Raw genomic sequence first — 57,671 nt, forward strand, 5'->3', positions numbered from 1 at the left:
TGATGAAGGTGATGATGGTGTGGTTATTGTTCCGGCACCACTAACTAAAGTCCATGTTCCGGTACCTGATGAAGGTGTATTCCCGGCAAGGGTTGCGGTTGTTCCACAAACACTCTGATTTGTACCGGCATTTGATGCTGTAGGTGCATCAATAACAGTTACTGTAACCGTTGAAGAAGAAGAAGCGCAGGGAGAATTGGCGATCGTCCACTGAAATACATTTGCTCCCGCACCTAATCCTGTAACTCCCGATGAAGGAGATGATGGTGTGGTTATTGTTCCGGCACCACTAACTAAAGTCCATGTTCCGGTACCTGATGAAGGTGTATTCCCGGCAAGGGTTGCCGTTGTTCCGCAAACACTTTGATTTGTACCGGCATTTGATGCTGTAGGTGCATCAACAACAGTTACTGTAACCGTTGAAGAAGAAGAAGCGCAGGGAGGATTTGCGATCGTCCACTGAAATACATTTGCTCCCGTACCTAAGCCCGTAACTCCCGATGAAGGTGATGATGGTGTGGTTATTGTTCCGGCACCACTAACTAAAGTCCATGTTCCGGTACCTGTTGTGGGGGTATTTCCGGCAAGAGTTGCCGTGGTTCCGCAAATACTTTGATTTGCTCCGGCATTAGAAGTGGTTGCACCACCGGTATTTGTTATTGTAACGGTTGATGATGAAGGAGCGCAAGGCGGATTTGAAATAGTCCATTGGAAAACATTTGCACCTAACGCTAGCCCGATCACGGTTGATGTTGGAGATGAAGGTGTGGTTATTGCTCCTGCCCCGCTTACCAATGTCCATGTTCCTGTTCCGGATGTAGGATTATTTCCTGCGAATGTAGCAGAAGTGCTGCACAAATTCTGATCTGCTCCTGCATTAGAAGTTGTTGGTGCGTCAACAACTGTTATAGTAACGGTCGAAGAAGAAGCAGTACAAGGAGAATTAGCGATCGTCCACTGAAATACATTTGCTCCCGCACCCAGCCCTGTAACTCCTGATGAAGGAGATGATGGTGTAGTTATTGTTCCGGTTCCGCTCACAAGCGTCCATGTTCCGGTACCTGTTGCAGGTGTATTTCCGGCAAGAGTGGCTGTTGCACCGCAAATAGTTTGATTTGAACCCGCACTGGATGTTGTAGGCGGGGCGATCACTGTAATAGTTACCTGTGATGAAGAAGCAGTACAAAAAGGATTAGAAATTGTCCACTGAAAAACATTAGGCCCCATACCCAACACTGTAACTCCGGAATTTGGCGATGACGGATTGGTGATCGTTCCTGTACCGCTTACCAATGTCCATTCCCCTATTCCTGCGGTGGCCGTATTTCCTGCAAGCGTGGCGGTTGTTCCGCAAACGCTTTGGTTGCTTCCTGCATTTGAAACGGTTGGAGTTACACATGCGGCATCGACCAGTGTCCAGTATTTAAAGAAAGTGGAAGCGGTAGCATTTACGGAAGAAACAACGTTTGTTCCTGTATTAATTGTTCCCGAAGGCACTGCGGTCCAATTACTGCCCGGGTTGTCCCAGTATTCCGCCTCCAAAGTGGCTTCAGTAATTGTATTTCCCACGGCCGACCATTCAGCATCAACATAACCAAAGCTTAACGTAACATCGGGTTTAACCGTATGGTTGGCATCAAGTACCCAAAAGCGGTCAATTACCTTGGGGGAATTATTCACAACAGGCGGGTTACTCATATTTGTAACCCCCGAAGGCATATACAAAACATTATCAAAAGTTGGCCCGTCATAAGTAGAAAAATCGATCCTGTTCGCAGCCCCTGCTGTTCCCGGGTTAGTTACTGTTGCTGTTACAGGGATCTCTGCGGCTTCACCATCTTCATAAAAGGGGACAGTATATGTTCCTGTAGCATTACTTATATTCCAGCGCACACGGTTTGTTTCCGACTCAGAAATAATTCTTCCTCCGGCATTCAGTTCCGTTATCGCGTTCGCATTGCTGTTGTCAATTACGAGGTAGGCACTGTTATTTATCACAATATATCCATCATTATTTATGACAAGCCTGGCCTGTGAAAAAGATAACAAGGAGATTGCAACAAGCAGAACAGAACATCCGGTACGCAGAAAAGAACCTGAAGGCGATCCTGTTTTTTTTATGGGCGATTTATCAGACATCATTCGGAAATTATATCATTTATTATATTTAATCAGATCAAAAAACGTCAGGGTATATTATTTCGATAATTGCACCGAAAAACTTTCCATCGCTCTTTTCAGATCGGCAATTTGCTTTTGTTGCGACTCTATCAGTGCCTGTTGCTCCTGAACCGCTTTCACCAATGGCACTACAAACTCCGAATAAGCAAGACTATAATTATCGGTTTCATTTTCGGCTTTATGGATTCCGTTGAAATCATATCCGGCCTCACGGGCAGCCTTTTCAACCTCCTGGGCTATGAAGCCGCTTTGACGAATTGAAGTAGACCTTGTGAAATCGCGTCCCTCAAAATGTTTACTACGCGCATCACCAGTCATACTCTTTGTAAGGAATTCTTCAAAAGTTTTGGTGTTGAAATTATAAACAACAGGACGCAACAGTTTAATGAACTCCAGCCCCTTTACCTCCTCGGTGATATTTTCTTTAAAACGTCCGTCGGAAACGGTATAGATCACAGGACCCTCAACCACAGTTACAGAAGTATTGCCAATGCGCACTTTATCACTGTCATTTACTATTGCGCCATTACCCAGAGCTGTAGCATTTATAAGAGCGGCAGTGGCTGCATCGGCTACATTTCCAAGAAAAGTATTATAGTTACCTGTTGAGTTTACAAATCCTGCCATATTTCCGATCGCTGAATTATTGCGCCCTGTTGTATTGCCATTAAGCACATTTGAACCAAGACCGGAATTATAAATTCCGCTTGTAGTATACCTGAGCGCATTTTTACCCACTGCAGTATTAAATGTGGCTGTCGATACGGTTGAATTAAGCGCCATGGCACCAACGGCGGTATTATAATCTCCGCAATTCAAAAGCAAAGCCTCAAATCCTACCGCCACATTTTCATCGCGTGCTGTAAGCCCATTCAGAGCTTCCCTGCCCACGGCAACATTCCGATCACCATTTTGGTTCGAAAACATTGAATAATAACCTACAGCCACATTGCTTAGACCTGAAGTTTGTGTATACAGTGAATTATATCCTAAAGCAGTATTATAATCCCCCGTAATATTAGAATACAATGTTCTATGCCCTACTCCTGTACATCCATCACAATTTGTACTGTTAAAACCGGAATTATGCCCGATAAATGTCGCTCCCCAGGTTGTTTGAGATTCCCCTGCACCTTCGCCAATAAGTATGTTGTTAGGGCCTGGTGTATCAAAAATTTCCAATTGTCCTTTTGTTGTTACTCTTAGTTTGACCGTATTATTTGTCCTGATATCCAAAGCCTGATTGTCAATTGTACCAAGAAAATTTGTTCCGCTTACAGTGCCGGTATTGCCAAGCACCTCCCACCCTGCCGATCCACCACCGGAGCCTGTACTGAATCTCACCCATGCGGTACCGTTCCAGTAATAATATCCGGGAGTAACATCGTTCACCGTTGCATTGTTGTAAACCATTAAGCTTGTTGCAATACCCGCGCCTATCGGTGCATTGGAAGTGGTCATAGTTAAATTCACACGGGGAATGAGCAGTCCCAAAGCGTCAGGACTGCCTAATGTACCCTTGCCAATTTCCAACAATGCGGAAGCATGAGGAGCGGCTCCTGTGGCATTAATGCCGATATTCTGCGCCGAAATTTTTTCTGTTGCTAAATAAAATGCAAGCATACATACTACTACTGTCTTATAAGATTTCATTTTAATTGGGTTTTAAACTTGTTAAGAAATGAAAGAACAATGACTAATTTGTTTTTATCTTAATTACCGTGCAAACATCGCCCGAAGGTAATGTTTAAGCAAACCATTATTATTTTATTATATCACACCTAATGACAACAGGTCATCGGAATGAAGATACTTTCCATTCAAACAATCAACACACACTTAACACAAATTAATCATAAAATATTGATTACCAAGTAATTAAAATAAAAATATAGCGCACATCATCTTTTGGTATTTCCCATTTTCAAATTACATATATCATGGCTAAATGGAGTATATGGGCATTTCTCGCCTTATCTTAAAAAACCGCATCTCCATAAATTTGATAAAAAATGTCCTTCATTATAAATTATTTTGATGAGAATCAAACAGTTTCAGACAGGTTGAAAAACATTTAAGCCATTTTCAATTTAATACATTAGTTTGCATTACAAACTATTTATAATATCAACTATATTTGTATTCCCGGAATTTGAACATGCCAGACTTAAACAAACTGTTCCCCGAATTGCCCATCGGAAGACGATTCGCTATTTTAACGAAGATGTATTTTGGCGCGTTAACTAAACGACTCGAACATCTTGAAATTGAGCGTCACTATTCTATTCTTTTATTGATCGAAAAAAGTCCGGGCAAATGCACGCAGCAGTATATTTCCAACATGCTTAAAATTGACAAAGCCTCAATGGTGAGGATCATTGATTACTTTGTAAAGAAAAAATATTTAAAACGTACCGTTAACCCAAACGATCGCAGAGAACATTGGATGGAACTAACTGGCAAAGCCCTGAAAATTATGCCTGAAATACATAAAGGCATAAGCGATATAAATAAATATGTAATAGCCGGCATTAGCCCGGAACAGATACGGAATTTCCATTCTACCATCGACAAAATTTTTGAGAATTTAAGCAAGGCTCCTTCCGATCGCATCATTGTTAATTATAAAAAAGCCAAAGTGCAAAATGACAAAACTTAAAACCCCATTGATCATTTTAACGGTCGTTATATTATTGGTGGTCATTAAAATTGCTTTTTTAAGTCCTCCCAAAAACCCTGCTGCTCAATTACAGGGCAAACGCAACAGCACACCTCCAAGTCCTGTTGCCATTTATGTGGCCGCTCCGCGTGAACTCAACAACAATGTATTTGTTACCGGCTCCGTTATTGCCAATGAAGAGGTTGTACTTGTGCCCGAAGTTTCCGGTAAATTGATCTCTCTTTCGATCGTTGAAGGCAGTGTGGTGAACAAAGGCGATTTGCTGGCCAAAATCAACGATGCCGACCTGCAGGCACAGCTGAAAAAACTTGAACTACAGGCAAAAATAGCGGATGAAAAAGTGAACCGCCAGAAACAGCTACTTTCCATCAGTGGCATCAGCCAGGAAGAATTTGACATTTCGCTGAACCTCTTGAATACAGCCAAAGCGGATATTGATTATACCAAAGCACTGATTGCAAAGACTGAATTACGGGCACCGTTCAGTGGCACTATCGGGTTAAAAAATGTAAGTGAAGGAAGCCTTGTTACACCAACAACACGTATCGCAGCCATACAGCAGCTTAACCAGGTCAAGATCGACTTTTCTATTCCCGAGAAATACGCTGATGCCATTACGCTCAATAGCACTATTCAGTTTACCATTACCGATAACAAGGAAATATTTATCGCAAAAGTATATGCAATTGAACCCAGGATTGATCAGGCTACACGAACCATACAATTGAGAGCATTGGCGGCAAACCCGACTGGCAAGTTATTCCCGGGCGCATTCGCAAAAATTCAATTACCTCTTAAAAAGATCAGCAATGCTATAATGATCCCTACCGAAGCTATTATTCCTGTATTGAAAGGCAAAAAAGTTTTTGTTTGTAAAAATGGAAAAGCACAGCAACTTAATGTTGAAACAGGCATCCGGACCGATTCACTTATCCAGGTAATAAACGGATTACAGGCAGGTGATTCAGTTATAACAACGGGTATAATGCAGTTGAAACAGGATAATTTGGTAAGAGTAGTGAGGAAATAGTTGTTAGTTGTTTGTTGTTGGTAACTGCAAACCCCACAACTGACAACTAACAACCGACAACAAAAAAATGAGTCTATCAACCACTAGTATAAATCGTCCGGTACTGGCCATAGTGATGTCCATTGTCATCATCCTGTTCGGCTATATCGGTTACACATTTTTAGGTGTCCGCGAGTATCCCTCTATTGATCCGCCTGTGATAACGGTTCGCACCTCCTATACCGGAGCAAATGCCGATGTTATTCAATCGCAGGTAACTGAACCACTTGAAAAAGCACTGAATGGTATTGAAGGGATCCGCTCCATTTCTTCATCAAGCAACCAGGGCAATAGCCAGATCGTTGTTGAATTTAATCTCGATGCCAACCTCGAAGCCGCCGCGAATGACGTACGTGATAAAGTATCTCAGGCAGTCCGACAACTCCCCCAGGATATTGACGCGCTGCCATCGGTAACCAAATCAGATGCCAATTCAGATGCCATACTCGCGTTGGTTGTCCAGTCCGAATCCAAGAATCAACTCCAGGTAAGTGATTACGCAGAAAATGTGATCGCGGAACGATTACAGACCATTCCGGGTGTAAGTACCGTGCAGATATGGGGACAAAAACGCTATGCCATGCGCTTATGGATGGACCCCGATAAATTATCATCGTACGGACTTACACCGCTTGATGTAAAACAAGCGCTTGACAGGGAAAATATTGAGTTGCCGTCGGGAAAAATAGCGGGCAATACAACTGAATTAACGATTAACACAGCCGGCAAATTCACCGATGAGCAAAGCTTTAATAACCTTATTATTAAAACAGCAAGTGACAAAGTAGTTAAACTGAATGACATCGGATATGCGCAACTTGGACCTGAAAATGAAGAAACCATTTTGCGGCAATCCGGAGTACCCATGATCGGCCTTGGACTTGTGCCTCAGCCGGGTGCCAACTATCTTGACATTTCCAAAGAATTTTACAAAAGAGTTGAGGCGATCAAAAAAGATATTCCAAAAGATTACCATCTGGATATCGCGCTGGACAATACAAAATTTATTGCCCAATCAGTAACAGAAGTGCGTGAAACGCTGTTCATTGCCATTGGATTGGTTATCCTGATCATTTATTTATTTTTTCGCGACTGGCTGATTGCCTTCCGCCCGCTCATTGATATTCCTGTTTCGCTGATCGGCGCATTCTTCATTATGTATATTATGGGTTTTTCCATTAATGTTCTCACACTGCTCGCTATTGTGCTCGCCACAGGTCTTGTTGTTGATGACGGTATTGTAGTGACTGAAAATATTTATAAGAAAATAGAACAGGGCATGAGTCCTTATAAGGCTGCGATAAAAGGGTCAAATGAAATATTTTTTGTTGTTATATCTACCTCTGTAACTCTGGCTGCTGTGTTTATGCCTGTTATTTTCCTGCAGGGATTCGTAGGTAGATTGTTCAGGGAGTTCGGAGTTGTACTTGCCGGCGCTGTACTTATTTCGGCATTTGTATCATTAAGCCTCACACCAATGCTTAACGCTTATATGGTCAGAAAAGACGTTCACAAAAAAAGCCGCTTTTACGAGATCACCGAACCATTTTTCCAACGTATGAATAACGGTTATGGAAATACATTAGCCAACTTTTTGAAAGTGAGATGGTGGGCTTATGTAATTATCGCTGCAGCTGTGGCATTGATATTTATTGTTGGAAATTTTATTCCATCCGAACTCGCTCCTTTGGAAGACAGAAGCTGGATGCGCATGTCAATAACTGCACCTGAGGGAGCTTCTTTTGAATACACAGACAAATTTATGAATAGGCTTTCCTCATTTGTCGGCGATTCGATTCCTGAGAAAAAGATATGCTTAACTGTTACCGCTCCCGGATTTTCGGGTTCAGGTGCCGTCAATACCGGCTTTGTGAGATTAAGATTATCTGACCTTAATGAACGCAAACGCAGCCAGCAGGATATTGCAAACTATGTGACAAAGATTACTAAACAATTTCCGGAGGCGAAAACATTTGTCATCCAGCAGCAAACCATTTCTTCCGGGGGATTCGGAGGCTTGCCGGTTCAATTCGTCCTGCAGGCTCCTAACTTTGAAAAGCTGAAAGAAAAACTTCCGGAATTTTTAGAAGAAGCGAATAAAAGTCCTGTTTTTAAAATTGTCGATTGCAACCTTAAATTCAACAAGCCTGAACTCAACCTGAAAATTGATCGTGACAGGGCAAAAAACCTGGGCGTATCAACAATCGATATCGCGCAAACACTTCAGTTGGCATTTAGCGCGCAGCGCTTCAGTTATTTCAACATGAACGGCAAACAATACCAGGTGATCGGCCAGTTCATGCGGAAGAACAGGGATGATCCGCATGACCTTCGATCTATTTATGTTCGCAATAACGCGGGCGCTCTGGTTCAATTGGATAATATTGTTAAACTGGTGGAAGAAAGTAACCCTCCTCAGCTTTATCATTACAACCGTTACCAGTCCGCCACAGTTTCGGCTGATCTTGCCCCGGGAAAAACGATTGGTGACGGAGTTAAAGAAATGCAAAAAATTGCCGATAAAATTCTCGACGAATCATTCTCAACCACACTCACAGGTGCCTCACGCGATTTCGCCGAAAGTTCTTCCAATATACTCTTCGCATTCATACTGGCCCTTGTACTTATTTACCTCGTACTTTCGGCGCAATTTGAAAGCTTCATCGATCCGTTAATAATCATGTTAACCGTTCCGCTTGCTTTAGCCGGAGCATTATTGTCGCTTTGGTATTTTAATCAAACACTCAACATTTTCAGCCAGATCGGGATCATAATGCTAATCGGTCTTGTCACTAAAAACGGCATCATGATCGTTGAGTTTGCCAATCAACTTAAAAAACAAGGCGTGAATACGAAGGAGGCAATTCAGAAAGCGGCCGAAGCACGGTTCCGTCCCATATTAATGACCAGCCTCGCGACAGTACTCGGTGCAATGCCAATAGCAATCGCTTTGGGTGCCGGTGCTAAAAGCCGCATGGGTATGGGAATTGTGGTTGTTGGCGGACTGACGTTCTCTCTCGTACTTACATTGTATGTGATACCCGCTATGTATTCATATTTGTCAAAAGAACAAAAAGCGAAATCAAATGCTTAAATGCCTCTCCCCTGCTCTCCCCAAAGGGGAGAGAGTTAAAAAACTGACATGGATCGAATATCCTTTGCTTCTTCTTTTCACATTTACTTCACTTCTCAATTGTTATGCACAGGAAAACCTTACATTGGACAATGCTATTGAGATTGCATTGAAAAATAATTATGCAATAGCTATCGCCAAAGCCACTACCAGCATTGCAGCAAATAATAACACGTATGGTAACGCCGGCTTTCTCCCGCAGGTATCACTTAATGCATCCGGCAGCTTAAGCTCGGTCAATACAAAACAGGAATACGCCAGCGGACTAAAAATCGACAGACAGGGGGTTTCATCCAACAATATAAATAGCGGGGTTAGTTTGAACTGGACGATCTTTGACGGATTTAGGATGTTCGCAACGAAAGAAAAGCTGAACGAATTACAGGCACAGGGCGAACTGAATTTAAAAATGGAGATTGAAAATAATCTTTCCGGAATTATTATAGCCTATTACAACATTGTCCGCCAGCAGCAGCTTATCAAGGCCATGTATGAATCGGTTAAAGTTTCGGAAGAACGGATCAGGATCGCGCAAAAAAAAACAGAGATAGGTTCTGCGTCAAAATTAGATCTGCTGCAGGCAAAAGTCGACCTGAACACCCAGCGATCGGCCATATTGAAATTAAAAACAGACCTCAGCAATGCTAAAGCCTCTTTAAATCTATTGCTCGCTCGCAGCAATGAAGCCGACTTCATAGTTGCCGACAGCATACCACTAAACTTTAAAGTTTCATACAACGATCTGAAAACAAGTGTACCCAAACTAAATGATTCATTATTATATGCACAAAAAAACATTCTGATATCACAGAAAGTATTGAAAGAAGTAAATGCGCTTCGCCTTCCTCAGATCGGCATTAATACAACTTACAACTTCAGCAAAACAAATAACCAGGTGGGCTTCGCGTTGATCAATCAAAATCTCGGATGGAACGGAGGGCTCTCCATTTACTGGAATTTATTCAATGCCTTTAAAACAAATATCCTTTACCGGAACGCGCAGCAACAAACAATGATCACAAAGTACCAATTTGATCAAACTCAAAAACAGGTTGAGACTTCTTTGCTGAAAGCCTGGAATAATTATCAAAACTCGCTTGAAGCGCTTCTGCTGGAAGAAGAGAACAGCGCGGTGGCTAAAGAAAATCTTGCGGTAGCGCTTGAACGATTTCGTATCGGCAATGCGACCAATGTAGATATGAACCTTGCCCAAAAAAGTTTTGAAGACGCGGCAAGCCGGAGATTAAGTGCGCGTTATGACGCGAAAGTTGCCGAAACTACGCTGATGAAACTCAACGGGGAGTTGGTTAAATAAATCTCAACCCTAAACAAAGGGACGCATAAGATCATACATTCTTGTTAAAAACTATCGGGAAGAAATTTACCCTAAATATGCCCTGACTCAATTGCACGAACAATATGTTCTATCGTTTTGTCAGCACCTTCGGGATCATAGCGGTCTTTAAGGTCAGTACCGACAACCAGCGCAACCGATTGCCACATAAACGCATTCCATGAACCTTTAAATTGCCTGATCAGATGATGTGAACTCGTCCCGGTTTCACGATCAATAAGTTTTATGAGTACCTGGGCCTGGTTAACTGTGTTGTTACGGATCACCTTTTCAAATTGCTCTTTCAACTCATGTTCCGCTTTTTTCATGAACTCCTTTTTCTCGTGTCTGCTCATATCCGCCATTTGATGATCATATTGTTTCACTTTTGCTCCTATTAATATGGCATATGGATATACCCTGCGCACATCACGTACAAGTAAACGGTATTTTTTCGCATCCTCTTCACTCGCAAATATCATTTGCGCCACCACAACAGCCTCTTTCAGCATAATAAAAGGAACTGTATCGCCATTAACCACAGTCGCTCTTACCACGAAACCCTTCATGTGTGAATTATCATTATTACCCGATAACACCTGTGAATAGCACGCTGTGAAAATCAAACTAAATAATATGACAATTATATGTTTCATTACTGTTCAATTAATCAACAATTATGCCTCTTTAGGCTAATAAGTTAAACGAAAACAGGACTGGTGATGTTACATAAAGTAACTAACAAACCACGGTGAATTAAAAATTGCAATTTATAAATACCTGACAGTCAATATATAATGAGTGCATATAGATATAATAGCAGTACCCGAATTTCCATTTAGTTTTACAGCTTTTTCAGACCCCATGATACGGGCGGCAATAATGGCAGCTACTTCAGCCTCTTCTTCATTTTCATACTTCAGCATTTCGGGGGTAAAATGGTGATTTATAAAATGTGTATCAAAATCACCTGAAACAAAGGCGCTATGCTTTAACACAAATTTGCAAAAACCGAGGGTAGTTTCTACTCCGATAATTTTATAGTCATCAATAGCCCGTACCATACGATCGATGGCTTCTTCTCTATCCTTACCATGTGTAATAAGTTTAGCGATCATAGGGTCATAATAGATCGGTATATCCATACCTTCCTCAAAGCCATCGTCAACCCGCACACCCGGGCCTTTAGGAGCCTGGTAGGTAAGCAGCTTACCAATGTCAGGCAAAAAATTATTTGTGGGATCTTCAGCATAAACGCGTACTTCAACAGAATGCCCGTTTATTTTCAGGTCTTCCTGTTTAAAGCTCAGCTTCTCTCCTCTCGCCACTTTAATTTGCTCTTTCACCAGGTCAATACCCGTTATCATCTCCGTTACAGGGTGTTCCACCTGCAAACGCGTATTCATTTCCAGAAAATAAAAATTTCTTTTTTCATCCACCAAAAATTCAACAGTTCCTGCACCTACGTAGTTACAAGCCTTTCCGACATTGACCGCGCATTCGCCCATACGTTTACGCAATTCCGGTGTAAGAACAGATGATGGGGCTTCCTCAATTACCTTCTGGTGTCTGCGCTGGATAGAACATTCGCGCTCGAACAAATAAACAATATTGCCATGTGTGTCACCCAATATCTGCACCTCAATATGGCGCGGACCCGAAACGTATTTTTCAATGAATACCGAGCCATCCCCAAAAGCCGATCTGGCCTCGCTGATAGCGAGTTTCATCTGCTCCTCAAGTTCTTCGATCTTCTCAACAATACGCATCCCCTTTCCGCCCCCTCCTGCACTTGCTTTGATCAACAGAGGGAAACCTGTTTCCTTTGCTATTCTTTTGCCTTCCGCCACATCGTCAATAGCGCCTGCCGAACCCGGAACCATTGGGATATTATATTTTTTAGCCGCCGCTTTTGCCGATAATTTATCACCCATCATGTCCATCGCCTCCGGCGAAGGTCCGATAAATATAATCCCTGCTTTTTTTACTTTTTGAGCAAATTGAGCATTTTCAGAGAGAAAACCATACCCCGGGTGAATACCATCAACCTTTAATTCCTTACCTGCTTTTATGATCTTATCCCCATCGAGATATGAGGCGGAAGAAGGTGGAGGTCCGATGCAAACCGCCTCATCGGCGTAACGCACAAAGGGCGCATTCCGATCGGCCTCAGAATATATAGCGACCGTTTTTATACCCATTTCACGACAGGAACGCATAACACGCAATGCTATTTCACCACGATTAGCGACTAATATTTTGTCCATAAGCGATTATTCTTCTAATTTTAAGAATCTTTATTACCATGCAAACTAATTTGGACGACAATTAACCCTTAAAACTATTTTAAAAGATTAGGTTTTACTTTATTAAGTGTCGCTTAAGCTTCGTAGTACTAAGTAAATGTATTAATTATTAGCGGATTGGAATAATGGGTGTATGACAAATTCGCTAAGGTACCCTTCGACAGGCTCAGGGTACCTTAAGGTTCGTTGAGCTGTCAAAACGAACGAGGAATAATTAAAGAAAAAGCATTCAGGGGTTTAGATTTTTAGGCCAATAACTCCGGATGAATAAACTTAAACAATCCCGGATCCTTAATAAAACTGTGATTTTTTTATGATCAAAAAAATTACCCTTTTAATTATCGGTTTTATGCTTTGGCTCAATAGTTCCGCTCAATCCAATGCCTTTCCCTTCCCCCTCGATTCACTCGAACGCCTGCTTGTAAAAGGAATGAACAACATGCGCAGGGAACTCGGGTACGATACACTTGAAAGTAACGCCATTCTTAAATGCGCTACAGAGTTGCAAGCCTACCACATGAGTAAAAGCGCAAAGGCTGAAACCTGGTGTGAAAAAAGCAAATACGAAAATACAGGTAAGCGTCTTGTGGCCTGTGGTGGAGCGCATAATGGGGAGGAAATTGTTTTTGGAGTATCCGTTACCAAAGGAAAAGATTACCTGTTTGCAAAAGAAGTTGCCGCAACTGTTATAAAAAAATGGAAAGAATCGAAAAAAGAGAGACCGGTAATAACCAATGGGAATCACACACTTTATGCAATTACAGTGAAATTGGAGGAGAAAGGAAAAACCGCCTTTATTTCCGTTGTTTTTTCGAATTATACTTTAATGAATGACGGCGTTAAGAAAAGGAAAGAACTGTCCGTTCCATTCACATCCAAAAACAAAAAGATAAAGCCCCCTACCCCTCAGGCATGCAAAAATTGTGATAAATTCAAAGATTACGACAGCCTTCGAGCAGGCTTATACATTAATGAAGAAGGATATATTTGCATAAAATATTATGACAAAAATGCCCTGAAAAAAATATTCAAACGGCCCACCGATGGCATTGCTGTTGATATTATCCAGCGCGCGCAATATGAAAAACCGGAGTATAATATTTACAATAATAATTTATTGACCAAAGGAACACTGATAAAGCCAATCTCCGGAGAACGTCTTTTCAGAAACAACATTGCCCGATACAAAGTGGTTTCAAAAGGCAAGAAAGCAAAAACAGAAGAAACGTTTAATTCACGCATCGGCAAGTTCCCTAAAAAAATCAAAGGTGAATTTGAGATGAACCTTATTATTTTGCAGGACGGGCAAGTATGCAAAACCATTAAACCGAGGTATGTTGAAACAGGAAGTCAGAAAGGAGCTCCTTGTGAGATGCTGCTTATGCCCGACAGCTCGGCCTACCTCAAACCCATGTTTGAACCAAAATCGGAAAGCGGGTTACTTAATTTCAGAGTGCCGTTTGAAAAAAATAAATACGATTACAAAGAAGAAGATATCAAACCATTGCTTGATTCATTACAGGAACCCGATTTTACAATTGAAGGCATTTATGTAACCGCCTACTCATCCATTGAAGGCGATTCAGCTGCAAACGCGCAGCTTCAGAAAAATCGTGCAAATGGGATTATTGAAGCGCTGAATAAAACTCAAAAAGAAGGTGAGATACTTACGAATATTATTACCCGCGACTCGTGGCTGCTATTTACCATGGAAATGGAAGACGGAAAATATGACTATCTCACCAAAATGTCAAAACATAAAGCTATCCATGAAATAAATACGAAACCAGGTCTTGCTGAAGAACTTGAGCCATTCCTTGCGAAAGAACGCTTTGCCGAATTAATACTTGACGTAACGTATGATATTGCCGGCCCGAAAGAAGAGCGTTTTTGCATCTCCAAATTTAACAGCGCTGTAAAAAGGGGCGACATAAAGCAAGCCGCCAAGATCCAATACTATATTGAAAAGAATATTGACAACAACCGCTTTTCGTCCGAAACTCTCGACAAACTTATTGTTCCGGAAGAACCATCATTCGCGGGATTATATATGAATGCCTTGGTTTACGATTATTTCAGGAACAAACACAAAGTGACGGAAGATCATTTGACCCGGTTAAAAGAATTAGCGAGCATTGACCCGAACAACAGTTACATCAGGTACAACTATTTGTTCTGTAAAATGCAACTGGAACCGCTTGACGATAATACAAAGGTATCCAAACTGCAGGCCGAGATCGATATGCTGTACCAGGAAAAAGACTTCCCAAAACGATATACAGATGCACTGAACACTGAATTCCAGTTTGAAATTATGGCCGCGATGGATACCATTGAAGGTTCTGAAACAACTGTTCAAAATTGTATAAATAAAATAAAATCATTTTACAGTTTCAAAAAAGCGACCTGGCAGAATTCCCTTAAACTTGCATATACATTTATGAAACATAAAGAGTTCAACTATTCTGCCGACTTACTTGAGCCATTTATTCATCAGCCGGATGTAAACGAGGAAGTTTTATTTACATTTATATCTGCCTGCTCAAATGTACAGGAGCGGCTTGTATCAAGATTATTTGTTGATGCATTGCGTAAAGCCCATGAAATTAATTCTACCCGGTATTGTAACTTATTCGGAGAACCAAATATGAGTTTCCAGGTACTGGATGTTCCACAAGTGAAGGAGGATTATATGAATTATAAATGTAAAGAATAGAGTTTATATCGATTAAAGTTTTTTGGTGGGCTTTCGTGTTTTGGTGCTTTCGTGGCAATTGGAATTTAGCCACCAAAGCACAAAAGCTCCAAATTTTTACGAAATATTTTTTGAAAATTGCATGTAATAATCTTATTCGATATAATCTCTAATGAAAGGAATATCAGTTGTTGGTTGTTCGTTGCCAGTTGAGGCCACAAACCAACAATTAATAACTAACAACAAACAACCAACAAATCTTGCAACAACACCTTACCCACCCCATATTTAAAATTGTTTCAGAGAGTGCCGCGGAACTGAATATCCCAGCCTATGTGATTGGCGGCTGGGTGCGCGATATTATTTTAAACCGTCCGTGTAAAGATATAGATATCGTTGCCATAGGCAGCGGTATTGAATTAGCTGAACATGTGGTAAAAAAACTGGGAAACAAACACCAGGTTCACGTTTTCAAAAATTTTGGCACTGCACAGATCAAATATGAAGACTATGACATAGAATTTGTTGGAGCACGAAAAGAAAGTTACAATAGTGAATCACGCAAACCGGCTGTGGAGAACGGTACACTTGAAGATGATCAGAACCGGAGGGACTTTACCATTAATGCACTGGCACTTTCTTTAAGCAAAAGCAATTATGGTGAATTGCTTGATCCATTTGACGGCACCGGCGATATTAAAAAGAAGATCATCCGCACCCCTCTTGATCCGGATATTACTTATTCCGACGACCCGCTGCGTATGATGCGCGCCATACGATTTTCGACACAGCTTGACTTTCAAATTGAAGCCGGATCGCTGGAAGCCATTTCACGCAATAAGGAAAGAATAAAAATAGTTTCGAAAGAACGGATCAGTGACGAACTCAATAAGATCATTCTCGCCCCAAAACCGTCTGCCGGATTTAAATTACTCTTCAATACAGGTCTGCTGCATATCATTTTCCCGAAATTTGTCCTGCTGCAGGGTGTTGAAACAATAAACGGGAAATCTCACAAGGATAATTTTTACCATACCCTTGAAGTGCTTGACAACATCTGCAAAAAAACAGATGACCTTTGGCTGCGCTGGGCCGCAATATTACATGATATTGCCAAACCTCAAACCAAACGGTTTGAACCCGAACACGGATGGACGTTCCACGGACATGAAGACAAAGGCTCACGCATGGTTCCCAAAATTTTTACCGAACTGAAGCTCCCGCTCAACGAAAAAATGAAATACGTACAAAAGCTTGTACAACTTCACCTCCGGCCAATAGTTCTGTCCAGGAATGAAATAACCGACTCCGCGGTACGAAGACTTCTGTTTGAAGCGGGAGATGATATTGACGACCTGATGATACTTTGCGAAGCGGATATTACGTCTAAAAATCCGATGAAAGTTCAACGCTATCTGAAGAATTTTGAACTGGTAAGGGAAAAGCTGAAAGATATTGAGGAAAAAGACCGTGTCCGTAACTGGCAGCCGCCTATAAGCGGCGAAGATATTATGAAAACATTTAACATACCTGCCAGCCGTGAAGTAGGAGTTATTAAATTAGCCATTCGTGAAGCTATACTTGATGGACACATTAAAAATGAATATGAACAAGCTTACGAGTTTATGATAAAAAAGGGGAAAGAAATGGGACTTAAAGTATCAACGAATAGCAAATAAAGAATGAATAAACAAATATTTAACCTTAGGGGAACTGTTTAGAATTCATTCTTTATTCGTCAATAGAGACTAACCGAATAAGAATATTATATGAAATTTTCAGAAAAATATTTGGTGGATATTTTGAGCTTTCGTGCTTTGGTGGCGAAAACCCATTTGCCACTAAAGCACCAAAACACAAAAGCTCACCAAAATCCTTATTCGATATAAACTCTAATGTATCTTTTTATTTTATCAAAATATTTTTAATTTTAATGCAAACCTTTAATTATGGCTATTTATCGTTTCAAAGTAAAATTTGAAGATCACGAAGAAGTATTTCGTGTTATTGAGATACGTACAACACAAACCTTTAAAGATTTTCACAACGCAATACAACAGGCCATTGGTTTCGACAATTCCAAGAATGCCTCCTTTTACATGAGTGATGATTTTTGGAGAAAAGGAACGGAGATCACACTTAAAGATGAGACGGAGGAGGATGTCGATTTGAAACGCAAACCCAAGCGCCTGATGCATAAATCGAAGATGGCCGAATTTATTGAGGATCCCCATCAAAAAATCCTTTACCTTTTTGATTTCGATGCCCAGTGGAGTTTTACAATAGAGCTCATAAAGATCATTGTTGACGAAGATGTTATAGCCAGCTATCCCCGCTGTATAAACAGTGCAGGTATTGCACCCAGGCAATATAAACCTACTACCCTTCCTCCCGTGGCTGAGGATGACGATGATGAACCGGGCGATCTTGTTGAGAAAATTTTTCATCATGAAGAAGGACTTGATGATGAGGATGAGGACGAAGAAGGCAAACTACCGGACGGTGACGAAGAGGAAACAGAAGAAGATGGGGCCGGGCACGAAGAAGCCGAAGAAGAACTTTAATGCATCAGAAAAAATTCCTGCTTGTTATTGCCGGGCCAACAGCCATTGGTAAAACGTCTCTGGCTATCCGACTTGCAAAATTATTCCAAACCGAAATAATTTCCGCCGACTCACGGCAGTTCTTCAGGGAGATGAATATCGGAACAGCAAAACCATCTGACAAAGAACTGGCTGAAATAAAACATCATTTCATCAATACTATTTCTGTTACCGATGATTACGATGCCGGTCAATATGAACATCAAGCCTCTGAACTGATCAATGAATTGTTTAAAAAGCATGCTCTTGTTATTCTGGCCGGTGGATCAGGCATGTATATCAACGCGGTTTGCAATGGTTTTGATGACATTCCGGAAGTGAACGAAAATATACGGGAACCGCTTAATACGACCTATAAAAAAGAAGGAATCATTCCCCTGCAAGAGCAATTAAGCAAACTTGACCCCGGATATTATAACACAATTGACCTGAACAACCCGCAACGCCTCATCCGTGCACTTGAGATCTGCTTATCGACCGGCCTGCCCTACTCTTCATTTCGCAAAGGAAAAGGGAAGCCAAGAGATTACAGCATTATCAAAATCGGGTTGAACACCGACCGTGAACAATTATATAAACGGATCAATCAACGTGTTGACGAAATGATCGAAGCGGGATTGATCGATGAGGTAAAAAATCTGACAAAATACAAACACCTCAATGCTTTACAAACCGTTGGATACAAAGAACTGTTCAATCATCTGGATGGTGAACAAAGTTTGGAAAAAGCGATAGAGCAAATCAAACAAAACACCCGGAATTTTGCAAAGCGGCAATTAACCTGGTTCAGAAAAGATGGATCGATCAAATGGTTTGAACCTGCCGACACAAATGCGATCATTGATTATGTGGCCTATCAAATTTCTGAAACAAAAGCTGGTACCTGTTAAAAGATCGGTCTTACCTTTGCATACATATGCTCAGCCTGTTAAGTGAATACAGAAAAATACCCCGGCACATTTTTTATGTGATCGTGGCCGAATTTTTTGTACAGCTGGTCAACTCATCCTTCCTCGCCATTCAACCTCTATTCATGCAGAACAACGGCTATACCGACGCGCAAAGCGCGGGGTACATAGGGTACCGCTTTTTAGGTGTATTGGTGCTGGCCCTTCCGCTTGGTTTTTATATCAGGAACAAAAAGATCAAGAATCTCTTTTACCTGGCCGGCTTTGGAGTGCCTTTATTCGCGATGGCTATTGTGTATGCCACCGCATACCATATTGACTGGATGGTATATTCATCACAGCTTTTGTGGGGAGCTTCATTTACATTTATACAGATACCCATACTGCCCTTTATTTTTCGCACTTCACCAAAGGAAACACATATAGCTTCAATTACACTGAGCTATTCAACCTGGAGTTTTGCAAGTATATGCGGAGGATTGCTAATAGGACTGCTGAATCATTATGACAATAAATTATTTAACGAAGAATATTTGCTCATTTTAATGTCCGCGATCGGATTAGCAGGTATTTTTTTTATTGCACGAATGGTTGTGAAAGAAGAACTACCTGAACAAACAGCGGCTAAACTCAACTTCGCAGATCACGATTGGGGCCGTATAGCCAAAGTGCTTGGACCCACTTTTCTTATCGCTATAGGTGCCGGCTTTACGATTCCCTTCCTCAATTTGTTTTTTGTGAATGTTCATAATATGACCACATCTGAATATTCATTCATTTACTCCTTAAGCGCCATCTTAGTGGCATTCGGTTCAATGTCCGTACCATTTATCAAAAAACGCTGGGGATATCATAAAGCGGTTCCCTTTACACAAAGCATGGCTATTGTAGCTCTTGTAGCAATGTCCACAACCCAATACTATAACCATCTTGGAATTGCAGTTTACATTGCTGTTATATTCTTTCTGTTACGCCAGCCTTTAATGAATATGGCCGGACCGATGACAACCGATGTTGTTATGGGCTACGCGGGTCCAAAGAACCGTGAAATGGTGAGCGCCCTAACCATGGCAATATGGAGCGGAAGCTGGTTCGTAAGTTCACGCATATTTGAAGTACTGCGTGAACTAAACTTTACTTATGTGAGTATTTTTTTAATTACAGCCTCGCTGTATGTTGTGGGTGTTGCCTGGTATTATATCCTTGTGAAGGAACACCAGAGAATGAAAGAAATATAAATCTGGTATATCCAAATTCATTACTTTAGTAAAACATTTCGAATTTGCTTAAGCAAATAGATACACAATAACGATTAGAGCTTCCTTCAATAAGAAATGGATATTATTAAAAACCGGAATTGCTCAAAGAATGAAACATAAATATTATTGCCAAAACAGAAAGAGACCAGGTTTACTCCTTTTCTTATCAACACTCTTTTCTTTGTTTAGTTTTGAATTGTCCGCGCAAGGCTGCAGCGATGCCGGGGTATGCTCTATCGGCTCATTGGGGTTAGTGCAATTTAAATATGAGCCTCTTGCCCATGATGAACTTAAATTAATACAAATTCCTGATGAAGATACAACCCTTGACACTATTAACCTCTCGAAACAGGGATTGAAATTTACTTCAAAAAAAATTCAGAAGGATTCTGTTTTACAAAAAAAATCACAAGTCGCAACTAAATCTTTTCAAACCGATTCTATAAAGGCAAAGCCCGCTTATACTTCAAATTACTATCAACAATTTCCCAAGTATTTCTTTCAATATACAACATCTTATGGCGTGGGAGATAATGCCACCAGCATATTAACAAATCAACTTGAAGCGAATGCAGGTTTTTTCAAGCATAAACTTTTTACCCAAATAAAGCTTCCATTTGTTTTCATTAATGGAAAACTGGGTAGCGTTAGTGGCCCAGGGGACATAACTGCAAGTGTAAGTTTTCTCGTCTATAATAATTTAATTTCCAATTTAAGTTTAGTAGGAGGAATTAAATTCCCTTTAAATAATTCTAATTTTTCAAAAAATAATCTACCCCTTCCAATGGTATATCAAACAAGTCTTGGAACAACTGATGCTCTCATAGGAGCTAAATATTCATTTAAAAAATGGGAGTTAACCTTTGGATATCAACACTCATTTAATGCCAATAAGAACGAGTATTTGCACCTTCCATTAATAATTAACAACAGTAATTACAATGATTATTTCGAATCTAACAAACTGAAACGAGCCGATGACGGAATAGTAAGAGTTAACCGAAAATTTTTAGTTAAAAAATTAAATTTGAATGCAGGCTTACTGCTTATTTATCACATGGCAAACGATAATATAATAAATGCAAAAGGGGAAGAAGATCAGGCAGTGGGGTCGAAAGGATTAACTTTAAATCTGAATTTTTCCGGAATAATTCCTGTTTCAAAAAAAATTGATCTCGTATTTATCTTCGCCAATCCGGTTATTGTCAGGAAATCCAGACCGGATGGACTAACCCGTGTATTTGTTTTAATTGCTGGAATAAAATATAATTTATTTTAATAGGGCAATGGATCAGCTGTTTTCTGGGATGCAGTATTAAAAATAAATTCCCCAACCCTTCATCCCCTTCTCACTGAACTCCAAAGCAGGTGCCGGTATTTTAATAAAACCAATAACATTAAACACTGTTTTCAAAAAATGTGACCTTGTTTTGATACGGGTCAGATCAACATCTAAGGATAAATATATTTTCCGATAGCGTTCAAATACGGGCAACAAATTTCCCCCGGAATCGAACGGAGGATTGAACATAGCTCCTGTCATACCTTCGGCGCTATAACCAACAGCGATATTCAGCCATTTGGGAAATTTATTTTCCTTATGCAAAAATGAACTGACATTTGCCGAGAGCCAATACGTTTGTCCATTATAATCTTTCAATGATTGTTCCATGAAATTATTGCCTAACATATTGGGGCGATATTGTGGATACTCCGTTTGATGAAATGAATATTTAAAAGAAAAACGCTGCTCATCCCAGGCTAACTCCTGGCCGATCAGCAAAGCGCTTCCTAATGTATTGGCCGCAAGATCGCCAACAGAAAATCCCCATTGCGAAGAGAATCCATCCAGAATCTCGAGCGTACTTTGATACAGAGAACCTACCCCGCCGCCATACCAGATAGCTTTCTTGCGCTCTACCCCACTCCACTTCATTAAATTAAGTCCTGTCCTGCCAATATAATATGCGGTTACAACATGTCCGGCTTTATCCATTGCAAGCCATTCATCATTGTCATTAAAAAAATGAAACGATGAGCGCGGGTAATTTGAATACCACAAAGTACCTAATGCAGCCAGGGTTCCGGCGTAAAGTCCGGCTTCAACAGCTATCACAGTATTAAACCTGATTTTATTAAACTGCGGAGCGGGTGCAAAAAAGGAAGACGTATCGTTTTGCTGAGCACCGGCAAATAGCGGGAAAGAAAGACAACAAAAAAGAATTGCTTGTTTGCTTTTATACCAACTTGTCATCAAGTCTGACAAAAAAAACAGTGGACTTGATGACTTAGTTGGTATTATGCCCTGCGTATTTGGCATTCTTGTTGGCGGCTTGGTATTAAACATGATTGTACCCCTTCAAAAGTAATTTTTACATATAAAACGGGGTAAGTTACTGCATTTTGAAAAGATTGTAAGCCGGAAGTCCGAAGCCGGAAGACTTCAAGCTTCCGACTCCGGACTTCCAACCTTTAAATACACTATGCTGAAATTTATCCCGTTCACGATAGCAATAATGAGCGAGGGATACGAGGGCCGCTATGCGAACTTCTTTTCAAAGTCCTTCATCACATCAACCAATACCTGCACACTTTCAAGTGGAAGCGCATTGTATAAGGATGCGCGGTATCCTCCGACATCGCGGTGGCCGCGGAGACCACTGAGATTAGCCGATTTTGCCAGCTTATCAAACTCGGGTTCCAGTTCGGGTTTAGACATCACGAATGTAACGTTCATGTTCGAACGGTCTTCTTTTGCAGTAGTTCCTGTAAACAGCGAGTTGCGATCGATCTCCGTGTAAAGCGTATCCGCCTTTTGCTGGTTTATTTTTTCGATCCACTCCACTCCTCCGTTCTTTTTCAACCAACGAAGTGTCAACATAGTAACATAAATAGGAAAAACAGGAGGGGTATTATACATTGAACCGTTTTTAATATGAATACGGTAATCCAACATTGAAAGCATCGGACGATTTACCTTTCCTAAAACAGATTCCCTTACAGCAACCATGGTAGCACCTGCAGGGCCCATATTTTTCTGCGCACCCGCATAGATCAGTGAGAATTTCTTTCCGTCTACTTTACGACTGAAAATATCGCTTGACATGTCACAAACGAGACTGGCAGCCGTTGGAAACTTCTTGATCTGCGTTCCATAAATGGTATTGTTGGATGTTACGTGCAAATAATCCAGTGTTGTAGGGATACCGTAACCCTTTGGAACGTATGAAAACTTCTTGTCTTCTGAAGAAGCGATAACCTGCGTATTACCAATTAATTTCGATTCCTTGATCGCTTTGGTGGCCCAAACACCGGTGTTTACATACCCGGCTGTTCCGCCATCGCGCAATAAATTATACGGAACCATCGCGAACTGGAGGCTGGCTCCGCCGCCTAAAAACATTACTTTATAACTATCATCCAGGTATAATAATTCTTTAACAAGCGCCATCGACTCTTCCATTACAGCCTCGTAATTTTTGCTGCGGTGAGAAATCTCTAACAGAGAAAGATTAAGATTATCAAAATTAATACAAGCTTCTGCGGCTTGTTGTAAAACCTCCTGCGGTAATATACCGGGACCTGCACTGAAATTATGAACCTTCGTCATTGTCTTCTGCTGGTTTTTGATTGTTGATATAAGTGTTTCCATGCCTTAAAGGTAAAAAAGATTTGACTTGAACAATGAAATTGCAGAAAATTATTGGCAGGAATTTGCTTAATTATTCACTCTTGCCGTTTCATAAATTTTTTAATAATACTGCCTTCCTCTCTGCCGCTAATAACAATTGTGTATATACCGGCAGCCATATCGGAAGGAAGATTGATGACCTTTATGGTTGAATCCGGAACAACAATCTTATCCGAAAAAATCCGCCTGCCCAAAAGATCAATTATACAGATTTCACTTTCGTTTTTCTGACCATTACCCGCAACTATTGTTAATTCCCTTCCTGCCGGATCAGTGTAAATATAAAATTCCGCCCCCGGAATAGTTTCATTTGTTACAGCTGTTATTCCTACATAGAAATCAGTTGTTACAGTCTGGGTCTTATACATCGCTTCAAATTTCCATTTTCCCATTGGGGCATTGGCGGGTAAAGTATAATTCCAACACCAGAAGGTTGGATAATCATAATCGGAGGCTGATGTGCGTGACCATGTTTTCCAAACCGACCCATCCGGCCTGTATACTTTAAAAGCCGTATTATCGGCCAATCTTTCAAGATGATAAAAAGCGGAAAAGTAAACGATCTCTCCCGGTGAAAATGTTTTCTTTTCATATGAAACAGAACCATTTGCCGGACATCCCCATTTAACAACAGGAACAGCGCTTCCGGTCATTATCTTATCCAGCTTGGCATCATAATAGGGTAATTGGCCCGCCCACCAGGATGTAGTGCCGTTGAGTAAATTACAAGTACCTGAAAAAGGGTCAATGAGATTTGTTTTTGACGCCGTGGTGTAAACCTCAAAATGCAAATGAGGATCTGAAGATTTGCCCGAACTTCCCACAATCCCCAGAAACTCCCCTTTAGAAACAGTGGATCCGACACCCTTTGCAGTCAATGAGTTTTTTTTCATATGCCAGTATAATGCCACAGAACCATCCACATGTTGTACAATAATAGCATTGGCGGGATTTGAATTGGATGTGCAATTCATGTCAAACTCCCCATCGTGCCAATACGTAATAGTTCCTGCCTGAGCGGCAATAACCTTTACAAGGTTACTGTTCATCTTATCATAATTAAAGGGCCATAATACAATATCGGTTCCTTTATGACCATCATACGTAATAGCGCCGCAGTTATAATCCTTCACCTGGGAGGAAGCCGTATTCTGATCAACATAGTTGGAGATAGCGTAATAACCTGGATCGGTAAGGCTTATATCCTTCTCCAAGGGCCAATCAAATGCTACAATTGATGTTTTCGAGTTGACCGGAAGGGAATTTAATGATAACCGAATAGCATTTTGGTTTGCTATTTCAAAAATCGAATCTCTTTCCTTATCAGATATGCAATCGGCAGATTTTGTTAAAACTTCGCCTCCACCCGTGGGAATCTGACCAAAAACAAAAAGCGAAGAATAAATAATTGAAGTTAAAAGCAGGTATTGTTTCATACACCGAATACTTACCAAGCAATTTACAACTATTTTTTCGGTTCATAAAGTTTTTCGTTATCATATTCCCTGCTTTTATCCTTAGGGTCATTATACTTATTATCCTTAGTGGATTTACCATTCCGTGCATCTACGTCGGCCACATAAACCCATTTGCCCTTTTTAAATTCAAGCGCGTCAAAACTGAAATCGGGCCCATAATACTGGTGCTGTCCCTCAAACCCGGGCTGAGATGGCGATAAATGATCGAAAACGATCCGTTTGGTTTCCTCAAAATATTTTAATGACATGGCAGTTTGTGCAGAATATTCGAAAATGACCCTTTTGGGAGATCTCTTCTCCAGTTTAAAAAGATCAACGCCAAAACGAGGGCTGCCGTCAGAAACAAAATAAAGTACGTCAATGATCTTTTTGCCGGTAAGTTTATCATTCCCATCCTTGGCCAAGAGAGTATAATACTTTTTCCGTTTAACTTTAACAGGAATTATTTTGTAATACAACATTCCAATCCATTTATTGGCATCACCAACAGTATTATCCGGATTTTTTATATCGTCCGACTTATCAATTAACGCGTATAAACGACAGGTCTTGCGCCTGGCATCATAGGTTTGTATAAACCCGCAGTGGTTATACGTTCCATCTTCTTTCGGAATATCCCAGTTAATGATCCTAAAGCTCTTATCGGGCGAATAGATCCGGCCAATTTCTTTTAGGGAATCGAAGGGGTATTCGAAAGAGGTACAGATATTTAACGCACGCTCAAATACGGTTTTAAATTTAGTATTGATCTCCTGTTTTGCTTTATCTGTTTTAACGGAGTATAGATTCTTTTCCAATTGCAATAGCGTATCCTCATACGCTTTAAAGCCCTGCTGGGCCATTACGCATTGCACTAAAGCAACAACAAGACCGGTCACAATGTATTTTATACGAATACTCATGCTCAGGTTATAACGTTATTATCATTCACTATATTACACACAAAATGCCATCCACCTGAGGTGAATGGCATTAAAATATTAAATATTTATGCTTACAGATGGAGAGATTCCTTTTTAGCCAGCAGCTCCTCTTTTGTTTCAACATTATCTTCATCGCTAACACAGCAATCAACAGGACAAACAGCTGCACATTGCGGCTCATCATGGAAACCTGTACACTCTGTGCATTTATCCGCAACAATATAATAGAGATCCATTGACTTAGGCGACTGAGCTGCATCTGCGTCCACAGTTTGCTTGCTATTCTTCCCCGTAAATTCTCCTTTTAAAGAAGTTCCATCCGCAAAGCGCCACTCGGCAGCACCTTCATATATCGCATTGTTGGGGCACTCTGGTTCACAGGCTCCGCAATTAATGCATTCATCTGTTATTTTAATAGCCATATCTCTTAACTTTGAACTGCAAAGATACGAATGTTATGGGAAATGGAAAATGAGGGATGGAAGATGGGATAAAATAATTCTGATGTGCTGGAAAGAATTTTAGCTTTGTCTGTAATTTGTTTTGTTCCGTAGGAACACCTCTGCCGGAGGCGGGAAATATCGGTAGAAGACCACACCCATTAATCAAAGTCCCGTCAGGGACGAAATATAAATCATTATGGCAAATACCTATACCCAAATTCATATTCAGGCGGTTTTTACTATGCAAAACCGCGACTGCGTAATTGTGCACTACACCTGTTTTTTATAAGAAAGCCGAGGAAGATGTTAAATGAAACGTGAAAGACGGAGATTCTGGTATTTTTATTTCACTAATAATAAAAACGTAAACTTATTTTGTTAATCTGATGATAATTCAGCAAAAAATAAATGCCTTTGAACAACTCGGTAGTGTATTTAAACTGGCGGCACAGGCAGATGAAACAATTCCGGATACGCCTCATGCCCAAAAACTGGCAGAATTAGCCCATTCTGTTCATATTTACAATGGCTGGTTTACAAAAGAAAATGTTTTAAACGCATTTGAGGCTCTGGGCAAAATGCTCACGAGAGAAAATCTTGAAAAATGGCTGAATAGTTACGAAATAAAAGATGTAACCCAAAAAAACATAGGCATTATCATGGCCGGCAATATACCGCTGGTTGGCTTCCATGATATGCTTTGTGTGCTGATGAGTGGTCATAAGCTGATCATTAAAGCCTCATCGAATGATCAGCAATTGCCAAAATGTGCGGCGGAAATACTTATTTCGATCGATCCCGAATTTAAAGATCGCATCACTTTTACTGAAGGACAATTAAAAAATATAGATGCTGTGATAGCCACCGGAAGCAATAATTCGTCGCGGTATTTCGAATATTATTTCAGTAAGCTTCCGCATATAATCCGCAAAAACCGTAACTCCATTGCTGTATTGAATGGCTCTGAAACAGCGGATGAAATGCGCTTACTTGGCAATGATATCTTTCAGTATTTCGGCCTCGGCTGCAGAAACGTTTCAAAACTATTTGTCCCGACCGGATATGATTTCGACAATATTTTCAGAGCCGTTTTTGATTTTCGTTCGGTATTACAAAACAATAAATACTGCAATAATTACGAGTACAATAAAACCGTTTACCTGATGAGCGGAATAAAACTCCTTGAAAACGGGTTTCTGCTGCTTAAAGAAGACATTGGGCTTGCCTCACCGGTGGCAGTGTTGTATTATGAATATTATAAAAGTGAGCCTGACCTGATCGAACGGCTTCGCATGGATGCTCCACACATACAATGTATTGTTTCGAAAATGAAATGCATTAAAAACACTGTCGGTTTTGGTGAGGCACAAACACCTGAACTATGGGATTATGCGGATGGACTGGACACCATGAAATTTTTATTGAACGTTTAAAGGAAGTACTATTTAAGAATAATGCCCCGTCTTACGCATGGCTCTCCTGCGTTTTCGCATCTCACGTTTATCCGCTTTAATACCTTTTTTTATAACCCGCTTATTTTCCCTGTTTATGGCATCGCTTGGCTTTACCCGCTGTTCACGTGTTTTATTGACGGGCCCGCTTGATCGACAGGCAATTAAAAAAAATAAGATGCTAACGAAGAATACTTTATTTAATCTATTTCTGTTCGATACGCTCATTTGTATCAAATTTAGCCTTTTAAAGCCGCTTTTTTGAACTTAAAAACTACTTAAAATTCAATTTGACTTGAAGTGGTTAAAATCTTACATTTGTTTCAAATAAATTCAAACTAAAGATGAAAAAATTTTACACATTCGTTTTAGCTTCCATAACAACTGCCACTTCTTTTGCTCAGGCTCCAACTATTTATGGTACCTTTTTACCTGTTAATGGCACACAGGTTAAAGAAGTATGGGATACAACAACTAATATACTACCTATGCCTGTGGGAGGAAGTACCGCGAAAACCTGGGACTACTCAACCAATTTCCAATCGAGTGATACATTCACACTGGTAACCAAAAGCCCGGGTCTTGTTGCTACGGCAAAGATCCCCAATAGCGGTAAAGATGCAACTAACAGTGTATTTGTAAGAGCCGTTCAAAAAGCCGCTACCGCCGATTCTCTTGTCCTTTTTTATAAACTTAATTACGACGGGTTTTATACTATAGGTGCCCACGATGAAAAAACCAGCGTATATGGCTTTAAGAAATTAACCAACAAACCATATGAATTCACCAAGCCCGAACTTGTTGTACCGTTCGAGATGACCTATCCGCAAACTTCTGTAATAGATACTATGAGAGCCCAAAGTACGATGGACGTTTCAGTTTTCGGAACCGTGACACATGTTATTGTCCGCATGAAAACCATGAGCAGCGAAGGCTTTGGCACGCTTAAAACTCCTGCCGGCACATTCACCGGCGTGCTGCTCACCAAAGAAATTGTTACTGAATATGACACTGTTTATAACGCATCGAACGTAAAACTTTTCAGTTTTACAAGCACTTTAACACGTTATAGCTTTTTACGCAACAACAGTTTTGCTTCAACGGTCCTGATGTTTATACAGGATAGCGATAACGATAATAAATCGAATATGGCCTGGTATACTTTACCGGTTGAATTCGGATCAATTTCAGGTACTGCATACGATTCATCCGGCACAGCTACGTTAGGTGCAGGCAACGAGGTATGGTTATACCGTGAATTCTCGAACTTCACCAAAAATGACGCTTTGGCAAAAACAAAAACCGACGCGAGCGGGAAATATAAATTTGATTCGATACCTTACGGCTACTACCGTGTGGCGGTTAGACCAGACTCATTGCAATACCCGAATTCACTGACAACTTATTTTGGCGATACAGCAGCTAATTCTGCGGCTACCTGGCTTGATGCCGATACAATAAATACGATTGGCTGCAAATGTAATGTTACAGGAAAAGACATAACGATCAAGTACCATGCTCCACAAAACAACCCGGTGACAATAAGCGGATCAATAACCACTACTTTCCCGTTTGTGAATTTGCCGCAAAAAAAATCAGGCGGCAGTGGCAAGAACGACTTCTCTGTAATGGCTACCAATGATGTAAAGGGTATTGATATTATCATAAAAAAGAAACCCAACGGCGGTGCTTCACTGGAAGTGACAACCGATCAAAATGGTGTTTTTGGTGTAGGTAATCTTAACCCGGGCAACTATGACGTAGTTGTTGATGTTCCGGGATTGGAAATGGCCGGAACCTATTCCTTTACAATACCTGCAGGAACAACAACAATCACATGCCTTGATTTCACCATCAACCCTGACTCTATAAACCCAAGTCACCCGAGCTGTTTACCACTTGCTGTTAAAGAACTTAACAGTTCTGCGGCAACAATGAGTGTTTATCCGAATCCATATTCAACAAATACACAAATTTCACTTCAGCTGACTGAAAAAGCGAATGTTGTAATGGAACTATACAACTGTCTTGGTCAGAAAATATCAACCATTGAGAACATGATGAAACCCGCAGGTTCGTATATGTACCAGGTTGGCAACGATCAAATAAAAGCTTCAGGTATTTATTTTATCCGGATGACTGCCAATGGTGAATACAAAACACTTAAAGTTATTAAGGAGTAATACAGGCCGCTAACAAGAATGCTAAATACGCGGGGCATAATACCAACTAGCCGTCAACCGTGTTTAATTTTGTCAGACTTGGTGGGAAGGTGGTATAAAGCCCATTCTAAGTCTACCTGCTTTTAAAAAAATAAAAATGTCTTCCGGCAATTACCTGGAAGACATTTTTATTCAATACATCCCGGCTTACTTTCGTTCCTACCGCCTCACATACTTCATCTCCTTACCAAACTTAACCTGTACCGAGTCCTTTGTGATCTTCATTAAAGTAATATCTCCTGCCATTTGGTTCAGTTGCATGCGGCTTTGTTTCCCGTTGATCTGGAGTAAAGCAAGTTGTTTGTTTCCAGTTTGATTTTTGATAATCCCGAAATAAGCTACCTGGGGCCAGGTGGTAAGCGGTTGAACTTTAACAGGAGGTGTTTTTATCGCAGAAGCGCTTTTAGGTTGTTCACCTCCCATTAACTTATCCAAAAAGGGATCGCGGTAATCTGCCTTTATCGAAAATGTATCAACAGGCTGCCCTGTTGTATTATTTAACCTTGCAGCATTAGCCGGATGAAGTAAATCCTTATCCGGTTTATCTTTATTTCCAAATATGCTATAAAAGACATAGGCCCAGATGGCAATAACCACGGGCACCATTAAGTATGTCATTTTTTTATTTTTCACAAAGTTATTTACTTCACTTTAAATGATCGGACGACACTATATGCGCTCTTGTTTCCTGCCGCATCATACGACCTGATTTTCCAGTAGTATGTACCGAGTGGCAGGGAATCGGAATATATTGTGGATGTTGTTGATTTATAAAGAAAATTTGATGTGGCGGGAACCTGGTATACCAATACACTATCTGTTATTGCCGAACCGCTTACCGTGCCCCTGTCCCAGGATAAATTAATGGCGGCTTTGCTCTTTGTACCAACTGAAAAGGTTGTTGAATCCTGATCATTGGGCAGCAGTAAAGTTGGTGTATTTGGCGCTGATGCGTCAATTGTAATGGTACGAGAAGTAAAAGGTGTTGATGATTGTACATTTTGTCCTTTCACTCGCCAGGTGTATGTGCCGTCACCTGAGAATGTATAGGTGAGCGTATCCTTTGTGTAGGTGGCGTTTATATAAATAGTGCCGGTGCCTGATAACATTTCAAAGCGATAATCATCGGCATTGGAAAGCGGGTACCATTTAAACTGTTGTTTGTATGTATTACTTATAAAATTGTCGGACGGAGATACGAGCACGATGGCCTGGCCACTTAAGTTAAGTGTGCTGTCGACTGAAAAACCCCGCGTTACATAAGCAGTCTGAGAAGAACCATTTTCTGCCCTTATTCGCCACTGGTAAGCTCCGGAACCAAAAGTGTAAGCAAATTTATTGGAAGTAACATTTGTATCAAGCATCAACGCCTGGATATTGTTAAAATCTGGCTTTACAACCTGCAAATGATACTGCGTGGCGTATTTTACTTCTTCCCACCAAAAAGTAATATTGGCTGATTGTGAATTATACCCGTTTGCAGGACTCAATAAATTAACTGATTTCTTACCCAGATCAGGTTCCACTATATCTTTACAGGATCCGCAAATCAATACCAGCATTAACAAACAAATGGCGGTAAGATTGACCAGGAATATTTTTTGGGGACGCATCATAATACTTGTTTTTTTATGTTTTGTAAATAAATTGTCGCGGTTAATACGAGTCGCTTTGTTGTATTGTCTTTTTTTGCCTGGTAGGTAACGGAACTTACCTTACCGATCTTTTTCTTTTGCTCGAGTTCGTAAACCAGTTTAAGCAGCCTGGTATATGGCCCTTCAATTGTAAATGTATTTGTTTCAACAAGCAGGTCTTTGTCCTGCTTTATAACAGTCTGAGGGAATTCCCGCAATACAATGCCTGAACTTTGGCAATATTCGGTCAGAAGGCTTAACAGCTCTTCTCTTGCAGGGGCTTCCGCTCTTTGATCTGAACCGATCACGCTGTTCAATATGAATAACTCGCCTTGTATCTTTTCTATTTGCACCGGGGCATTTGCGGCCATTGCCATTTTCTTATTGAGTTCATTACACTCACTTATTGTAGCAATTGTTTTCTTTATAAAAAGAGAATATATGATCATGGCCAGCAATATGGCGATGACTATTAGCCAGCGGTTCTTTTTTTCGTATGTCAGATCTTTGAACATATTTAGAGATTATACCGAATTAGATTATTATATACAATTTCAAAAAAAATATATGGGGAAAAATTTAGAGCTTTTGTGCCTGCCTGTCGGCAGACAGGCTTTGGTGGCCAAAATCCAATTGCCACTAAAGCACAAAAACACTAAAACCCACAAAAAAGTTTATTCGATATAAACTCTATTATTTAATCTTCAGCTCCATATTAAAAATTCCCGCATTTTTCTCTTTATCCTGGGTAAAATTTGTCAATGTAACATCGCTGACCCAATCAAAGCGCTTAAGCTGTTTTATCCATTCATTCAACTCGGTGTTTTTTTTGCAATCGCCCTTCATCTCAATTGAATTCACATTAAACGCGATGTCTTTGTCATCGTTGGGATTTTTAACCAGGGGGTTTATGTTCATTTCCTTTAATTGAATGGAGGCTGGTATGATTCCGGCAATACGGTCGGCGAAAAATGAGCTGCGGCCGGGTTGTAAAAGTCCCATTTTGTTCATGAATGCCGACTTTTCGCTCAATTCTGTTTTAAGTTTTTCAAGGTTCTGCAGCATGCCTCTGCTTATATTTACCTGTGAATTCAGGTTTTTAGCCTGCTTACTGTAGTGATCAAGGATAAAAGAATTGATCGATAACACACTGATAAAAAAAATAAAAAGGCTGGTGCCTGCCAGTTTAAATATTCGCTTGCTTTTGTATGTGTTACGCAGGACATTAACTTCCGGGATGTCGGATTCGCTTGCCCCGAGAAACTCCCTGAATGAAGCGGCAAAGGCTATTAAAAGGTGATTGCTGATTGTGTCACTCCCCACCTTGACTTTAGTTTCGGTACTTCTTTCTGTTGCTTCATAGCCGATAACTCTATTTTCTTCGGTTTGAAGGTTAAAGTATTCAAGAGCAATGGAGTTATTTTTATTATTGATAACTGGCAGCAACTGTGCTGCTACAAATGGTCCCAATGAAAGATTGATGACATCTAATCCGGCTTTTTGCAATTGCTCAATGATGGGATCAAGGACATTTTTCCTTATCACTGATACAATGGCCTGGTTTTCATCAATGGTGTACCTGGATAACAAAAACTCTTCCGCTTTGGCATTGGGTAAAACTTTACTAAGCAATGCTGCGGGTGTGTCATTTTCAGTGACTTCAATTTTCTTTTGTAAAATGCCCTTGCCATTGATCACAATCGACAGCGGGGTTTTAGCATTGACGATATTTTTCAACTCCTCAATGCTTTTTATGTTTGGCTCTTGCTTTATTAACGCGATCGCGTTTTTATTTTGTTTCAGAACAACTGTATTGAACGTATAGTGTCCATCGGGATGGATGTAAATATCAAGTCCGGCTACCTGTGAGGGTTTAATGATGTTATTTATGTTGAAATTATTTGCCATTAGTGAATGACTGTCGCTTTTATGAAAACGGTAAGTTTATTATTGGTCTTTGCACGTGTACGGCTGCTGAACAGCCATTTGATGATCGGGATACGCGACAATAAAGGAACTCCTGATCCTGAATCGTTGACACTATTCTGATCGAGGCCGCCCAATACTACGGTATCGCCATTTTTAACCCGTATAAGTGATTGAAAATCTCTTGAAATAGTTCCGGGAGGGGCGTTCTGGGAAACACGGGCTGTGAAGGTGGATTGCTTTACGGCTATATCGAGTGTGATCTGTTCGTCTCCTGATACCATTGGTTCGATGGTGAGTGTAAGGCTGGCATTGGTTGATTTGTATTGCTGGGATATTTGCTGGGTCGGACTTAGTGTACCTACAATATTATTTGTTGTTTCCAGGTAGTATTGTGTTTCGCCTGAGGATAATGTGGCTTTATGTCCATTCAATGTGGCCAGCTTGGGTGTGGAGTGCATTTTTAACAGTCCGTTTGATTCCATCGCTTTCAAATTCAGGTAAAAATTCGGGGTTACATTTCCCAGGTTGATCCCCCCAAAGCCACTTAGCCCGGAGAGCAAATCATTTATACTTTGAGCACTGATCGTCATGTTCGGTGCCGGAAAAACAGTCCCGCCTGTTGTGGCGGGTTTAGTGCCAAGACCCGCCTCAATTCCGGTCGCGACTGAATGTGTTTTATTCACCTCAGCAATGATCAATTCAATGTTTATTACCGGCACTACTTTGTCTATATCGCGAATGAATGCTTCTATTTCATTTATGCGGGGTTGGGAACCGCTCAGTATAATGCTGTTTAAGTCGGGAAAGGTTTTTATATCTACGTCCTTTTTCAAATCCGGGGGAATAAAATCGACCACTTTTTCCACGGTTCTGTATTTGAGCGAAATGGCCTTTGTGGCCCGAAGGCCTTCCATTGAACGGTCTCCGAAAAGATAGATGCCGTTCTCATTCTTGAAGGTGAAGGTTGTACCGTTCAATACATATCTCAAAAAATCTTCATAGGTCATATTTTTTACATTCATGGTAACATTGCCTTTCATTTCTGAGAAGAAGAAATAATTGTATTTAAATTCTCCAGCTGCTACGGCAATTACATCTGCTATCGGTAAATTATTGGCCGATGCGGTTATAAGGTCATCTGTAATTTTAAAATCAAGTCCGGCTAATTCTTTTGGTGAATTTTTGTTATCTGCTTTTTTATTCTTTGTATTTCCTCCCGGCTGGTTCTGGGAAACGGCATCTGCCTTTTCAATCATGAATGTGCTGTCGGGTGTTTCGGTTATTTTGAAATTATTCGCGAAGGCCAGTTTTTCAAACGCATTAATCAAAGGCATATCCTGTATGTAGCCGTTTACAAGCTTTGAAGCCATATCGGGGGAAATCAATATGTTTTTTCCGGATGCTTTTGTAACTACTTTTGCAAACGCGGAAAGACTATCATTTACTAGGTCGACACTTAACAAATTTTTCTCTTTGTTGTATGCCACTTTGATCTGTTTTTGAAGAGTTTTTGGTTGTTCAACCACCGGGGGAACGTATTTTACAATCGACATGATTGAGCCTATGAAGTTGATGTCCAGGTCGTATTTTTTGCATAAAAACAATAATACATCCGCTACGGTTACTCCTGAAAAGTTATTGCTTACTACTGTATTGAGGCTATTATCAACGCTAATGTTAAGGCTGTTGCTTTCCGCCAGTCCGCCGATCAGGTTTTGCAGTGTGATGTTATCGATTGAGTATTCGACTTTATTAGTCAGGCCTAAAGAAGTTTTGGAAAGTTCTTTCAACTTTGCTTCAATAACCTGGAAGCGATCCTGGCCAAATGTATAACTCACCGCCAGCAGCATGACCAGCAAAGCAATTATTCTACTCATTTTCCAATTCATATATATTCGTTTTAATTCGTATTTGAAAGTATAGGATATACTTCATCTATTGAGGTATCGCCATTTTTAAACAGGTTAAACGCGTTTTCGCTTAATGTTTTAATGCCTTTTTGCTGCAGGTATTCTGTTATGTTTGTACTGTTCTTCTTTATATGTTCGGCCAGTTCAAAGTCAACCGGGATAACTTCATATATGGCCTTACGGCCTTTGTATCCTGTATGATGACAGTTTTCACAACCCTGTGCCGTGAAGTGTTCTGTTACTTTTTCCGGGGCTTTATATACTCGTGGATACCATGCTTCATCAAAGGCTTCCTGCTTTTTACAATGCGGACACAATAAACGCACAAGACGCTGAGCAGCTGTTGTGTTCAATGTACTTGCAATAAGAAAAGGAGGCACACCCATATCCGAAAGCCGTGAAATGGTACCCCACGCTGAGTTGGTATGAATTGTAGAAAGCACCAGATGCCCGGTTAAGGCTGCACGGATGGCCATTTGCGCTGTTTCGCCGTCACGTATTTCTCCCAGCATTATTATATCGGGGTCCTGGCGCAGGAAAGTACGAAGTGCACTTGCAAAGGTGAGTCCGATTTCTTCTTTCAGCTGTACCTGGTTAACTCCTTCGAGGGTATATTCTATCGGATCTTCTACGGTTAATATATTGGTTTTTTCTTTGTTCAGAAGCTTTAATGTGGCATAAAGGGTGGTCGTTTTTCCGGACCCGGTTGGTCCGCTGATCAGTAGTATTCCATGCGGCTTTTTTACGCCTTCCAGGAAATAGCTCAATTCTATATCCGAAAAACCGAGCTGATTGATGTCGATGTTCGCGGCATCGTTGTTTAATAAACGTAAAACTATTTTCTCCCCGTGAAGGGTTGGCAGGATGGATACACGAATATCAAACTTTCCATCTTCGCTGCTAAAGAAAATACGGCCGTCCTGGGGTAAACGCTTTTCGGCTATATCAAGGTTCGCTTTGATCTTTACTTTATTTATAAGTGATGGGTATTCGGATTTATCAATGGTATAGCGCTCAATCAACATACCATCAATACGCATACGCACCCTGCATTTTTGCTCATACACTTCAATATGAATATCACTGCTGTGAAGCTGTTTGGCTTCTTTAATAAGACTTTGTAAAAAATCTTCTGATTGCCCTACCGCGATTTTACGGCTTTTCTCTATTCCATTTCCGGCTGTGTTTTTCAGGTAGTATTTACCCAATGCCTTTTGTACAAGGGAAGAAGGAATCTTTTCGATCTGTATGTTTTTTTCCAGCAATATTTCCAGCTCGTCTTTTGAGGAAGCGGAATATAATTCTTCATCGGCGTAAAACACTATTGTGTTTCCCTCAACCGATTTAGGAATGATGTTGTAATGCCATGCCTGCCCGGTTGTGAGTACCTGCTTGAGCTCGATGGTGAGTGATATGTGGTCGGTTTCTGTCAAGTTATAATTAGGGTTAAAATGGCTTCATCCGTCCTTCGGACACCTTCTCCAAAGGAGAAGGAGAAAAAATGAGAAAGAGTTTTCGTATTAAATATCTTCAATACCCAGTAATCATTATATAGGTCAATTGCAGGAGTTATGCTCTTAACGGTTATCACAATAATTAACATAACAGACATAACACCCGCCAATGGAACTTCATTGGTATCAGACAGCTTAAGTTTTTTAAGAATAAAAAACAAAATTGCGGCTACCAGAAGACTGCCAATATAAAATGGGAAGAAATTAGCCGGTGAAAAAACCGTACACAGCAAAACAAAAAACAAAATATCTCCCAATCCGATCTGGGTGTCAATAATATTTACAAATCGTTTGTTTTTAATGGCGGCGTATAGGGTAAGTCCTGCAAGCTGGATGAAGGGAATAAAAAGGTTGATTCCGAAATATATTCCGGCCTGCACTAAACTGTTTGTCAGTATGGATTGTATGGAGAACAAAATGAACAGAATTAATAGCGCTATTGACGAGACCGTCCTGTCCTTAAAATCCTGGTAAGCGAGGATTAAAAGCAAAGTAATTTCTGTTATGTAAAACAAATGGTTCATCAATTCAATGACTCAATAACTTATTAATTCAATAACTAATCCGGTGTTACTTCTTTAAGATTTTTATCCTGGTCATTTTCCCAGACATTGAAAATACCATCACCGTCAAAATCGGTCACAGCTGTGGCTCGTACCAAAAATTTATTGTTGGTGGCTTCAACGATCTCGAATTTGTAGTTGCCTTTGCCTCCTTCTGAAACAAGTTTTGCGTGTTCGTAGCCGACCTCGGGAAGGCTGTTTGAATATTTGGATTGCATGTAGAAATATTGTTTCTCCAGTGTGTAGATCTGGTCGAGGTGTTCCTGTGCTTCCACGCTTTTCGCTTTGGAAATAAATCCAAACATGTTTGTGGAGACCAGCGCGGCTAATATGCCTATGATCGCTAAAGCGATGAGAATTTCCATCAGGGAGAATCCTTTTAGTTTTTTGTCTTTGAACTTTCTGTTATTTTTCATGATGATTGCATTTTATAAATCGTTATTGTTAATGAGTGACGTTTCACAGAGTTACACAGAGGAGTCACAGAGAAGCACTGAGAAATTCCTCCCTCTGTGAAACTCAGTGACTCCTCCGTGGTTCTCTGTGTAATATTTAAACCCATAATTACATTTATCAATTAATGAAACGCTGTCACCAGGTTAAACATGGGCAAATACAACGCAACTACTATTACTCCTACAAATAACCCGATGAAGATCATCAATACGGGCTCTATTATTGTCTTTAATTGTCCGGATTGGTAATCCACATCATCCATGTATTGTTTAGATAGCTTACCAAATATCACATCCAGTTGATTCACTTCTTCTCCTACTTTGATCAATGAGAGCATGCGTCGTTCGTAGATCGGGAATGCTGACAGGCTTTGGTACAATGAACCGCCTTTCAGAATATCATCTTTTATTGTTTCCAGAGAATGTTCGATGGGGTAAAACCCTACCATGTTCTTGACCATATCAATAGCTGTAACAAGGGGTGTTTTGGCCGAAAGCAACAGGTTCATTGATTTACAAAAACGGGCCAGGTATATTTTTTGAATGAGGGAACCTAATGTGGGGATCTTTAGTAAAACGGCTGAACTGTGCTTTCTGAACCAAACTTTTTCCTTCACTTTAAAAAAGAAAATGACCGAGCCTATGATCGCCAGGATAATTAATGGTAGATAATTCGACATTAATTTTGAGGCTTTCATTACATATTGTGTAAGGATGGGCAGTTCACTTTTCAGGTTTTTGTACATATCGGCAAATACCGGAACTACTATGCTTAACATTAATCCAACTACCCCCAGCGCCACTACCAACACAATCGCGGGATAGGACAGTGCGCTGATCATTTGCCGCTTTTGAGCGATCTTCCTGTTAAAATAGTCGGCAAGTTCTACCAGTACCAGGCTTAGTTTTCCACTTTCTTCCCCGATCTTTATGCTTTGGTATTCATAGGCTGAAAACTGCTTCGTCATTTCAAGGGCTTCGGATAGATTTTTACCGCCAACTACAATGTCTTTAATGTTTTCAAATAACAACCTGTCTTCTTCTTTCTTTTGCTGACCGGCAATCAATTCAAGCGAGGTTTTTATATCGAGGTCTGCGTCAAAAAGTATGTTCAGTTCGGAATAAAAGCGTTCTTTCTTTTTGTCGGAAAATCCTGTTTTAAAGAGTTTAATGTCTTTATTGAGGAATTCCATAAGAGAACTACCCTTTGCAGAGGCTTTCGCTTCTTTTTTTATGTCTTGTCGTTGATATGTTGCTAAATCGATCATTTACCTTATTTCAAACTTCATTTTAACACTTGTATATTCAAGTTCTTCTGCACATCCTCGTTCATTTCTTTTGCTTGCCCAAAAGAAACGAACCAAAGAAAAGGGCACCACGAAAGCCAACCTGAAGCTTTCGCTTGTCGCACATGGCCCACGCCGCATAGCCGCGAAACTTCCGGTTCACACCTTTCGTGGACGTCTTCCCGCCGTCCGATATATAAATTCCACTAATATGTGTCACCGTTATCTCCTTCCAATTCCATTAACAAATCGGCTCCGTACAATTTTGAAAAATTCAGCTGCATGTCTTGCCCGGAAATTTTTGTGCCGAATGATAATTCGCTTATCAATGAGTTGTATACAATATCCTTATCATTCAATGCCATTTTAATATTTAATGCTGGTATTTTGAATGTATCCGGCTGCTGTGCCTGGGTTCTGATTATGTATTGATCGCTTAATTTATACTGAACGGGGTCTTTACCAGTATAAGTACAAACCAATCCTTCATTTGTGTTTTTAACCGAGTACGATTCCGTAAAATCCTTATTTAACAGTGCTTCCAGGGTCAAACTGCTTTTTACAACATCATCTGTTTTTTTATAATCCAGAAACTGTTTCGATACAAATAAGTACGCGCTGCTGCCAAGGCCCGTTATCATGCCGAACAGTACCATGGAGATCAGAATCTCTAATATTGTAAAACCTTTTAATCGCATCAATTGTACCAATATTTCTTTTTTTATTTCAACGTATCTGTATATCTGAATCTAAGCATATTTTACCGCTCCTGCCAAGATTCAGTAAATTATTAATTCCTTGTATTCACTTAATAATTTCTTGTCAGGGTCGAATAACTTAAGTTTCAATAACCACAGTTGTTGGTCCGATCCGGCTGATTCACCATATTTTGAAACTGTTTTTTCTACCGTTAATTCATCTACTTTAAATGTCTGATCGAGAAAGGTCTTTTCGGTCTTTACTTTTAGTGCCGTATTTTTTAATATCATCCGTCCGTTAAATCTTCGTGTGTGATCGTCGGCACGGAACACATTTACATAAATGGTTGTAACAGCGGTAAAACAAAACATAATGATGACCGTTGCTACGATTGATTCAATGAGGGTGGAACCTTTTAGCCTCACCCCGCCCCCTTTCCCTCCTTTGTCGGGATAAACTCCAGAGAGGGAGATATTTTTTAATAGAGCCATTTCGCAATTTTTTTACCGCCTTTTTGTGAATTGCTGATCATACCGGCATAATAGTTTGAAAGTTTTGTGGGATCGATAGTCGCGTCAAGCAAATGATTTTCATAAACGGATGAGGGCGTATTGAGGATAATTTTCGCGCAGGTTAAGCTGCCATATATTGTTCCTTTCAGATCGGCTGAAACTGAGGAGTAAACTGTTCCTCTTATAATTGTTCCCTTTTCGATCGCTATATGTACCTGGTTGGTGACATTACTGCTTTCCGGATCCTGAAAGGCAAAAACAGAACCTGAAATTTTCGTGTCTTCTTTAATAGTTATAAAGACATTTGCTTTTGATGTGTTTGTACGGACTACGCCAAGGGCGCTGGGATAGTTTAGCTTTACATTTTTATTTATTACAATTGAATCGCTGGCAAAGGCCTGCAGGGTACCTTCAAAATCTTCTTCAATTTCAATTCCGGGAGCCGCTAATAGTACATCTTTCAACTCCGCATTCCTTCCGATCTTTATTCCACTGCCGGAAATGAAACAAATGTTTCCGGCGAAACGCTGATCTTTGATCTCAATGGTTGAGACCGATGTGATGTATATCGTTTTTTCAGTGAACGGGTTCTTCAATGAATCGGGCAATTCGTTGTTCGCGAGATTGAAAATGCTGTCGCCTTCGGCAATATTCTTATTCAAAAGTTCCGCCAGTGATTTTGTTAATTTTTCATTAAACCCCGGAATAGTTTTAGAACTGTTTTTTATTATGCCATCAACATATTTCTTTCCCAAAAAACTTTTGCCTTCAATATAAGCGCCCTTAATACCCGATCCGGGTATATAGGCTGTGCCCTTAATGTCAGTTTTTCCGCAAACGGCTAAGGGCCGGTCGAGATCGGACAAGTACAATGATATTTTTTCAGTTGTGTCAAGTCCGGCTCCTATCAAGGCACTCAGGTTTGCCTGCTAGACCTTGCTTGGAATGCGCTGTTACTGTCGCTGTTTCAAAAATACCCCAGGCGGCTCGCTTAAGAGTTACGCTATCGGTGCCGGTGCCAAACAAGTCAATTTCTTTTTCTGTGTTAAGCGCTACTTCATCACTCCCGCTTAGTAAAATGTTTAATCCCGACCTGGCATTGAGTTGTGTCTGGTTCACCTCGTTGTAATAGCTGAAATGAAGATTACCGAAATAGGAATACCCGATCAATGAACTGCTCAGCAATGAAAGCAGTATCGCGATGCTGATCGCGTAAAGCATGGCTCCGGCCTTTAATCGTTTCTTATGCAGGTTCCTGATCATTTTTCGGATCTAGCAGGCGGCATGGGTGTGCCAGGTTTTGTTTGCGGGGATAATTCAGTTGCCTTATCCGCTTTCTTTTCTTTCTTCTGCCTGCTTACTTCGTTCTTCTTATCCTGTTTTTTATCGCTGCCGGCTTCCTTTTCAATTGTGTTATCCGGGCCTGTGGATACTTTGCTGGACTTGCGCTTCAGGCTGCTGTTCATCTTTCCAAAAAAGGATTGAAGTTTATGTTTTACCCTGTTCGCAATTTTTTCATCGCCCGGTAAAAGTTCAACACCTTTTTGAAAATGTTTCTTTGACGCAACTTTCCCCTTAATGTATATCACAAAAGGGCCGTGCAGCTTTCCTTTTTTGTAAGATAGTTCACTTGCTTTATTCCCGGCGGAATCAAACAGGATTTGCTTTCCCTGCCTATAACCTTTATGCCAGTTGCTTATATCCTGTATTATTCCTGTACTGTTCCATTTTTTCCATTGACCATTTTGCATCCCCTTTTTAAAGAAACCTTGTTCCTTTAAATTATTGTTATAATAGAACGTTGAATATTTGCCATGAAGTATTTTTCCGTCCGAGGCTCCCTGGGTAATAATAATTTTGTTTGTGCCGTACCAATAATACTTAAGTGTATCGGAATACCTGATCTTTGATTTTTTATTGCATACTTCCGCTTTAATGGTGCAGTTATTTTCAGAGTCGTTTATATAAACCGTGAAATAGTTTTGCTGCACCTTCTGGGAATAAACAAACTGTGACGCGGCACAAAAAAGAGAGAAAGCTATCGTAGTTAATGGCTTAAAATAATTCATAGACAGAGGCTAAAAAAGGCAGTTGTTTTAGCTGCCTTTTTGCATGGTAAATATAGGATTAATTTCAGTAAAAATGAGGCAAATTTTAGTGTTACGCCACCACTGTATTAACCATATTATCAGACTATTGCGAAGAAATAACAGTGGTCTAAAAAGAGTCATCTTTCAAATAGGATTTTGAGTTGTTTTTATCCTGCTAAAATTGGCAGTGAAAAGCAGGTGTAATCAGAAGGTCGGTTCCCAGAACTTTAGAAGCTTAAATCACGAAATAATTATCACATCTAATATCGAATCCATATCGGCATAATTACGGGCAGAACTAAACATGTACTCCCAGGGTTTTGTAACTAACATTTCTTCCACAGGATTGTTATGTATGTATTGAAGTTTTTGCATCGTAAATTTTGTAGTATATAATTCCACCGGGTGATAACCGTCTTTCCAGAATTTATACCCTGAAGCTGTTAGTTGTCCCTGATCTGCTTCTTTAAAATTTTTAAGCATCCAGTCTCTGCGGCTTTCGGGCTCTTCAATAATTTGCTTGAGAATTACTCTTGCTGTATATGCTTTAAAGTCGCGGATGATATCCGCTAACTGAAAACCTTCCTTTGCACGAACTATCATGTGTAGATGACTGGGCATTAAACACCAGGCAAAAATTTCAAGTCCTTTATTTTTCTGGCAGTATTCTAATGCTTCTACTATTACTATTTTATGATTTTTTCTGATGAAGACGTCTATCCAGTTTACGACTGTCATTGTTATAAAATATGGACGAGTGTTATCGTAAACTTTGTAGTGAAAACCCATTTGATTACTTATTAATTTAACGCAGAAATGTAACAATTTTTTTTATTCGAAAATTAAGCACAAACACTTTCAAGCCGATTAGTGTTTTTACCCCCAGAAATAAATCATTAAACAAGCTGTCAGCATTCTTATGCTTTTTGAATAGCAGATTGTTTTTCGTGTCAATCTTTTCAAATGAGTGCGCAAATTCAAATTTTTCCTTTCAATATAATTTATCTGGTGCGGTACCGGGTAATGAATTTCTGCAGGAATAAGTCCGGGATAGATATTTAGTTTATCTGTGTAAATTTTTCCAGCTCTTGATAAGAGCAATGTCTCAATTAATCCTTTCAGATTTTTTTTGTTTCTTTTACCTACCCTGAAATCCACTACCTGTTTTGTTTTTTTATTTATCGCATACATTACCCATTGTTCATTTTTCTTTTTTTTGACATACGTTTTTAATTCATCTACTTCATATTCTTTCCGCATTTTTACTATTGGCTTTATCACCTTTTGTGCTTCTTGTTTTATTTTAGTTATTACTGTTGTCGCTGAGATACTCATCAATCTTGCTGTACTTCTTATGCCACAACCTTCTTTAACGTATACACGAATTTTTTCATTCGTACCCGGCTGACAAGCTTTATTGCGATAGTTTTCTCTTTGATATTTTTTACAGTATAGGCATTGGTATTTTTGGAGATCCGTTTTAGTCTTCCCCTTTTTAATGCATAGTGATTTACAGTAATGACATTTCATAATTTATGATTTAAAAGTGTGAAATTGGTCGGGACGGACGTCGCCGACCAGCGTCCTGCCTTTTCAGGTGACGATTTGAAACACCTGGTATAAATTCGGCCTCGGAAAGCCGGTATTTCTGTTGTTTCAAAAAAAATGAGCAACCTTTTGTTGCTCATTTTGATACTATTCTATATTTTAATTTATCCTTTTCTTCTCAAAAAACAACTTTTTATTTTACTTTTGTTATTTTAGGTGATGATTTGATACACTACCCAACTAATAATTATGATTAATGGTGTAAATAAAAGAGGGAGTATTTTACTGTAGATGTTTTTCAATATTTCTATCAATTTTCTCAACAATTTCACTTGTGATTGAATTAGGATTAAATATAAGAAAGGAATTCCTTCTATAGATGAACCAAAACTTCTTGTTATTAATGTTCAATTGATAAACTGAGTAAAAAATGGAAAGAAACCCAAAATGCTTTATACCAAATGTAACTCCTTTTTCAAAAGAATAACCATCAAAGAAATTTTCAACAATCATCTTATTATTTCCAACTAATATGTCCCAGTCAAAGAAATAGAATTTTAAAACAATGGAAATAAGCAGTATAAAAAATAGCGACAGTATAATTAAAATTAGAGATGGAGGATTAATCGACTTAATTATTATTATAAAAAACAACACGCCAAATAATGTCAACAACAAAACTGCTATTCTTGCAACTTTATTATTCGCATTAATTTTAAACATTAATCATCCGATTTAAGAGAAATTTTAACTCCGACTTCTATGTTATACTCTCCAACAAGACCAGCTCCAACGGCAGCATTTGAGCCTACTGAACCTGTCACTGACGTTGTAGTTGCTTCGTCATCAACTGTTTTTTCTCCTGTTATACTCATATTAATTGGACCGGCACTTGCACCACTACTTAGCGAATTAGTTGTCGATTTAGTACCATTGCTTGACTTAGTTGTCGAAGTTGAAAATCCAGCTCCAACTCCAACTACACCTTCTAATGGAACGGAACCACTTATTCCTCCTGTACGTGTAACTTTTCCATTCTTTGTAGCATAATTTGCTTCCACAATATTTTTAGGTTTTTTTACTGTTTCAGGATTAACATCCAATTTTACTCCAAACAATTCGATTGAGCCCGTATTAATATCAGCTCCTCCAAGTTTTTTTATCTCAAAAGCAGCTCTGTATCCCCCTGTAACTTTTGCCTCCGCCTTTACATAGGGTTTAACTTCAACCTTTTTTGCGCTTTCCATCACATAATCAACTGTTGCTTGAACTAAATTAGTAACCGCTTGCTGTACGACTTTTGTAATTTTAGCTTTGGCATAATCAACAATTTCATCTAAAATACCACCTGACAATCCATCAACATCCACCATTAAGATAGGACTATTATTGGCAAATAGATATGGAGTTAATTCAGGATATTTCTTTGTAAGTGGGTCAACACTTAAGAACCTACCTAAACGAGGGTCATACATCCTTGCACCAAAATCATAGCTATTTCCATTGGTCTTGAACTCATCATCTTTCTCTTTCCCATTAAATCCGAAGCGGTAATCGATCGCACCAACAAAAGAGCGCCCGGGTAAGATCGCCCCGCCGGGATAATAATCCTGTGCATTTGCAATGCAGGCAGAATAATAACCCAGCTTGCTTAAGTTTACATTATCAATATAAAATGTAACGGCGGTACCGTTATTGGTTTTATTAAGCACTTTAAGTTTCGATAAAGTTGTTGTTGCTGTAAAGGTAAAAGATTTTGTGCTTGTTGTAGTTGTGGTAACCGAATTTAATAATACAGAACTATTATCATATGCCTCAAGGCTAATGCTTGTTGTTCCCGTACCCATGTTTAGGTCTGCGCTAAGAGTATACGATTCGCCCGGCACGGTTGTTATATTTAACAACTCCGCACCTTCGTTTATTGCAGAGGTGCTTATTTGCAATCGTCCGTCGGGTGCAAAAGCGGACCACGATACTGTTGCCGCAGCGCTTGTTTGCTGCCAGCTCTCGGTTGTAGTTAAAAAAAGATTATTAACTATACCCACAGAAGCAGTAATGGTTTTACGATCGGACACCGTTTCGAGTACATTACCTAAATGGTTTGAAAGTTCGTATTGCTTGTTTCCAACACTATGTGTTTTATTTGGAGACAAATAGCCCCCAAAATAAACAGGAATACCATTTACAACATTATTAAAGGTACCATCGGCATTATATCCCGAAAACGTATTTGTTTGTTGATAAATTGATGCGCCTGCGGTTGTTCCCAAGCGTCCGCTGCCATACAGTTCTCTTTCTTTAAGATTTAGATTAACAGTAAATTGCGAAGAGGTTACATCAGTATATGTTTTTTCATATGTGGCCAGTATATTACCACTTGCGTCGCGCACGTAGTAGGTATACTTCCAGGCGCCTTGTGTGGAAGCAATGCCGCCGGGGCGTGGTTTTTCAATTTTAGCGATACGGTTTCCGCTGCCATCGTAAGCAAACTCAAGATCAACTTTAGTGCTACCCGCATTATGTATGATCTTTTTTATTTTACCATAAACATTCCAGAAAATACCTGTTGCAGAAGTTGCGGTTATTTGTTCCTGTGCGTCCTGAGTAAGGTTTCCAATTTGATCGTAATCGTAGTTGTTGGCACTCTGCCCATCGATATCAGTATCGAAATTGACAGATGAAACAGGATCTGCCACATAGTTTAATTTATTTGTGCCTGCAACATAATTATAGGTTAAATTATCCATTGCCACAGCGCCATTGCCCGTGCGTGTAAGCGTATTGATATTCCCATTTGCATCATATGAATATGTTTCGGCATAATCCGCGGATGCAGCTCCTCCACCCCATGCATTGGCTGTAATATTATTATACATAGTAGCCTTTGTGATACGCTGCAACTGATCATATTTATATGCCATTGCCTGGGGCACAGCGGATGACAATGCCCTTACCGAGGTGATCATGTGGCGTATGTTTCCGTTAAATAAATCGGCTGAAACATTACTGGTGATCAGTCCGCTGGAAACCGTTGATGCAAGAAAGTTAGCAGAGGTATTAATGGCTTTGTAGTCGCCGTTTGTGCCGTCACCGGCAAAGTAGGCGAGGCTGTAGCCATATTCATCGCGGGCGGTTAAACCATTGAGGTTGGAATTACCGTTGCTGCCGTCTTTACCCTGATCGCGGGTTACATCGTCAAAGGTATTGGCGTTCACTCCTTTAATCCATCCCTGCAAGGTGTAAGCATAATCGAGTCCCTGCACTTTATCATTCCCGAGTTCAACACGGGCCTGCGGGCCATGTTTATAGTAAAAGTATTTAGCGTCCTGGTCCCAAATAACGCCATCTGTGCTTGTGTACACATTCGAAAGGCGGTTGTCGGCATCATATTCATATTTATGACGGAACTCATCGGCCTGTTCTTTATTATAAATAACCTGAGTTACGTTTCCGCTCACCAGGTCATAGGTATAATTAATCACTATCGCACCAAGCCCCGGACTTTTCTGGATAAGTTTATTTACGTTACCGTGCGTATCGTAAGAATAATGGGTTTCGTATTCGTAGACCGCATCATTGTCATCGTCGATCTTTATTGAGGCTACCCTGCCGCGCATGTTTAGCTGGCCGGGGTAATCAGGGTCGTCATCATAAGTAGTAAGTGTAATTTGCGATTTTCCCGTTGCACCGGCAATACAAATGTTATCGGGATAATTTGAAGCATTTATTAAAGGGTTAACAATGTTCGATCCCTGGTTTAACACATTGGTAGTTGCATAAAACTCACCCACTTTAATTATACGGCCCAGGGCATCGTAATTGGTATAGCTATACGCATAACCAGGGCTGGTTGTAACAAACTGCTTGGCGTTTTGCGATGCCACAATACGTCCGAGTGCATCGTACCAGAATTTTGAAGTGCCGGCATCGGGTGTTGTTTGCTGCACCAGCTGATTAAGTGTGTTATATTTGTAAGTGGTTAAAAAACTGTGGTTAGTGTATAGTGTTTTAGTATCAGTGGCGCGGTTTTGCTTTATTTCCAGTCCATCTATTGTAGCGCTTCCATACGTATTTACGGCAAGATCTATGAGTGAAATGCCTTCTGGCGGCACAGTACGTATCAGATTACCGGCCTGATCATAATAATAAAGTGTGTAATGGTATTCCTTATCAGGATATGTGCGCGTAAATGTTTCCACGGCTGAACCAATACACTTATTCACATAGTCGGCCCGGAATGCCGCTTTTATATCATATATATATTTTTGATAGGCGTTTTTACCGTTTTGTGTGGCAATATCTATTTGGTGCTGCTCGCATGGGTTGGTGTAAGTGGTTACGGGCGAAAGCGCTGGGTTAACATTTGACGCAGGGGTACAATTGGCATTTCCGCCATTACCTGGCAATGCAAAATAAATTTTATCAAGAGCAAATGCGGGACAACTTCCCGCTTTCAACCTGATAGCAAATTCTACATTTTGAGAAGTTAATGAGAAATATGAGCCTGAGAATTGCTGCCAATCATGGTTGCCGGCAGTTATTGTATAAGTGGCAACCACCGTACCCCCTACCATTACATCAAATATCATCGTTTGCGAATTGCAAGCCGGGTCAACATTCTTCACCCAAAAGCTAAAATCATATGGTGTACCGGCTGTAACTGCAACAGTCTTGTAATATATTTTAGTGTTATTCGATGGGTTAATGTTACCAAACATTATATTGGTAGAGTTATTAGCCGGGTCAATCCCTTCCCATAACGGAGTGGCGCTTACGAAATTTGCATCAGCTCCAATACTATAATAGTAATATGGCGGTACCGAAGGATCCCAGGTGCTGCAATTTTTTGTGATATCGGAATAAACATTTGTTGCATAATATGTATCTGCACATGATGGTGCAAAATCTTCCCAAATCAGGTACCCGCCTGAATTACCACCCGGAGAGGTACATTCATGGCAATTAAACATTGGAAAACAACTGGTACCATTCAATATCCTATATTCATTGCCAAACCATGCCCGTATTGTAAATGAATAGGATACACCGTTTGTCAGATTTTGTTCATCGGCATACAAGTCTGTAAATGCCGTGATCGTACTCATTTTATGTGTCGCATCAACCTCATAAGGATTTGCAAACGTGAGGTTAAGCTGGCAAAGATCATTAGAACCGCTAAGAATAGAAGCCGTCAGAGTGCCGTCAGTATATGTAACACTACCCCAGGAATAGCCAGTTACAGCGCTTCCGCCTATGTACGATTTCAATAAAGGACTTAGGTTAGGATTATAAGTAAGTGTTGTAGTGGTGATTATGGCGGGAGGAGGTGTTGCCGAAGTTAAACTGTTCAACAAAACAGCGAGGTCTTTACCTGTTTTGTATTTCGAATCGGAACAAAGGCTTGCTTTCCCACAGTTTCCTACCGGGAAACTATATCCGGGGTTTGTTAATGTTACCGTTCCGGTTATAGGCGTATAAGCTGTTGTTCCATTCCATGGGGTAACAGTAAACGTTCCGGCAGTGGCTCCGGGAATAAAATCGCTGAAGTAAGTAATTGGCGATGGAAGCGAAGAAAACGCAATAGTAAGGTAATTGGACGAACCGGTTGACGAAATTGTACGGTTATTACCGGAAGTATTCCATGTCCAATTGGTAGTAGTTGAGCCAACATAGTTTTTTAATGGGGTAATGAAAAACGAACTATAAGGGGAAGTTTCGAGGTTAACACTGCTTGAATTGAAGGCGGTATTTGCAGTCAAAGCATTCCACAACGTTTGCAAATCAATAGCGGACTGGGAAGGAATACACTCATCGGTATTTGTAAAGTCGCTGTCGCAATTGCCAATCGCGAAGCAGGTTGTTCCGGTTAAAATTTCCTCAACTGTTGCTGTGGCCGGGTTGTTATCGTGGTCAACATCAGCAACTACCGTGAAATTATATGTGCTTCCACCAAGGCTTGTAAATGTTAGCTGCTTGAATCCTGTAATGTTAAAATTTGTAACATAGTTCGCCCAGCTATAAGTAGTGGTAAAGGTAAGATTAACCCCAATACTGCATGTAGTGCTTCCACCTGTAAACGTTGTGTTGAGTGTAGCTCCGTTTTTAACCGGGTTCCAATTATAGGCAATATAAGATGAGCTGGCAGTAAGATCCTGATACAGCGCTAATGTAAATTCAGCATAATTCTTAACAGGTACAACAGTGGCTAATTGATTATTAATCGCTAACCTATTTAGAAAGTACTGTAAGTCCCTTGCTTTGGGGCATTGACCTGTTTGAAGGTATAATTGGTAATCGACCTTCTTTTTAAGCTTGCCGGCAACGGTCGCCCCATTGCCTTTAAGGCTGCCCATGATGTCGTTAGAATTTTGAAAACGCTTGATCTTACCGGAATAGAGCCAGTAGGTACCATTTGAACATGGCTGACTTGCATTCAAAAACTGACAGGATGCGATAGGACTTGTTATCATACCTGCACCTTGAGGATCAAAACTTTGTGTTCCGATGCATCCATTGTAGCATGAGCCTGTCATTGCACTGCTTTCCATTGCACTTTGCTGCATTTGTTGTTTAGCTGCCAGGTACAAACTTCTGAACTTTTCCCATTCCTGATCGTTACTGATATATTGATACTTATTAGCCGGAGGACCGGGATTAAATAACGCAAGACAGGCCTGTATCTCAGCAGTGGTTCCATAGGTGGTACCGCAGTTAACAGAAATATCGGCTATTTCCCACATTGAGAATGGAGAGCTGGCATCGGGATATTTATAAAGCAGGCCGGTAGAGGTATTACTCATGGCATTACATTGGGCCGCCCCAATAGTCGAGCTGAAATACGGATCCTTTGGATTGGTACAATTCGTAGGAAAGAGATCAAGCAAACCTTTAGTTTGGGCATCAGCAAAAGTAGTGGTAACTAACATTAAAGAATCAAAGCTATCACTGCTGATCGTATAACCGGAAGGTTTATTTTTATTCTGGTCGCACCAGGAGAAGTAACAATATTCAGGATGAAAGGCCACCAGTGATTTTGCCCAGCTGGGTTTCCAGTTATTTATAAAATCTTTTACATTGGTAAGGTATTGAGGATCTACCTTGCCGGTTGTCGTTGCCTGGGTAACTCCAGCCGCATCAATTGCAGGAATAAAATCGTTCGGGTCTGAAGTATTTAGATCGGGAGTTACAGGAACATAGGAACGGGTAAGTCCATCCTCTTCATAATAATACAAAGCGCCTGTTTCGGTTTTCGGCGTCTTCCAGTTAGGAAGCGCGGGTGAATACTTATTAGGAAAAGCGTTAGCAGGATTTAAAACGGATAAAGGAAACTTAGAAGGATCAACCGTCCCATTATACAGATACTGGGCGTATTGTCCTCCGGGACTAACGTCAGCTAACATCGCGTTATAGGTGGCTTCGCAGGCACTAACATATTTACATGGTTTGTTACACAATTCAATGGCCTTTAAATAAGCATTATGATCCTTTCCTGTTTTAGCAATATATGTCGCTTCCGACCCAAGGCTTGTAGAGCACTGAGCACAGGTAAGATTACAACCTGTCAGATCCACCTGAGCTAAAGCGGTATTAATAAAACTTTGCTCGGTATTTACACATGTGCTTTGGGTAATATAATTGCTCTCATAAAACTGATAGGCAGCCTCATTCACTTTTAATTTTTTATATACTGTATAGGTGCCGGCCGGAAGAGTAACAGTTATCGGATTGGGTGTAAGCTGAAAAGCAGCGGCGCTGCCATCGCACGTGGCATCGAAAGGATTTATGTGTCCGACAGTTTGCGCAACAGGAGTAAACATATCTACTCCGCATTGGCTCTTAACACTTATTTCAAGATCATATACACAGTCGTAGCAAACATCGGCGGGCAAACATGCCCGGCTGCCTGTATTAAAACTCGCAGCGGTCATAGTATAGCTGAACGAAACGGAACCGCTTACATCAACAGCAAAATCACTACTGAAAACGAGAGAACTACGCTGATCACTTAATTCATTATCGTCAAGATCGGTATCAGTATCGGTAGTGTTTATCTTGTTTAACATATCTACTGTAAGATTTGCGACAGCAGGTACGTCCGGAAGCTGATCAGTGGCAGAAGGATTATCTCCGGCCAAGGATGTAGCAATAACCCTTCCCTGCATATCGAGGTAACTTATACTCACCTGGCCATTGGCATCAATAACACTGTTTCGTTTGTAATGACTTTTATATCCAACGTCAGAACCAAAAAGCCGGTCGAGCTGCTCCTGCGATGGCTGTGAATACAAATACTTTGTTTCGTGACCCGATTCGAGTTTATGATCGGGACCAACACCGCTTTGTCTTCTAACCCTGCCTGTATTATCGGGTTCAAATTCAGTCATTGAGAACGGGTAGAGCTGCGCATCGGGAACAAAACTTTGCTGAGCCACTTTGTCCGGGTTATTTACAGAATAGTATTTGGATGCCCCACTGGTATTTAACATGGACTTAACGTTCGTGGAGCAGGATCCCGGATCTACATCAAAATCGTTGTTCCGGTATGAAGTAGTGCCGGTAGCTCCTGATGGAAGGTTGAATCCCGCATAATATTTAAGACGGGGATCGAAAGCAGGCGTAGGTAATACACTAACGGCTCCCCTGCCCTGGTAATCGTAAATAGTTTCACCAACAATGGCCTGGTTATCCGAATTTATTTTTGTTACATCCTGGCGATCACGCAGGCTACCGTCAAAATAACTAATGTTTGTTTTTTTCTTACCCTGCTCAGCGAAACTGGCATTGTACACCCAATTTTTACTGTCATCGTGAGCTGTTACGACCTGGTAATAGTTAGCAAAAGTATTAACCGGCCTTGAACCATCCGCAACGCTCCAGGTCCCATTAATTTTTTTATCGAACGCGGCTAAAAAGAGTCATCTTTCAAATAAGATTTTGAGTTGTTTTTATCCTGCTAAAATTGGCAGTGAAAAGCAGGTGTAATCAGAGGGTCGGTTCCCAGAATTTTAGAAGCTTAAATCACGAAATAATTATTGACGTAATATTACTTCACCAGTGTTATATTTCCCTTCTTCGAAATTGCTGACCCGTCAACCAAAGTTCCATTGAGATAATAAATATACACGCCATTGCTACACGATTGGCCTCTATATGTACCATCCCATCCATAAGATTGATGTGCCGTTTCAAATACCTTTTCACCCCAACGATTAAATATTGAAAAATCGAGAGACAGGATACAATGTCCCCTTACATAACAAACATCATTTTCACCATCGCCATTCGGAGAAAAAGCTGTTGGAACAAATAGTTCCCCGCAATTTATTTTAACCTTAACATCATCTGTAGCCGTGCATCCATTGGTATCGGTAACAATTACCGTATAAATTGTTGTTTGTGAAGGAGTGGCGAAAGGACTTTGACAATCGGTACAACTTAATCCATCTGATGGGGACCAACTATATGTTCCTCCACCTGCGGCATTTAATTGTGTTGATGAACCAAAATTAATCGTTGCATCTATACCGGCATTTGCAGTTCCAGCCTTTGAAATAACAGAAGCTGTTGCGGCTTGTTTACATCCATTAACATCTGTAACGATCACGTTATAGGTACCTGCATTAAGACCTGAAGCCATTGAAGTTGTTTGACCATCGCTCCATAAAAAAGTATAAGGAGGGCTGCCACTTCCCATATTGACATTAGCAATTCCATTAGCAGTATCACAGTCGGTACTTGATGACGTTATTAAAAGATTAAGATTAGCATTTGTAGAAACCGGAACGGACTGAATAAATGTATCGCTACCGCATGGATAATTTAAAATTAAAGTGACATTAAATATTCCTCCATTGGAAAAAACATGAGTTGGATTAATAATCGATGAAGTATCATTTACTCCGGAATTGGGGTCTCCAAAATTCCATAATACAGAAGTAATGTTATTGAGAGAACCTATACAATTGGAAACGTTTAAGGTTGGGGCAGTGAAACTAACATTAAGACAATTCGATGAATCTGTAAAAGGAGGGGAAGGTGTTTTAAAATAATTGGAAACGTAATTCGGAAGTCCCAAACTACTCATTTTGCCACCCAAAAAAAATCCATTATTAATATAGTTGCATCCTATACCAAAATTATTCGGGTTATTAATAACTCCCAGCCACTGTTGTTTATGCTTTGCAACATAAATTTTTTTATCAGGAGCTAACTGAAGGGATCCTGTAATTTCTGATACGTTAGCGATTAAAACTGCTGAATTTGCTATTGCTGAATCGGAACCGGCACAAAGATCAATTTGGTAAATTTTTCCATAAAAATTATTCGCTATACTGCAATACAATTTTGTACGATCCGGCGAAAATTCAACTCCATACGCACCTCCATAAACTGAGATTGGTGTCAATGCCGGAAAAATAATTGCATTAGATATAATTCCTGTCGAATTATTAAAGTCAAACAATTCAAAACGATTGATACTGAAACTACTTGCACAAGCCAGTTTTTTTCCATCAGAAGAAGCTTTTAATTGTCCGATGGCTGTACGACCGGAACCAATATCTCCAGGAATAATAATCCCTGCATTACTCTTGACAGCTACTGTATCTATACCTGAAGATGTTATTAAATATGTTCGAAATCCATTCGTGTTTAATTCATGGGTAACTACCCAAACATCCCGGTTATTGCAATGTTGTACTCCTGCAATTTTTTCACATGTAGGAACATAAAGAGGAATATTTTTTTGTGAAATTACAACATCGCCCAACCCACCATCAAGTTTCATATCAATTTTGGAATATCGCAAACCGGCAGATCTTACTTGTGGAGCTGCAGTAAATATATAATAATATCTGGTACTGCCCGGCTGCCTGACAATTAAGGTCTGTGTTGTAGTAAAGCTACCATAGAGACCGATTCCATTTGGCATCTGGATGTGATTCTTATTGTAGACTTTTTCTCCATTCGTATAAAAAAGCAGATTTCCAACAGGGTCTGAAATGGAAGCAGTTCCTTCGTCTGTATATATCATACCATTTGTAAGAGCAATCGGACCTCCAGAATTAAAGTCTAATCCAGCGCCTTCTCCAAAATACCAAATATTGGGTTCCCTTTGCGCAACAACATTATTTATTTGCGGCGAAAAGTAAAAGGCAATAACAAACAAAATTTCTTTATACTTTACCATATTTGATACTATTGGGAAGCTTACAATATACCAATCTAAGGTAGTCAAAACTTGACATTCGCTTAAGCATAAAAAAAGGCAAAACGAAGAAAACTATCCTCGTTTCGCCTTAAGTAAATTACACTTATATTTTATCAGAGGCCTCTCCCGTAATGGTAACTGGCTTCGCTCACTTTTTTAATTCCTCCCGAGTATTCTTTTTCGGTTTTAATCAAACGACCCGCTGCATCGTAGGTAAAAATGGTTGCAAAGTTCTCATTGTCGAGGATGGCCATTAATAAACCTGTGTGATCATCAAATACAAAACCTGATACAGGAGAATTTACAGGTTGAAGACGCATGTCATCTACATATGCTTCATCATTTGAAGCCGGGTTATAAACATATACTCTCAAATCGTTTAAACCATGGCTGCCTCCGGAAGCTACATAGTTCGCGGGTACAGTAATATTTACAGTTAATAACAGCCAGTCTCCGACCGCTATAGCTTTCGAATCATTTTTAGCCATTGATTGGTACGTATAAACTGACTGACCATCAAGTTCAGCTACCAGGACGGTGGACGAAGGACTATTTTTATGCACCCACGCAGAGGCACGATACGTTTGACCTGTTTGTATACCATTGCTGACTTTATAAATAGGCCCATATTTTGTTGCCGGCACATGAGCTAAAAAATTACCTGTATGAGGTGTAACAGCTCCGCTTTCGGCTGATGAAATTTTCACCCCTTCGTTAAGGTACACTTCCCCACCAAAATAATAAGCAGGTGAGCCTGTAGGAGCCACATTCTTAGAATCTTCAAAGCCGGTAAAAACAAAACTCCTGTAGTTTGAAGCGCCCGATGTTGCAATTACGAAGTTATCATTTAAGCCTCCTGTTTTAATGGCGGCGTAATTACCATTAATATCCTTCGATTCAATTGGATTAGAGTAATGATCGTAGCGGGTAATTTCGTTTGTTTTTTGCCAGCCCGAATTCGGAGTTCCTGACCAATCGAAATCAGTGAATGTTCCGGCGATGGTACCATCGGTGTTAACGGCAGATTTCCAAACATAATTCTGATACTTGCGCCATACATCAGCTCCTGTGGTTACATCACCATACGAAGATGTTCCGGTATTAAATTCGCTATACGTCCATGGATTCGCCTTCCAGGTTTGTACCGACGCACTTAGTAGATGCTCCGCATTGCCGGCATCAACCGAATACGAATAATTAGCTGTACCCTGCACCAGCATATTCTTGTTGCTTACATCATACACTTTTGAACCCATAGCGCTGTTATCAATCCCTCCATATTTTTCATAAGCCGGTATTGTTTTAGTCCTGTATTTTTCTCCATAAGAATTTACAGATTCTGTTTCCGTAACCATGCCACTGTAAAAATCATACTTGGTATTTGTAATTGTATTTTTAATACCGTTTGATTCGGTTGTTATACTTTTTAATAAACTTGGATAAGAAATACGGCTTGAGGAGGTTATATGCCAATCGCTGGAACTTGTTACGTGATCGGGTTTCCATCTGATATACCTATTGATTGTATTAAAACTTTCCTGAATTATTCCGCTCTTTATGGAGCCATCACTGATTTTTTGATATTCATATGTGTTTTTATCGCTCACTAAATTAGATTTATTCAACGTAGTTATTTCAAGTATTCGGCCTATTGCGGCTTTATTATCTGTTACAATACCTGAACGACGATATGAATAGCCCCAATGGTTGCCTGTGGTATAGCTTTGAAACCATCCTGGTACATCAACATCATTTACTTTAACATGATCACCCATAGAAAAACCGGATGAATTATTTATAGCTGTCTTGAGCACATCAAATTTATACCTCGCTTTTGCATAGGAATCATTAGTAAGCCCCTTGTCTTCAACAGTTACATATTCGTACATTACCATAGGCGCAGGTAACTCATATACATAAGGAATATATCTTTCTACTGTTATTGGA

The 57,671-nt window shown here is 40.2% G+C and carries 41 protein-coding genes (1 of these 41 running past the window's edge); 12 read left to right on the forward strand and 29 right to left on the reverse strand.

Features of this window, described 5'->3' with window-relative positions:
* On the reverse strand, nucleotides 1-2,142 hold a 2,142-nt coding region (locus HYU69_05260; protein MBI2269750.1), incomplete at its 3' end, for a hypothetical protein.
* A 54-nt stretch (nucleotides 2,143-2,196) separates the two neighbouring features.
* Nucleotides 2,197-3,834 carry a tail fiber domain-containing protein gene (locus tag HYU69_05265; GenBank protein MBI2269751.1) on the reverse strand — a complete coding sequence of 546 codons (1,638 nt, stop codon included), beginning with the start codon at nucleotides 3,832-3,834 and terminating at the stop codon, nucleotides 2,197-2,199.
* 505 nt (nucleotides 3,835-4,339) lie between these two features.
* Between HYU69_05265 and HYU69_05270 the strand changes: the two genes are divergently transcribed.
* The 4 genes from HYU69_05270 to HYU69_05285 all read left to right on the forward strand — a co-directional run bounded on the left by HYU69_05270 (nucleotide 4,340) and on the right by HYU69_05285 (nucleotide 10,378).
* Nucleotides 4,340-4,840: a winged helix-turn-helix transcriptional regulator gene (locus HYU69_05270; GenBank protein MBI2269752.1), complete on the forward strand. Its 501-nt coding sequence runs from the start codon at nucleotides 4,340-4,342 to the stop codon at nucleotides 4,838-4,840.
* Complete coding sequence (locus tag HYU69_05275; GenBank protein ID MBI2269753.1) at nucleotides 4,827-5,891, forward strand: efflux RND transporter periplasmic adaptor subunit; 1,065 nt, start codon at nucleotides 4,827-4,829, stop codon at nucleotides 5,889-5,891. Before HYU69_05270 ends, HYU69_05275 begins: the two co-directional genes overlap by 14 nt.
* A 67-nt stretch (nucleotides 5,892-5,958) precedes the next feature.
* Nucleotides 5,959-9,024: an efflux RND transporter permease subunit gene (locus HYU69_05280; protein ID MBI2269754.1), complete on the forward strand. Its 3,066-nt coding sequence runs from the start codon at nucleotides 5,959-5,961 to the stop codon at nucleotides 9,022-9,024.
* Nucleotides 9,017-10,378 carry a TolC family protein gene (locus HYU69_05285; GenBank protein MBI2269755.1) on the forward strand — a complete coding sequence of 454 codons (1,362 nt, stop codon included), beginning with the start codon at nucleotides 9,017-9,019 and terminating at the stop codon, nucleotides 10,376-10,378. Before HYU69_05280 ends, HYU69_05285 begins: the two co-directional genes overlap by 8 nt.
* A 71-nt stretch (nucleotides 10,379-10,449) precedes the next feature.
* Here HYU69_05285 and HYU69_05290 read toward each other — a convergent pair whose 3' ends face one another.
* Together HYU69_05290 and accC are read right to left on the reverse strand one after the other, a co-directional pair.
* Nucleotides 10,450-11,052 (reverse strand): DUF4294 domain-containing protein, encoded by a 603-nt coding sequence (locus HYU69_05290; protein MBI2269756.1) that lies wholly within the window; start codon nucleotides 11,050-11,052, stop codon nucleotides 10,450-10,452.
* Nucleotides 11,053-11,166: 114 nt separating this feature from the next.
* Complete coding sequence (gene accC, locus HYU69_05295; GenBank protein MBI2269757.1) at nucleotides 11,167-12,663, reverse strand: acetyl-CoA carboxylase biotin carboxylase subunit; 1,497 nt, start codon at nucleotides 12,661-12,663, stop codon at nucleotides 11,167-11,169.
* 352 nt (nucleotides 12,664-13,015) lie between these two features.
* Between accC and HYU69_05300 the strand changes: the two genes are divergently transcribed.
* The 6 genes from HYU69_05300 (at nucleotide 13,016) to HYU69_05325 (ending at nucleotide 21,446) form a co-directional block, all read left to right on the forward strand.
* Nucleotides 13,016-15,418: a hypothetical protein gene (locus HYU69_05300; GenBank protein MBI2269758.1), complete on the forward strand. Its 2,403-nt coding sequence runs from the start codon at nucleotides 13,016-13,018 to the stop codon at nucleotides 15,416-15,418.
* A 239-nt stretch (nucleotides 15,419-15,657) separates the two neighbouring features.
* A complete protein-coding gene (locus tag HYU69_05305; GenBank protein ID MBI2269759.1) occupies nucleotides 15,658-17,076 on the forward strand; it encodes an HD domain-containing protein in 1,419 nt (472 codons plus the stop codon).
* A gap of 270 nt (nucleotides 17,077-17,346) precedes the next feature.
* Nucleotides 17,347-17,961, forward strand: a complete 615-nt coding sequence (locus HYU69_05310) for a hypothetical protein (GenBank protein ID MBI2269760.1) — start codon at nucleotides 17,347-17,349, stop codon at nucleotides 17,959-17,961.
* Entirely contained in the window at nucleotides 17,961-18,890 is a 930-nt protein-coding gene (gene miaA, locus HYU69_05315; GenBank protein MBI2269761.1) for a tRNA (adenosine(37)-N6)-dimethylallyltransferase MiaA, read from the forward strand. Before HYU69_05310 ends, miaA begins: the two co-directional genes overlap by 1 nt.
* Nucleotides 18,891-18,916: 26 nt before the next feature.
* On the forward strand, nucleotides 18,917-20,146 hold the full coding sequence (locus tag HYU69_05320) for an MFS transporter (GenBank protein ID MBI2269762.1): 1,230 nt from the start codon (nucleotides 18,917-18,919) through the stop codon (nucleotides 20,144-20,146).
* A 202-nt stretch (nucleotides 20,147-20,348) separates the two neighbouring features.
* On the forward strand, nucleotides 20,349-21,446 hold the full coding sequence (locus HYU69_05325) for a hypothetical protein (GenBank protein ID MBI2269763.1): 1,098 nt from the start codon (nucleotides 20,349-20,351) through the stop codon (nucleotides 21,444-21,446).
* Between the two features lie 36 nt (nucleotides 21,447-21,482).
* On the opposite strand, the gene HYU69_05330 is transcribed toward HYU69_05325, so the two are convergent.
* From HYU69_05330 to HYU69_05350, 5 genes are all read right to left on the reverse strand, one after another.
* On the reverse strand, nucleotides 21,483-22,421 hold the full coding sequence (locus HYU69_05330) for a DUF2279 domain-containing protein (protein ID MBI2269764.1): 939 nt from the start codon (nucleotides 22,419-22,421) through the stop codon (nucleotides 21,483-21,485).
* Between the two features lie 285 nt (nucleotides 22,422-22,706).
* On the reverse strand, nucleotides 22,707-23,777 hold the full coding sequence (serC, locus tag HYU69_05335) for a 3-phosphoserine/phosphohydroxythreonine transaminase (GenBank protein ID MBI2269765.1): 1,071 nt from the start codon (nucleotides 23,775-23,777) through the stop codon (nucleotides 22,707-22,709).
* A 116-nt stretch (nucleotides 23,778-23,893) separates the two neighbouring features.
* Nucleotides 23,894-25,294 (reverse strand): peptidoglycan DD-metalloendopeptidase family protein, encoded by a 1,401-nt coding sequence (locus tag HYU69_05340; GenBank protein MBI2269766.1) that lies wholly within the window; start codon nucleotides 25,292-25,294, stop codon nucleotides 23,894-23,896.
* A gap of 29 nt (nucleotides 25,295-25,323) precedes the next feature.
* The gene (locus tag HYU69_05345) at nucleotides 25,324-26,238 is read right to left on the reverse strand and encodes a hypothetical protein (protein ID MBI2269767.1); all 915 of its coding nucleotides are present in this window, start codon (nucleotides 26,236-26,238) and stop codon (nucleotides 25,324-25,326) included.
* Nucleotides 26,239-26,330: 92 nt separating this feature from the next.
* Entirely contained in the window at nucleotides 26,331-26,681 is a 351-nt protein-coding gene (locus HYU69_05350; GenBank protein ID MBI2269768.1) for a 4Fe-4S dicluster domain-containing protein, read from the reverse strand.
* 407 nt (nucleotides 26,682-27,088) lie between these two features.
* Between HYU69_05350 and HYU69_05355 the strand changes: the two genes are divergently transcribed.
* Nucleotides 27,089-28,135 (forward strand): acyl-CoA reductase, encoded by a 1,047-nt coding sequence (locus HYU69_05355; GenBank protein ID MBI2269769.1) that lies wholly within the window; start codon nucleotides 27,089-27,091, stop codon nucleotides 28,133-28,135.
* A gap of 12 nt (nucleotides 28,136-28,147) precedes the next feature.
* Here the strand turns inward: HYU69_05355 and HYU69_05360 are convergent, their stop codons facing one another.
* A complete protein-coding gene (locus tag HYU69_05360; GenBank protein MBI2269770.1) occupies nucleotides 28,148-28,381 on the reverse strand; it encodes a hypothetical protein in 234 nt (77 codons plus the stop codon).
* Between the two features lie 116 nt (nucleotides 28,382-28,497).
* On the opposite strand from HYU69_05360, the gene HYU69_05365 reads away from it, so the two are divergent.
* On the forward strand, nucleotides 28,498-30,336 hold the full coding sequence (locus HYU69_05365) for a carboxypeptidase regulatory-like domain-containing protein (GenBank protein ID MBI2269771.1): 1,839 nt from the start codon (nucleotides 28,498-28,500) through the stop codon (nucleotides 30,334-30,336).
* Nucleotides 30,337-30,534: 198 nt separating this feature from the next.
* Here the strand turns inward: HYU69_05365 and HYU69_05370 are convergent, their stop codons facing one another.
* From HYU69_05370 to HYU69_05460, 19 genes are all read right to left on the reverse strand, one after another.
* Complete coding sequence (locus tag HYU69_05370) at nucleotides 30,535-30,993, reverse strand: hypothetical protein (GenBank protein ID MBI2269772.1); 459 nt, start codon at nucleotides 30,991-30,993, stop codon at nucleotides 30,535-30,537.
* A 23-nt stretch (nucleotides 30,994-31,016) separates the two neighbouring features.
* On the reverse strand, nucleotides 31,017-31,991 hold the full coding sequence (locus HYU69_05375) for a hypothetical protein (protein ID MBI2269773.1): 975 nt from the start codon (nucleotides 31,989-31,991) through the stop codon (nucleotides 31,017-31,019).
* A complete protein-coding gene (locus HYU69_05380) occupies nucleotides 31,988-32,524 on the reverse strand; it encodes a hypothetical protein (GenBank protein ID MBI2269774.1) in 537 nt (178 codons plus the stop codon). The genes HYU69_05375 and HYU69_05380 overlap by 4 nt, the downstream gene beginning before the upstream one ends.
* Before the next feature lie 178 nt (nucleotides 32,525-32,702).
* On the reverse strand, nucleotides 32,703-33,917 hold the full coding sequence (locus HYU69_05385; GenBank protein MBI2269775.1) for a hypothetical protein: 1,215 nt from the start codon (nucleotides 33,915-33,917) through the stop codon (nucleotides 32,703-32,705).
* A complete protein-coding gene (locus HYU69_05390; GenBank protein MBI2269776.1) occupies nucleotides 33,917-35,815 on the reverse strand; it encodes a general secretion pathway protein GspD in 1,899 nt (632 codons plus the stop codon). The genes HYU69_05385 and HYU69_05390 overlap by 1 nt, the downstream gene beginning before the upstream one ends.
* Nucleotides 35,816-35,838: 23 nt before the next feature.
* Complete coding sequence (locus tag HYU69_05395) at nucleotides 35,839-37,281, reverse strand: type II/IV secretion system protein (protein ID MBI2269777.1); 1,443 nt, start codon at nucleotides 37,279-37,281, stop codon at nucleotides 35,839-35,841.
* Complete coding sequence (locus HYU69_05400; protein MBI2269778.1) at nucleotides 37,278-37,853, reverse strand: hypothetical protein; 576 nt, start codon at nucleotides 37,851-37,853, stop codon at nucleotides 37,278-37,280. Before HYU69_05400 ends, HYU69_05395 begins: the two co-directional genes overlap by 4 nt.
* Before the next feature lie 68 nt (nucleotides 37,854-37,921).
* On the reverse strand, nucleotides 37,922-38,341 hold the full coding sequence (locus HYU69_05405) for a prepilin-type N-terminal cleavage/methylation domain-containing protein (protein MBI2269779.1): 420 nt from the start codon (nucleotides 38,339-38,341) through the stop codon (nucleotides 37,922-37,924).
* Between the two features lie 161 nt (nucleotides 38,342-38,502).
* The gene (locus HYU69_05410; protein MBI2269780.1) at nucleotides 38,503-39,648 is read right to left on the reverse strand and encodes a type II secretion system F family protein; all 1,146 of its coding nucleotides are present in this window, start codon (nucleotides 39,646-39,648) and stop codon (nucleotides 38,503-38,505) included.
* Nucleotides 39,649-39,872: 224 nt separating this feature from the next.
* The gene (locus tag HYU69_05415; protein MBI2269781.1) at nucleotides 39,873-40,367 is read right to left on the reverse strand and encodes a type II secretion system protein; all 495 of its coding nucleotides are present in this window, start codon (nucleotides 40,365-40,367) and stop codon (nucleotides 39,873-39,875) included.
* A gap of 78 nt (nucleotides 40,368-40,445) precedes the next feature.
* Nucleotides 40,446-40,856 (reverse strand): hypothetical protein, encoded by a 411-nt coding sequence (locus HYU69_05420; GenBank protein ID MBI2269782.1) that lies wholly within the window; start codon nucleotides 40,854-40,856, stop codon nucleotides 40,446-40,448.
* A complete protein-coding gene (locus tag HYU69_05425; protein MBI2269783.1) occupies nucleotides 40,844-41,788 on the reverse strand; it encodes a hypothetical protein in 945 nt (314 codons plus the stop codon). The genes HYU69_05420 and HYU69_05425 overlap by 13 nt, the downstream gene beginning before the upstream one ends.
* On the reverse strand, nucleotides 41,769-42,140 hold the full coding sequence (locus HYU69_05430) for a hypothetical protein (GenBank protein MBI2269784.1): 372 nt from the start codon (nucleotides 42,138-42,140) through the stop codon (nucleotides 41,769-41,771). The genes HYU69_05425 and HYU69_05430 overlap by 20 nt, the downstream gene beginning before the upstream one ends.
* On the reverse strand, nucleotides 42,137-42,946 hold the full coding sequence (locus HYU69_05435; GenBank protein ID MBI2269785.1) for a hypothetical protein: 810 nt from the start codon (nucleotides 42,944-42,946) through the stop codon (nucleotides 42,137-42,139). The genes HYU69_05430 and HYU69_05435 overlap by 4 nt, the downstream gene beginning before the upstream one ends.
* Nucleotides 42,947-43,207: 261 nt before the next feature.
* Nucleotides 43,208-43,756: a transposase gene (locus HYU69_05440; protein MBI2269786.1), complete on the reverse strand. Its 549-nt coding sequence runs from the start codon at nucleotides 43,754-43,756 to the stop codon at nucleotides 43,208-43,210.
* A gap of 87 nt (nucleotides 43,757-43,843) precedes the next feature.
* Nucleotides 43,844-44,497 carry an IS1 family transposase gene (locus tag HYU69_05445; GenBank protein ID MBI2269787.1) on the reverse strand — a complete coding sequence of 218 codons (654 nt, stop codon included), beginning with the start codon at nucleotides 44,495-44,497 and terminating at the stop codon, nucleotides 43,844-43,846.
* 740 nt (nucleotides 44,498-45,237) lie between these two features.
* Complete coding sequence (locus HYU69_05450; protein ID MBI2269788.1) at nucleotides 45,238-53,304, reverse strand: RHS repeat-associated core domain-containing protein; 8,067 nt, start codon at nucleotides 53,302-53,304, stop codon at nucleotides 45,238-45,240.
* A gap of 254 nt (nucleotides 53,305-53,558) precedes the next feature.
* Complete coding sequence (locus HYU69_05455; GenBank protein ID MBI2269789.1) at nucleotides 53,559-55,703, reverse strand: gliding motility-associated C-terminal domain-containing protein; 2,145 nt, start codon at nucleotides 55,701-55,703, stop codon at nucleotides 53,559-53,561.
* Between the two features lie 134 nt (nucleotides 55,704-55,837).
* A protein-coding gene (locus HYU69_05460) for a hypothetical protein (GenBank protein MBI2269790.1) crosses the window boundary here: on the reverse strand, nucleotides 55,838-57,671 show its 3' portion. The gene runs 3,311 nt beyond the window's last position; the window shows 1,834 of its 5,145 coding nt (coding positions 3,312-5,145); its start codon lies off the right edge, out of view — the gene reads right to left on this strand; its stop codon occupies nucleotides 55,838-55,840.

Source organism: Bacteroidota bacterium (assembly GCA_016183775.1).
Lineage (GTDB): Bacteria > Bacteroidota > Bacteroidia > JABDFU01 > JABDFU01 > JABDFU01.

What these genes read in the sequence shown, in the direction of transcription:
- HYU69_05265 (MBI2269751.1), bottom strand. Translation starts at nt 3,834, where the DNA reads ATGAAATCTTATAAGACAGTAGTAGTATGTATGCTTGCATTTTATTTA.
- HYU69_05270 (MBI2269752.1), top strand. Translation starts at nt 4,340, where the DNA reads ATGCCAGACTTAAACAAACTGTTCCCCGAATTGCCCATCGGAAGACGA.
- HYU69_05275 (MBI2269753.1), top strand. Translation starts at nt 4,827, where the DNA reads ATGACAAAACTTAAAACCCCATTGATCATTTTAACGGTCGTTATATTA.
- HYU69_05280 (MBI2269754.1), top strand. Translation starts at nt 5,959, where the DNA reads ATGAGTCTATCAACCACTAGTATAAATCGTCCGGTACTGGCCATAGTG.
- HYU69_05285 (MBI2269755.1), top strand. Translation starts at nt 9,017, where the DNA reads ATGCTTAAATGCCTCTCCCCTGCTCTCCCCAAAGGGGAGAGAGTTAAA.
- HYU69_05290 (MBI2269756.1), bottom strand. Translation starts at nt 11,052, where the DNA reads ATGAAACATATAATTGTCATATTATTTAGTTTGATTTTCACAGCGTGC.
- accC (MBI2269757.1), bottom strand. Translation starts at nt 12,663, where the DNA reads ATGGACAAAATATTAGTCGCTAATCGTGGTGAAATAGCATTGCGTGTT.
- HYU69_05300 (MBI2269758.1), top strand. Translation starts at nt 13,016, where the DNA reads ATGATCAAAAAAATTACCCTTTTAATTATCGGTTTTATGCTTTGGCTC.
- HYU69_05310 (MBI2269760.1), top strand. Translation starts at nt 17,347, where the DNA reads ATGGCTATTTATCGTTTCAAAGTAAAATTTGAAGATCACGAAGAAGTA.
- miaA (MBI2269761.1), top strand. Translation starts at nt 17,961, where the DNA reads ATGCATCAGAAAAAATTCCTGCTTGTTATTGCCGGGCCAACAGCCATT.
- HYU69_05320 (MBI2269762.1), top strand. Translation starts at nt 18,917, where the DNA reads ATGCTCAGCCTGTTAAGTGAATACAGAAAAATACCCCGGCACATTTTT.
- HYU69_05330 (MBI2269764.1), bottom strand. Translation starts at nt 22,421, where the DNA reads ATGACAAGTTGGTATAAAAGCAAACAAGCAATTCTTTTTTGTTGTCTT.
- serC (MBI2269765.1), bottom strand. Translation starts at nt 23,777, where the DNA reads ATGACGAAGGTTCATAATTTCAGTGCAGGTCCCGGTATATTACCGCAG.
- HYU69_05340 (MBI2269766.1), bottom strand. Translation starts at nt 25,294, where the DNA reads ATGAAACAATACCTGCTTTTAACTTCAATTATTTATTCTTCGCTTTTT.
- HYU69_05345 (MBI2269767.1), bottom strand. Translation starts at nt 26,238, where the DNA reads ATGAGTATTCGTATAAAATACATTGTGACCGGTCTTGTTGTTGCTTTA.
- HYU69_05350 (MBI2269768.1), bottom strand. Translation starts at nt 26,681, where the DNA reads ATGGCTATTAAAATAACAGATGAATGCATTAATTGCGGAGCCTGTGAA.
- HYU69_05355 (MBI2269769.1), top strand. Translation starts at nt 27,089, where the DNA reads ATGATAATTCAGCAAAAAATAAATGCCTTTGAACAACTCGGTAGTGTA.
- HYU69_05360 (MBI2269770.1), bottom strand. Translation starts at nt 28,381, where the DNA reads ATGAGCGTATCGAACAGAAATAGATTAAATAAAGTATTCTTCGTTAGC.
- HYU69_05365 (MBI2269771.1), top strand. Translation starts at nt 28,498, where the DNA reads ATGAAAAAATTTTACACATTCGTTTTAGCTTCCATAACAACTGCCACT.
- HYU69_05370 (MBI2269772.1), bottom strand. Translation starts at nt 30,993, where the DNA reads ATGACATACTTAATGGTGCCCGTGGTTATTGCCATCTGGGCCTATGTC.
- HYU69_05375 (MBI2269773.1), bottom strand. Translation starts at nt 31,991, where the DNA reads ATGATGCGTCCCCAAAAAATATTCCTGGTCAATCTTACCGCCATTTGT.
- HYU69_05380 (MBI2269774.1), bottom strand. Translation starts at nt 32,524, where the DNA reads ATGTTCAAAGATCTGACATACGAAAAAAAGAACCGCTGGCTAATAGTC.
- HYU69_05385 (MBI2269775.1), bottom strand. Translation starts at nt 33,917, where the DNA reads ATGGCAAATAATTTCAACATAAATAACATCATTAAACCCTCACAGGTA.
- HYU69_05390 (MBI2269776.1), bottom strand. Translation starts at nt 35,815, where the DNA reads ATGAGTAGAATAATTGCTTTGCTGGTCATGCTGCTGGCGGTGAGTTAT.
- HYU69_05405 (MBI2269779.1), bottom strand. Translation starts at nt 38,341, where the DNA reads ATGAAAAATAACAGAAAGTTCAAAGACAAAAAACTAAAAGGATTCTCC.
- HYU69_05410 (MBI2269780.1), bottom strand. Translation starts at nt 39,648, where the DNA reads ATGATCGATTTAGCAACATATCAACGACAAGACATAAAAAAAGAAGCG.
- HYU69_05420 (MBI2269782.1), bottom strand. Translation starts at nt 40,856, where the DNA reads ATGGCTCTATTAAAAAATATCTCCCTCTCTGGAGTTTATCCCGACAAA.
- HYU69_05430 (MBI2269784.1), bottom strand. Translation starts at nt 42,140, where the DNA reads ATGATCAGGAACCTGCATAAGAAACGATTAAAGGCCGGAGCCATGCTT.
- HYU69_05435 (MBI2269785.1), bottom strand. Translation starts at nt 42,946, where the DNA reads ATGAATTATTTTAAGCCATTAACTACGATAGCTTTCTCTCTTTTTTGT.
- HYU69_05440 (MBI2269786.1), bottom strand. Translation starts at nt 43,756, where the DNA reads ATGGGTTTTCACTACAAAGTTTACGATAACACTCGTCCATATTTTATA.
- HYU69_05445 (MBI2269787.1), bottom strand. Translation starts at nt 44,497, where the DNA reads ATGAAATGTCATTACTGTAAATCACTATGCATTAAAAAGGGGAAGACT.
- HYU69_05455 (MBI2269789.1), bottom strand. Translation starts at nt 55,703, where the DNA reads ATGGTAAAGTATAAAGAAATTTTGTTTGTTATTGCCTTTTACTTTTCG.